58 protein-coding genes (2 of these 58 running past the window's edge) are annotated in these 56535 nt (G+C 66.3%); 31 read left to right on the top strand and 27 right to left on the bottom strand.

Features of this window, described 5'->3' with window-relative positions:
• From MFM001_RS08930 to MFM001_RS08900, 7 genes are all read left to right on the top strand, one after another.
• Positions 1–1100: the 3' portion of a cell wall metabolism sensor histidine kinase WalK gene (locus tag MFM001_RS08930; RefSeq protein ID WP_116374901.1), read on the top strand. It extends 127 nt beyond the left edge of the window; only the last 1100 of its 1227 coding nucleotides appear in the window; its start codon lies beyond the left edge, outside the window; its stop codon occupies positions 1098–1100.
• Positions 1097–1780 carry a two-component sensory transduction protein RegX gene (gene regX / locus MFM001_RS08925; RefSeq protein ID WP_045385245.1) on the top strand — a complete coding sequence of 228 codons (684 nt, stop codon included), beginning with the start codon at positions 1097–1099 and terminating at the stop codon, positions 1778–1780. The genes MFM001_RS08930 and regX overlap by 4 nt, the downstream gene beginning before the upstream one ends.
• Positions 1781–1847: 67 nt before the next feature.
• Positions 1848–2759 (top strand): oxygenase MpaB family protein, encoded by a 912-nt coding sequence (locus tag MFM001_RS08920; protein ID WP_116374900.1) that lies wholly within the window; start codon positions 1848–1850, stop codon positions 2757–2759.
• Positions 2760–2999: 240 nt separating this feature from the next.
• Entirely contained in the window at positions 3000–4736 is a 1737-nt protein-coding gene (locus tag MFM001_RS08915; RefSeq protein ID WP_238159068.1) for an SDR family oxidoreductase, read from the top strand.
• 30 nt (positions 4737–4766) lie between these two features.
• Positions 4767–5696 carry a cyclopropane-fatty-acyl-phospholipid synthase family protein gene (locus tag MFM001_RS08910; protein WP_238159038.1) on the top strand — a complete coding sequence of 310 codons (930 nt, stop codon included), beginning with the start codon at positions 4767–4769 and terminating at the stop codon, positions 5694–5696.
• The gene (locus MFM001_RS08905; RefSeq protein WP_116374898.1) at positions 5693–6466 is read left to right on the top strand and encodes a class I SAM-dependent methyltransferase; all 774 of its coding nucleotides are present in this window, start codon (positions 5693–5695) and stop codon (positions 6464–6466) included. The genes MFM001_RS08910 and MFM001_RS08905 overlap by 4 nt, the downstream gene beginning before the upstream one ends.
• Before the next feature lie 5 nt (positions 6467–6471).
• Positions 6472–7347, top strand: a complete 876-nt coding sequence (locus MFM001_RS08900; RefSeq protein ID WP_116374897.1) for an oxidoreductase — start codon at positions 6472–6474, stop codon at positions 7345–7347.
• Between the two features lie 5 nt (positions 7348–7352).
• Here the strand turns inward: MFM001_RS08900 and MFM001_RS08895 are convergent, their stop codons facing one another.
• From MFM001_RS08895 to MFM001_RS08835, 13 genes are all read right to left on the bottom strand, one after another.
• The gene (locus tag MFM001_RS08895) at positions 7353–8201 is read right to left on the bottom strand and encodes a hypothetical protein (protein ID WP_116374896.1); all 849 of its coding nucleotides are present in this window, start codon (positions 8199–8201) and stop codon (positions 7353–7355) included.
• 1 nt (position 8202) lies between these two features.
• Positions 8203–8925 carry a hypothetical protein gene (locus tag MFM001_RS08890; protein WP_116374895.1) on the bottom strand — a complete coding sequence of 241 codons (723 nt, stop codon included), beginning with the start codon at positions 8923–8925 and terminating at the stop codon, positions 8203–8205.
• A 2-nt stretch (positions 8926–8927) separates the two neighbouring features.
• Positions 8928–9908, bottom strand: a complete 981-nt coding sequence (locus MFM001_RS08885; RefSeq protein ID WP_238159037.1) for an MlaD family protein — start codon at positions 9906–9908, stop codon at positions 8928–8930.
• The gene (locus tag MFM001_RS08880; RefSeq protein ID WP_116374894.1) at positions 9905–10996 is read right to left on the bottom strand and encodes an MlaD family protein; all 1092 of its coding nucleotides are present in this window, start codon (positions 10994–10996) and stop codon (positions 9905–9907) included. The genes MFM001_RS08885 and MFM001_RS08880 overlap by 4 nt, the downstream gene beginning before the upstream one ends.
• On the bottom strand, positions 10993–12165 hold the full coding sequence (locus tag MFM001_RS08875) for an MCE family protein (RefSeq protein WP_116374893.1): 1173 nt from the start codon (positions 12163–12165) through the stop codon (positions 10993–10995). The genes MFM001_RS08880 and MFM001_RS08875 overlap by 4 nt, the downstream gene beginning before the upstream one ends.
• Position 12166: 1 nt before the next feature.
• The gene (locus MFM001_RS08870; RefSeq protein WP_116374892.1) at positions 12167–13183 is read right to left on the bottom strand and encodes an MlaD family protein; all 1017 of its coding nucleotides are present in this window, start codon (positions 13181–13183) and stop codon (positions 12167–12169) included.
• Complete coding sequence (locus MFM001_RS08865) at positions 13183–14253, bottom strand: MlaD family protein (RefSeq protein ID WP_116374891.1); 1071 nt, start codon at positions 14251–14253, stop codon at positions 13183–13185. Before MFM001_RS08865 ends, MFM001_RS08870 begins: the two co-directional genes overlap by 1 nt.
• Positions 14250–15296, bottom strand: coding sequence for an MlaD family protein (locus MFM001_RS08860; RefSeq protein WP_116374890.1), 1047 nt, complete (start codon positions 15294–15296; stop codon positions 14250–14252). The genes MFM001_RS08865 and MFM001_RS08860 overlap by 4 nt, the downstream gene beginning before the upstream one ends.
• A 3-nt stretch (positions 15297–15299) precedes the next feature.
• Complete coding sequence (locus MFM001_RS08855; RefSeq protein ID WP_116374889.1) at positions 15300–16172, bottom strand: ABC transporter permease; 873 nt, start codon at positions 16170–16172, stop codon at positions 15300–15302.
• On the bottom strand, positions 16172–16981 hold the full coding sequence (locus tag MFM001_RS08850; protein ID WP_116375079.1) for an ABC transporter permease: 810 nt from the start codon (positions 16979–16981) through the stop codon (positions 16172–16174). Before MFM001_RS08850 ends, MFM001_RS08855 begins: the two co-directional genes overlap by 1 nt.
• A 161-nt stretch (positions 16982–17142) precedes the next feature.
• A complete protein-coding gene (locus MFM001_RS24800) occupies positions 17143–18144 on the bottom strand; it encodes an alpha/beta hydrolase (RefSeq protein WP_116374888.1) in 1002 nt (333 codons plus the stop codon).
• Between the two features lie 113 nt (positions 18145–18257).
• The gene (locus tag MFM001_RS08840) at positions 18258–18866 is read right to left on the bottom strand and encodes a TetR/AcrR family transcriptional regulator (RefSeq protein WP_116374887.1); all 609 of its coding nucleotides are present in this window, start codon (positions 18864–18866) and stop codon (positions 18258–18260) included.
• Positions 18863–19534, bottom strand: a complete 672-nt coding sequence (locus MFM001_RS08835) for a TetR/AcrR family transcriptional regulator (RefSeq protein ID WP_160118003.1) — start codon at positions 19532–19534, stop codon at positions 18863–18865. The genes MFM001_RS08840 and MFM001_RS08835 overlap by 4 nt, the downstream gene beginning before the upstream one ends.
• 122 nt (positions 19535–19656) lie before the next feature.
• Between MFM001_RS08835 and MFM001_RS08830 the strand changes: the two genes are divergently transcribed.
• Positions 19657–21084, top strand: a complete 1428-nt coding sequence (locus MFM001_RS08830; protein ID WP_116374885.1) for an AarF/ABC1/UbiB kinase family protein — start codon at positions 19657–19659, stop codon at positions 21082–21084.
• Here MFM001_RS08830 and MFM001_RS08825 read toward each other — a convergent pair.
• From MFM001_RS08825 to MFM001_RS08805, 5 genes are read right to left on the bottom strand one after another with little or no spacing between them, the layout of a single operon-like run.
• The gene (locus MFM001_RS08825) at positions 21072–22550 is read right to left on the bottom strand and encodes an NAD(P)/FAD-dependent oxidoreductase (RefSeq protein ID WP_116374884.1); all 1479 of its coding nucleotides are present in this window, start codon (positions 22548–22550) and stop codon (positions 21072–21074) included. The genes MFM001_RS08830 and MFM001_RS08825 overlap by 13 nt on opposite strands.
• Before the next feature lie 59 nt (positions 22551–22609).
• A complete protein-coding gene (locus MFM001_RS08820) occupies positions 22610–23476 on the bottom strand; it encodes an SDR family NAD(P)-dependent oxidoreductase (protein WP_116374883.1) in 867 nt (288 codons plus the stop codon).
• The gene (locus tag MFM001_RS08815) at positions 23473–25035 is read right to left on the bottom strand and encodes an NAD(P)/FAD-dependent oxidoreductase (protein WP_116374882.1); all 1563 of its coding nucleotides are present in this window, start codon (positions 25033–25035) and stop codon (positions 23473–23475) included. Before MFM001_RS08815 ends, MFM001_RS08820 begins: the two co-directional genes overlap by 4 nt.
• Entirely contained in the window at positions 25032–25619 is a 588-nt protein-coding gene (locus MFM001_RS08810; RefSeq protein ID WP_116374881.1) for an SRPBCC family protein, read from the bottom strand. The genes MFM001_RS08815 and MFM001_RS08810 overlap by 4 nt, the downstream gene beginning before the upstream one ends.
• Positions 25609–27165: an NAD(P)/FAD-dependent oxidoreductase gene (locus MFM001_RS08805; RefSeq protein WP_116374880.1), complete on the bottom strand. Its 1557-nt coding sequence runs from the start codon at positions 27163–27165 to the stop codon at positions 25609–25611. The genes MFM001_RS08810 and MFM001_RS08805 overlap by 11 nt, the downstream gene beginning before the upstream one ends.
• A 112-nt stretch (positions 27166–27277) precedes the next feature.
• Here MFM001_RS08805 and MFM001_RS08800 point away from each other — a divergent pair, with 112 nt between their 5' ends.
• The 6 genes from MFM001_RS08800 (at position 27278) to MFM001_RS08775 (ending at position 33637) form a co-directional block, all read left to right on the top strand.
• Positions 27278–27985, top strand: coding sequence for a TetR/AcrR family transcriptional regulator (locus MFM001_RS08800; protein WP_045378988.1), 708 nt, complete (start codon positions 27278–27280; stop codon positions 27983–27985).
• A 367-nt stretch (positions 27986–28352) separates the two neighbouring features.
• Positions 28353–29252 (top strand): metal-dependent hydrolase, encoded by a 900-nt coding sequence (locus tag MFM001_RS08795; protein ID WP_116374879.1) that lies wholly within the window; start codon positions 28353–28355, stop codon positions 29250–29252.
• Between the two features lie 29 nt (positions 29253–29281).
• Entirely contained in the window at positions 29282–30178 is an 897-nt protein-coding gene (locus MFM001_RS08790) for a metal-dependent hydrolase (RefSeq protein WP_116374878.1), read from the top strand.
• 12 nt (positions 30179–30190) lie between these two features.
• Positions 30191–31768 carry an NAD(P)/FAD-dependent oxidoreductase gene (locus MFM001_RS08785; RefSeq protein ID WP_116374877.1) on the top strand — a complete coding sequence of 526 codons (1578 nt, stop codon included), beginning with the start codon at positions 30191–30193 and terminating at the stop codon, positions 31766–31768.
• Positions 31765–32718 (top strand): SDR family NAD(P)-dependent oxidoreductase, encoded by a 954-nt coding sequence (locus MFM001_RS08780; RefSeq protein ID WP_116374876.1) that lies wholly within the window; start codon positions 31765–31767, stop codon positions 32716–32718. The genes MFM001_RS08785 and MFM001_RS08780 overlap by 4 nt, the downstream gene beginning before the upstream one ends.
• A gap of 7 nt (positions 32719–32725) precedes the next feature.
• On the top strand, positions 32726–33637 hold the full coding sequence (locus MFM001_RS08775) for an alpha/beta fold hydrolase (protein ID WP_160118002.1): 912 nt from the start codon (positions 32726–32728) through the stop codon (positions 33635–33637).
• 29 nt (positions 33638–33666) lie between these two features.
• Here MFM001_RS08775 and MFM001_RS08770 read toward each other — a convergent pair whose 3' ends face one another.
• A complete protein-coding gene (locus tag MFM001_RS08770; RefSeq protein ID WP_202864133.1) occupies positions 33667–34314 on the bottom strand; it encodes a TetR/AcrR family transcriptional regulator in 648 nt (215 codons plus the stop codon).
• A gap of 70 nt (positions 34315–34384) precedes the next feature.
• On the opposite strand from MFM001_RS08770, the gene MFM001_RS08765 reads away from it, so the two are divergent.
• Positions 34385–35461 carry an oxygenase MpaB family protein gene (locus tag MFM001_RS08765; protein WP_116374874.1) on the top strand — a complete coding sequence of 359 codons (1077 nt, stop codon included), beginning with the start codon at positions 34385–34387 and terminating at the stop codon, positions 35459–35461.
• Between the two features lie 13 nt (positions 35462–35474).
• Here MFM001_RS08765 and MFM001_RS08760 read toward each other — a convergent pair whose 3' ends face one another.
• The 4 genes from MFM001_RS08760 to MFM001_RS08745 are packed head-to-tail and all read right to left on the bottom strand — an operon-like array spanning position 35475 to position 39233.
• On the bottom strand, positions 35475–36059 hold the full coding sequence (locus tag MFM001_RS08760; protein WP_116374873.1) for a DUF6624 domain-containing protein: 585 nt from the start codon (positions 36057–36059) through the stop codon (positions 35475–35477).
• Positions 36056–37909 (bottom strand): GMC family oxidoreductase, encoded by a 1854-nt coding sequence (locus tag MFM001_RS08755; protein WP_116374872.1) that lies wholly within the window; start codon positions 37907–37909, stop codon positions 36056–36058. Before MFM001_RS08755 ends, MFM001_RS08760 begins: the two co-directional genes overlap by 4 nt.
• The gene (locus tag MFM001_RS08750) at positions 37906–38238 is read right to left on the bottom strand and encodes a hypothetical protein (RefSeq protein WP_045383772.1); all 333 of its coding nucleotides are present in this window, start codon (positions 38236–38238) and stop codon (positions 37906–37908) included. The genes MFM001_RS08755 and MFM001_RS08750 overlap by 4 nt, the downstream gene beginning before the upstream one ends.
• Positions 38235–39233, bottom strand: a complete 999-nt coding sequence (locus MFM001_RS08745; RefSeq protein ID WP_116374871.1) for a hypothetical protein — start codon at positions 39231–39233, stop codon at positions 38235–38237. Before MFM001_RS08745 ends, MFM001_RS08750 begins: the two co-directional genes overlap by 4 nt.
• A 27-nt stretch (positions 39234–39260) precedes the next feature.
• Between MFM001_RS08745 and MFM001_RS08740 the strand changes: the two genes are divergently transcribed.
• Positions 39261–39983 (top strand): FadR/GntR family transcriptional regulator, encoded by a 723-nt coding sequence (locus MFM001_RS08740; RefSeq protein WP_192886895.1) that lies wholly within the window; start codon positions 39261–39263, stop codon positions 39981–39983.
• Positions 39984–40026: 43 nt separating this feature from the next.
• Here MFM001_RS08740 and MFM001_RS08735 read toward each other — a convergent pair whose 3' ends face one another.
• Entirely contained in the window at positions 40027–40821 is a 795-nt protein-coding gene (locus tag MFM001_RS08735) for a hypothetical protein (RefSeq protein ID WP_116374869.1), read from the bottom strand.
• A gap of 53 nt (positions 40822–40874) precedes the next feature.
• Between MFM001_RS08735 and MFM001_RS08730 the strand changes: the two genes are divergently transcribed.
• From MFM001_RS08730 to MFM001_RS08690, 9 genes are all read left to right on the top strand, one after another.
• Positions 40875–41894 (top strand): Ppx/GppA phosphatase family protein, encoded by a 1020-nt coding sequence (locus MFM001_RS08730; RefSeq protein ID WP_116374868.1) that lies wholly within the window; start codon positions 40875–40877, stop codon positions 41892–41894.
• Positions 41891–42901, top strand: coding sequence for a hypothetical protein (locus MFM001_RS08725; protein WP_116374867.1), 1011 nt, complete (start codon positions 41891–41893; stop codon positions 42899–42901). The genes MFM001_RS08730 and MFM001_RS08725 overlap by 4 nt, the downstream gene beginning before the upstream one ends.
• 7 nt (positions 42902–42908) lie before the next feature.
• Entirely contained in the window at positions 42909–43745 is an 837-nt protein-coding gene (locus tag MFM001_RS08720) for a sugar phosphate isomerase/epimerase (protein ID WP_116374866.1), read from the top strand.
• Positions 43742–44542: a thioesterase family protein gene (locus tag MFM001_RS08715; protein WP_116374865.1), complete on the top strand. Its 801-nt coding sequence runs from the start codon at positions 43742–43744 to the stop codon at positions 44540–44542. Before MFM001_RS08720 ends, MFM001_RS08715 begins: the two co-directional genes overlap by 4 nt.
• A 26-nt stretch (positions 44543–44568) precedes the next feature.
• Positions 44569–45444, top strand: coding sequence for a pyrroline-5-carboxylate reductase (gene proC, locus MFM001_RS08710; RefSeq protein ID WP_192886894.1), 876 nt, complete (start codon positions 44569–44571; stop codon positions 45442–45444).
• 138 nt (positions 45445–45582) lie between these two features.
• Positions 45583–45846: a helix-turn-helix domain-containing protein gene (locus MFM001_RS08705; protein WP_045383791.1), complete on the top strand. Its 264-nt coding sequence runs from the start codon at positions 45583–45585 to the stop codon at positions 45844–45846.
• Positions 45847–45970: 124 nt separating this feature from the next.
• The gene (locus MFM001_RS08700; RefSeq protein WP_003402602.1) at positions 45971–46072 is read left to right on the top strand and encodes a 30S ribosomal protein bS22; all 102 of its coding nucleotides are present in this window, start codon (positions 45971–45973) and stop codon (positions 46070–46072) included.
• A 69-nt stretch (positions 46073–46141) separates the two neighbouring features.
• Entirely contained in the window at positions 46142–47245 is a 1104-nt protein-coding gene (locus tag MFM001_RS08695) for an SDR family oxidoreductase (protein ID WP_116374863.1), read from the top strand.
• Positions 47246–47250: 5 nt separating this feature from the next.
• Positions 47251–48318, top strand: coding sequence for a lysophospholipid acyltransferase family protein (locus tag MFM001_RS08690; protein ID WP_116374862.1), 1068 nt, complete (start codon positions 47251–47253; stop codon positions 48316–48318).
• Positions 48319–48340: 22 nt separating this feature from the next.
• Here MFM001_RS08690 and MFM001_RS08685 read toward each other — a convergent pair whose 3' ends face one another.
• The 3 genes from MFM001_RS08685 to MFM001_RS08675 all read right to left on the bottom strand — a co-directional run bounded on the left by MFM001_RS08685 (position 48341) and on the right by MFM001_RS08675 (position 50752).
• Positions 48341–49207: a cyclopropane mycolic acid synthase family methyltransferase gene (locus tag MFM001_RS08685; RefSeq protein WP_116374861.1), complete on the bottom strand. Its 867-nt coding sequence runs from the start codon at positions 49205–49207 to the stop codon at positions 48341–48343.
• Positions 49200–49754, bottom strand: a complete 555-nt coding sequence (locus tag MFM001_RS08680; protein WP_116374860.1) for a MaoC family dehydratase N-terminal domain-containing protein — start codon at positions 49752–49754, stop codon at positions 49200–49202. Before MFM001_RS08680 ends, MFM001_RS08685 begins: the two co-directional genes overlap by 8 nt.
• Before the next feature lie 92 nt (positions 49755–49846).
• The gene (locus MFM001_RS08675; RefSeq protein ID WP_116374859.1) at positions 49847–50752 is read right to left on the bottom strand and encodes an HAD family phosphatase; all 906 of its coding nucleotides are present in this window, start codon (positions 50750–50752) and stop codon (positions 49847–49849) included.
• 41 nt (positions 50753–50793) lie between these two features.
• Here MFM001_RS08675 and MFM001_RS08670 point away from each other — a divergent pair, with 41 nt between their 5' ends.
• The 6 genes from MFM001_RS08670 to MFM001_RS08645 form a co-directional block, all read left to right on the top strand.
• On the top strand, positions 50794–51075 hold the full coding sequence (locus MFM001_RS08670) for a glutaredoxin family protein (protein ID WP_238159035.1): 282 nt from the start codon (positions 50794–50796) through the stop codon (positions 51073–51075).
• An 87-nt stretch (positions 51076–51162) separates the two neighbouring features.
• Positions 51163–52512 (top strand): glutamyl-tRNA reductase, encoded by a 1350-nt coding sequence (locus MFM001_RS08665; protein WP_116374858.1) that lies wholly within the window; start codon positions 51163–51165, stop codon positions 52510–52512.
• Between the two features lie 13 nt (positions 52513–52525).
• On the top strand, positions 52526–53452 hold the full coding sequence (gene hemC / locus MFM001_RS08660; protein WP_116375075.1) for a hydroxymethylbilane synthase: 927 nt from the start codon (positions 52526–52528) through the stop codon (positions 53450–53452).
• A 25-nt stretch (positions 53453–53477) separates the two neighbouring features.
• A complete protein-coding gene (locus MFM001_RS08655) occupies positions 53478–55133 on the top strand; it encodes a bifunctional uroporphyrinogen-III C-methyltransferase/uroporphyrinogen-III synthase (protein WP_116374857.1) in 1656 nt (551 codons plus the stop codon).
• The gene (gene hemB, locus MFM001_RS08650) at positions 55134–56114 is read left to right on the top strand and encodes a porphobilinogen synthase (RefSeq protein ID WP_116374856.1); all 981 of its coding nucleotides are present in this window, start codon (positions 55134–55136) and stop codon (positions 56112–56114) included.
• A protein-coding gene (locus MFM001_RS08645) for a hypothetical protein (protein WP_371685458.1) crosses the window boundary here: on the top strand, positions 56111–56535 show its 5' portion. Its footprint extends 40 nt past the window's final position; 425 of the gene's 465 nt are visible here — the first part of the coding sequence; it begins with the start codon at positions 56111–56113; its stop codon lies beyond the right edge, outside the window. Before hemB ends, MFM001_RS08645 begins: the two co-directional genes overlap by 4 nt.

Here is a 56535-nt window from a genome sequence, read left to right as displayed (position 1 = left end):
GGGCCGGCATCACCGTCGCGCAGATGCTGCAGCGCATCGTCGCGCTGACCCCGCTGGGCACCGCCGTCGTGGATTCCCACCGCGACGTCGTCTACCTCAACGACCGCGCCAGGGAACTGGGCCTGGTGCGGGATCGCCTGCTCGACGACGAGGCCTGGGACGCGGCGCGGCGGACGCTGGCCAGCGGCGAGGACGTCGAGTTCGACCTGCTGCCGGGGAAGCGCACCGCGCCGGACCGATCCGACTTGTCGGTGCACGGGCAGGCGAGGCTGCTGAGCGAGGAGGACCGCCGCTTTGCGGTGGTGTTCGTCTACGACCAGTCCGAGTACGCCCGCATGGAGGCGACCCGCCGCGACTTCGTCGCCAATGTCAGCCACGAACTCAAGACCCCCGTCGGTGCGATGGCCGTGCTGGCCGAGGCGCTGCTGGCCTCCGCCGACGACCCCGAGACGGTCCGCCGATTCGGCGAGAAGGTGCTCGTCGAGGCCAACCGGCTCGGCGACATGATCGGTGAACTGATCGAACTGTCCCGACTGCAAGGCGCGGAACGGTTGCCCGATCTGGGTGCAGTCGACGTGGATACCGTTGTGTCCGAAGCGATTTCACGGCACAAGGTGGCCGCCGACAACGCCGACATCGGGGTCCGCACCGACGAACCGAGCGGTCTACGAGTCCTCGGTGACCAGGCCTTGCTGATCACCGCGCTGGCCAACCTGGTGTCGAATGCGATCGCCTACTCGCCGCGCGGATCGCTGGTGTCGATCAGCCGGCGCCGCCGCGCCAACAACGTCGAAATCGCCGTCACTGACCGGGGTATCGGTATTCCGCGCAAGGACCAGGAGCGGGTCTTCGAGCGCTTCTACCGCGGCGACAAGGCACGCTCGCGGGCCACCGGCGGCACCGGACTCGGGCTGGCGATCGTCAAGCACGTCGCGGCAAATCACAACGGCAGCATCGGATTGTGGAGCCAGCCGGGTACCGGGTCGACGTTCACACTGTCCATCCCGGCGTATCAGGACGAACCCGATAAACCGCCGGAACCCCAAATCCGGCCCAAGAAAGCACTTGCACCCGTAAGAGAGGAAGAGCTACGTCGATGACCAGTGTGCTGATCGTGGAAGACGAAGAGTCGCTGGCCGATCCGCTGGCGTTTCTGTTGCGCAAGGAAGGCTTCGAGGCCACCGTGGTGACCGACGGGCCGTCGGCGCTGGCCGAATTCGACCGTGCCGGTGCGGATATCGTGCTGCTGGACCTGATGCTGCCGGGCATGTCCGGCACCGATGTGTGCAAGCAGTTGCGCGCGCGCTCGAGCGTCCCGGTGATCATGGTGACGGCCCGCGACAGCGAAATCGACAAGGTGGTCGGCCTGGAGTTGGGCGCCGACGACTACGTGACCAAGCCGTATTCCGCGAGGGAGCTGATCGCCCGGATCCGGGCGGTGCTGCGCCGCGGTGGCGACGACGACTCCGAGGTCGCCGACGGAGTGCTGGAATCCGGACCGGTGCGCATGGACGTCGAACGCCACGTGGTGTCGGTCAACGGTGAGCAGATCACGTTGCCGCTCAAGGAATTCGACCTCCTCGAGTACCTGATGCGCAACAGCGGCCGGGTGCTGACCCGCGGACAGTTGATCGATCGGGTGTGGGGCGCCGACTACGTCGGCGACACTAAGACGCTCGACGTGCACGTCAAGCGGTTGCGCTCCAAGATCGAAGCCGACCCGGCCAACCCCGTGCACCTGGTGACCGTGCGGGGCCTGGGCTACAAGCTCGAGGGCTAGCAGGGTAGCGCGTCTGTTCGCATTGACAGCGTACGTTGTCAACAGTAGGTTCGGCTGTGGGTAAATCATGGACAGCCAAGGGGATTCCTGCCTCGACGGGCGTGTGCAGCTGGGGCCCGACTCGCTGATCTGGCGGTGGGCCGGTGACATGCGGATCGCCTTCGAAGGTGGCACCGCCGGCCTATTGCAGACCATGCACCCCGCGATCGGGTATGCGCTGATCGAGCACTCCAATTTCTTCGATGATCCCGTCGATCGCGTATTCCGTTCGCTGCCAGGGATTCTCGGCACCGTCTACAACGGCCCGCAGGCGGAGTCCACGGGCCGGCAAGTTCGCGACTACCACCGCGACATCAAAGGCGTCCAACCGGACGGCACGCGCTACCACGCGCTCAATCCCGAGACCTACTGGTGGGCGCATGCCACCTTCCAGCGGATGGTGGAGCGCGTCGCCGAGTACTGGGACACCCACCGCCTCACCGACACCCAGCGCGACCAGCTTTACCGGGAAGGGTGCGAGTGGTATCGCCAGTACGGGATGACCGAATCCGTGTTACCGCGCGATCGCGCCGAGTTCGACACCCAATGGGCCCACTACTGCGACGAAGTCCTGGAACCGAATCCCGCGTCTGATTACCTCATCGAGTTCATCAACCGCACCGCCATCCCGGACATGAGCTCGTCGCCGTTTTTCCCCGCGCCGCCCGCGCTCAAGCCCATCGCCAACAGAGTGCTTCCCGCTTGGCCGGTACGTGCGCTGCTGGCGCCACCGATGCGGCTGGTGATCTTCGGCGGGCTGCCGGCCAGCGTGCGGGACCGATTCCAAATCTCCTGGACGGCATACGATCAACGCGCCTACACCGCGGTGCGTGCCTCGATCCGCGCGGCGTGGCCGTATGTTCCGGCGTCGCTGAAATGGCACTACACCGCCCGCAAAGGCTGGCTGCGCGAAACCGGGAAACTGCCGCGGCGCTTCTAGGTCGCACCTCGATCGCGAGTCGTTGATCGAGCGGACCGCGGCGCTGGTGAGCGCGGCGTCGATCGTCGTCGGCGACACTTGACATTCCTATTACAGGCAGTACACGATACCGGTAGTAATGCGGACTGACGTGTCACACGGGTAATTGTCGCGACTGCCGGACGGAGCATCGGGATGGACTCAACATTGACGACGGCCGGCTACTCGGCGGAGGTCGCACCGCAAGCCCCGAGCCCCCGCATGGTCCGCAACGGTGCCGTTCAGATCGCCGTCTACGAGCAGGGCAATCGCGCCGGTGAGACCGTGTTGCTGCTACACGGGTGGCCGGATTCGCACCACATGTGGGACGGCGTGACACCGCTGCTGACTGACCGTTTCCATGTGGTGACGGTTGACAACCGCGGTCACGGCAACTCGACCAATCCGAAGAGCTACCGCGAATTCACGTTGGCTGCCTTGGCCAGTGACTACCTCGCGGTGATCGACGCAGTCAGTCCCGAAAAACCCGTCCATGTGCTCGCCCACGACTGGGGCAGCGTCGCGATGTGGGAATTGGTATGCGACAGTTCCGCGCAACACCGGATCGCTTCCTTCACCTCGGTAGCAGGTCCCAACGTGGCGCATCTGTTGATGTGGGCGCGCAACCGGTTGAAGCGGCCGACGCCGAAGAATTTGGGATTGGTGCTGGCACAGGCGGGCTCGCTCAGCTACATGCTTTTCCTAATGCTGCCATGGCTTCCCAAGGCAACGCTCCGCCTGATGGCGTCGAGGGATCGGTGGCGCACCTGGCTGCATCGGGCCGAAGGCGTCAGTACGGACCAGATTCACCTCGGGCCGACATTCGACAAGGACATCGGCAACGAGCTGCGGATCTACCGCGCCAATTTATTCTCCCAGTGGAAGCTTCGGGAGCGCTTCACCCAGGTCCCGGTTCAAGTGATCGTCGGAACTCGCGATCCGGCGGTTCGCCGCGGAAGCTTTGCCGATGAACCGAATTGGGCGCCGACGGTATGGCAGCGCGTGGTCAGGGGTGGGCACTGGCTGGCCTTCTCCCATCCGGAGTTGCTCGCCACCGCGACGACCGAATTGATCGATGCGACGTCGGGCCTGCCGCCGGCACGGGGCTTGCGTCGCGCCGAGATGGGGAAGCAGCGGTTGCCATTCGAGGATCAGCTGGTGGTGATCACCGGCGCCGGCAGCGGAATCGGACGAGCGACCGCGCTGGCGTTTGCGCGGGAAGGCGCCGAGGTCGTGCTCTCCGATATCAATCTGTCGTCGGCGAAAGAGACAGCCGCACTGATCGCCGAGAAGGGCGGCACCGCGCACGCCTATCGTCTCGATGTCTCCGACGAGGACGCCGTCACGGCGCATGCCGGCGAGGTCCTTGCCGCGCACGGTGTGCCGGATGTACTGGTCAACAACGCCGGCATCGGTCAAGCCGGCCGGTTCTTGGCGACGCCGTCTGCAGAGTTTCGCCGGGTGCTTGACGTCAATCTGTACGGAGTCGTCAATGGATGCCGCGCGTTTGCCCCAAGCATGGCACGGCGCGGGTTGGGCGGACACATCGTCAACGTGTCCAGCATGGCTGCTTACTCGCCGCAACAAGGACTTAGCGCCTATGCGACTAGCAAGTCGGGGGTGTTCATGTTTTCCGACTGCCTACGTGCCGAGCTTGCGTCGTCGGGTGTCGGTGTCAGCACCATCTGCCCAGGTGTGGTGCACACCAACATTATTCGCAACTCGATCGTGACCGGTCTATCCGACGAGGAAGCCGCAAGAAAAGTAGCGATGGTCGACCGCGCCTACCGGCTGCGCCATTACAGCGCCGACAAGGTCGCCAAACGAATCGTCAAGGCAGTCAAGACGAGCAAGCGGGTGGTCCCGGTGACACCGGAAGCACGCCTCGCCTACTACCTCAACAGGCTGGCCCCGGCCCTCGGGCGCTCGAGCGCCAAATCGGTTGCGCTTGCTCGATGACGCATACTAGCCGGGGATAGGAGAACCGTCGTGGTCACAGTTCCGCGTCACATCCAGGACGAATCAACCAGCGATCGGTTACGTCGCTGGGCCGGCGAGTGGAAGCAGATGGCGGGCGTGGCGCTGTCGCGCTCGGAGGGTCCCAAGACCGGCCAGATCTACGACATCGTCGGCACCCAGAACCTGTTTGGCGAGGAATCGCTGTTCATCAACTTCGGGTACTGGCGAAGCAAGCCCACAACATTGGACGAGGCAAGCCGAGACCTGGCGCGGCTCGTCGCGCAAAGCGCCGAGTTCAAGTCGTCGGACGTCGTTGTCGACTGTGGGCCAGGCTATGGCGACCAGGACATCTTGTGGGTCAACGAGTTTGGACCCAAGCACATCACGGGGGTAAATCTGGCCACCGAACAGATCAGCATCGCCACCAGCCGAGTGGCCGAAGCCGGTTTGTCCCACCGGATCGACTACGTCAACGCGTCGGCCACCGATCTGCCGATGGACGACAAGTCGTGCACCAAGGTCGTGGCGCTCGAATCCGCCTTTCATTTCCCGTCGCGGGTTGCCTTCTTCACCGAAGCCTTGCGGGTGCTCAAGCCCGGCGGTCGACTGGTCACCGCCGACATCGTCCCGAAACGCACCGTTCTCAATGCATGGGCCCGCAGCGAGGTCGCCCGGCGCGGCTGGCGAAAGGCGTCGCGACGCGCACTGCGGGCCGCGGTAGACCTCGCCGGATACCGCGACCTGCTGCTCGACGTCGGGTTTGCCGAGGCGGTAACGCGGTCGATCACCGACGACGTCTACCTACCGCTAGCGAGATTCCTGCGCAAGCGCCTTGCCGATCCCGACATGCGGCATGTGAATCCGGTGATCCGGTATTCCTTTACCCCGCTGGGTTTTCGGGTGGCCACACTGCAGTCGGACTACATCATCGCGGTGGCACAGAAAGCCAAGAAGCGATGACGTTCACCGCACAACACGGGGCCACGGCCCGCGCGCTGGAGTTGTTGGAACCGACGCAGTTAACGCGGATCCGGTCCGCGCGCGACGGCTATTACGACCTACTCGGCGATAGCGACCCGCCGGTACGCAGCATCCCGCAGCGCCTCATGCGCACGAGGGTCTATTCCGCCGGGTACCAGATCGGGCGGCCGATCGGTCTCAAGTTGGCAGGCGGCCCGAAGGCACCCGGCCGTGAGGAAGATCGGCGGCGGATGTCGAGCTGGCTGGGACTCAAGTCAGGCTCTATCGTTCTCGACATCGGTTGCGGTCCCGGCAACTTCACGGGGTGGTTCGGCGAGCAAGTAGCCCCGGAGGGTCTTGCCGTGGGACTGGACGCATCGCATGCGATGCTGCGGCGTGCCGTCGTCGACAACTCCGGTTCGTGCGCCGCGTACGTGCGCGGTGACGCCGAGCACCTGCCATTCGGTGACGGCGTAGCCGACGCGGTCAGCTGTCTTGCCGCACTCTATCTGATCAACGACCCGTTCCAGGCGATCCGGGAACTTGCCCGCGTGCTCAAACCCGATGGGCGCGTGGTGCTCCTGACCAGCCTGGTGCCGGGTCGCCGCGAAAGCGCGGTCCGCGCAGCCGTGCTGAATGCCGTCAGCGGTGTTCGATGGTTCGGCCGCGAGGAGATCACCGGATTTCTCGGTGATATCGGATTCACCGGCATCGAACAGCACATCGCTGGCCTGTCGCAGACCGTCGTCGCAACGAAGAGAATGCGCTGACTGCCATGGCATGGCAACCAGATCAGATCCCCGACCAAAGCGGGCGCACCTTTGTGGTGACCGGCGCCAACGGCGGGCTCGGGGAAATTATCACTCGCGTGCTCGCGACGAAGGGCGCCACCGTGGTGATGGCCTGCCGCAACACCGACAAAGCGAAGGCCATCGTCGACACGATCGACGGCAACGTGCGCGTCGCCGCGCTGGACTTGGCCGACCTGAACTCGGTGCACGAATTCGCCTCCCAGCAAGCCGAATTCGACGTCCTGATCAACAACGCAGGCCTGATGAACATCCCGTTCAGCCGGACCCGGGACGGCTTCGAGACGCAGTTCGGGGTCAACCATCTCGGTCATTTCGCACTGACCGGTCTACTCCGGGACAAGATCGGCGACCGGGTGGTAACGCTGTCCAGCATCGCCCACCGGCAGACGCCGAAGCTGTGGATCGATGACCTCAACTACGAAAACCGGCGCTATCAGAGGAATCTGGCCTACGCACAATCGAAGTTGGCGAATCTGATGTTCGCGCGCGAGCTGCAGCGCCGACTGACCGAGGCCGGATCGCCGAAGAAGTCGTACGCGGTGCATCCCGGGGTATCGGGCACCGATTTGTTCACCAAGACCGAGACAGTGCTGGACCTGGTCGCCAAGCAGGGAGCGCGGCTGGTCGGTCATCCCCCCGCGCAGGCCGCGCATTCGACACTGTTCGCGGCGACGATGCCGGACGCCGGTCCGCAGATCTACTGGGGTCCAACGCGGTTGATGCAGACCCGCGGTCCCGTGCGGCCGTCGCCGTCGAGCAGGCTGTCGCGGGATCAAACGCTGTGGCGCCGGCTGTGGGAAGAGTCCGAGAAAATGACCGGCGTCACCTTCAACCTGTAGCGCGATTACTGCACACGGCCAGGGCTGCAAACGGGAGGGTTGCCGCCTTCGGGCGGTGAACAGATCGCTACGCGCTCGGCATGAGGCCAGATCGCCTTCGCCGCGGGAGAATCGCAGAACGTGGCCTCGGCCTCGGGCACCGGCAGCTGACCGGAACCGAGGTAGTTGGGGCCGGCGAGCATGTCGACCATCCCAAGCCCCTGTTCCTTGTGCATTCGGCAACTCGCCGTCAACACCCGGTTCGTGCCGGGCTCCAGCTGCTCGGCTTCGATCGTCACCACCGTCACCAGCGAGTACCCGGCGGGAGTTGGCAGGTAGAACCACAGATCGCGGCTGATGAGTGCACCGCCGTTGACCACGAGATAGCCGTCGCCGCTGGGATATACGGCCTGTCCCTCCATCTGAGTGCGTTCGAAATGCACGCGCTCGCCATCTGCCCGCCACACGGAGAACCGGGTGTTCGGGCTGCCGTTGTAGGGATGTTGAGCCATCGGGATGATCAGTTCGTCACGGCCGTCCCCGTCGAGGTCCTGCAAGCCGACGGGGCTGGGACTCGACGGTTCGATCAACTCGTTGATGGTTTGGACGACCTCGCCCGACGGGGCCGTCGCGATGACCTTCACCGCCAGAGGCCCGGGTGCCTCGGGCAGGTTGAAGTACCGGACGTCGAAGTCCATGCCTTTGCCGTCGCCCGAATGGAGGCGGCAATCCTGGTGCGCCAATTGGGTTTTGGGATTGATCACGGTGGCCGTCTGCGCGCACGCGGGCAAGGGTTTGTCCGCCGCCGCGGGCGGGCACAGCACCGTCGCGGCGCCGATCACAGCCAGGGCGACGACGGCTATCGCGCAGCGCATGTCACCTCCCCGGCGGCGCGGGCTGGCCGGGCGCAGGTGCCGGCGCCGGCTGAGGAATTTGATCGGTATTCGCCGGGTGGCTGCCGGTCTTGGGGCCGATGTCGGAGACCTGCCAGGTGTCGCCGACTTTGTTGACGGTGATCTGCAGTGCGATCAGCGACACCTTGGGCTCCGGGTGCTGCAGGTTGCGGGTGGTCTGTGCAGCCGTCACGACCACCTGGTAGATGCCGCCTGGCTGGGCGACGGAATCGGCGGCCAGCACCTCACCGCTCGAAGTGACCTGCGCCTGCAGCATGACGCCCTTGAGCAGGTCCGCAGCGTTGGTGTACTTGTCCTTCAGCGGCTGCGATACGCCGCCCTGGACCGAGCGGAAAAAGGCGTCGGGATCTTCGAAGGTGTACGTCAGCGACTTCTTCGCGTAGTCCTTCGCGACCTGTGCGGCGGCGTTCCGGTCGGCTTCGGCCCGACGCATCGCCGCCAGATCGTCGGCGACGCCACGGTATTTGAGGAACCCGAACACTGCACCGGCGATCACCGCCGCCACCAACACGGCCGAGATCCAAAGCCGGCGATTCCGTGGCTGCGGCCAATGCATTTTTGGCAGTGCGCGCCAACGCTTTTCGGGCTGCGCGGTGTCGTCGCCATCGGCTTTAGCCGGGGCATCCTCCGAAGCCTCGGCGTCCGCGTCAATGTCGATCACCCTATCGATCGTGTCTTCGGTCATGTTCATCCTCCATCATTGGGCTGCTGCTGCGGCACGTTTACTTGCACGCGGACACTGCCGGTGTCGTTGAATGTCGACTCCCAAAGATCCACCCAGTAGCCGGCGTGGAATTTGTAGTCGTGCACCGGCTCCGAAACTCGCTGCAGCGACTCGAAGATCACGCTGAACGAAGGGGCGAGCATGTCGAAGTACTGGGCGAGCTTCGCGACGAGCACGTTGGCCGTATCACCTGGGCCGAAAACGTTCTCACCGTCATGCGAGAAGTGGTCGAACGACTGGATCAGCCGGGTGAATGCCGGCACGGCGTCCGGCAGCACCTTGCCGGTTGCACTCAACGCCTCGCCGAGCCCTATTTCGCTCCACCCGGACGTCAGCCTCGAGATGTTGCCCACGAGTGCTGCCAGCAATTGCTTGTTTTCACTGACATATGTGGCGATCGAGTTGGCGGTGGCCCCTAGCACATCCAGGGCAGCGTCGTCGCCGGTCAACGCCTGGGCGACGTTGGTGACGATGGTGTGCACGTCGGCCGGGTTGACGACCGAGAGCAGCGCGTTGAACCGGGCGAGCAACTCGCTGACCGTGACCGTCGGTGCGACCCGATCGGCGGGGATCACTGAGCCGTCGGTGAGGTAGGGTGGCGCAATGACTTTCGGCTTGAAGTCGACGTACTGCTCGCCGGCGACCGAGAGGGGTTCCACAGTGATCGTGGCGTCGGCGGGGACCGGATAGGCGCCGTCGAGGTCGAGGGAGGCGGCCAGCCCGGTGTGGGTGGCTTGAATACCGGTGACCCGTCCTACTCGGATCCCGCGCATCGTCACCTGTGATGTCGGCAGCAGCCCGCCCGAGTCGTGCAGCATGAGCGTGACATGGGTGAAGTGTTTGGTCGGTCCCGCATGGAGCACGCCGAACGACATATAGCCGGCGCCGAGAACCGTCATGATTGCCAGGATGGCGATGGTGAGGGGTGCATTGACCTTGATCATGGCAGCAGCCCCATCGACCGCAGGACGTCGATCGCTTGGAAGGCCCCGACCCCCGAACCGGTTTCGGGGACCGGCACTCCCGTGGTGGCTGTCGGTGGATGCACCTCGGAGACAATGTATTTCGGCTCATCACCGGGTACGTGCGGGGTCCATGGGTTGAACTTGTCGAAGTACGGGTTGAGCTTGTCGCGGATGAGTCTGACCAGCTTGTCGCCCATCACCGGCCCGGTCATGTCCATGTTGAAGAACGACTCGGTCATCGGTGTGATGTAGGAGAGCAGTTCGATGATGTCGGGCGTGTACGGGGTGACCAATCGGTCCGCGGACCGGCCGAGGTCTTGGGCGTCGTCGATCAGCGCGAGAATGTTCAGGGTCACGCTTTCCAGGCCGGCGAGCTTGGGCGGCCCCTCGTTGACCAGCCGGTCGAAGGTGCCCGTGTTGGCCACCAGGCTGTTGCTGACGTTCTCTGCGTCGGTGACGAGTTCGTCGAGGATCGCCTGGTTGGCGGCCAGGTCGTTCAGCACGCCGCCCAGCTTGGTCTTGATCTGGTTCACCTCGGCGGCGTCCTTGGGGAACGCGTTGTTGAAGTTGACCACGGCCTGTTGCAGCGTGCTGATTGTGCCGCCGCCCAACAGGTTCGACACCGACCGCAACACATCTTCGACATTGGAAACCGGGACGGTGTTGCTCAGCGGAATAGTGTCGCCATTCCGCAGGCTTGCCGGCGCCGGGCGCTCCGGGGGCAGGAGCGCGATGTAGATGTCGCCCAGCACGGTGGCTTGCCGGAGCTCGGCGTGGGTGTTCTGCGGCAGCTGCACATCACCGGAGATGTCGACGTAGGCCACCGCCGTGTTGCCGGCGAGCTGAACCCGGTCCAGGACACCGACCTGCACTCCGCCGGAGTCGACTTTGGTTCTGGCGGGCACATTCAACACGCTGGAGAACTCGATCTTGATCGTGTATTTGCTGCCGGGCACATAGGACCCGGGCACCGGCAGCCGGGTGGGGTCGAGCGAACATGCTGCGGCCATGTTGATGGACAGAGCGCTCAGCAGCGCGGTGAGGGTGCGTAGCCATCGTCCTGTCATGGCAGCCCGGCCCCCAGGATGAGGTCGGCCAAACCGAGGCTGGCCGGGTTGGAGGCGGTCCCAGGTGCGCAGGCGGCTGCGCTGCCCGGGGTGTTTCGCTGCCGCAGCACGGCGCAGATGTCGTTGGCCTGCTGCGGTGAAACCTCCACCTGCCCAGGGGCATACGTGACGTTCTGGTTGGCCCAGGCCGGATGGTAGACGCTTCCCAGCCAATCGGTGTAGGGCTGCACGCCGTTGATGACGCCCGCGATGTTCTGCGAGTAGGCGGCCAGATTGGCTCCGACCCAGGGGATGATCTTGTCGGTGAGGTTGAGATAGACCCGCGGAGCGAAGCGATTCAGCGCGTCCACCAAGATCGGCAGCAAGTGCACGACATGCTCCAGAGCCGAGGCGAAGTTGTCCGACAGCCCCTCGATCAGCTTCGCAGTGTCGGGCAGTGTCTGGATCAGGATGGCGAAGCTGTCCCAATTCTTCTGCTCCAAGAAGAGCGAAGTGACGGCCTCGCTGTTGGCGAACAGCTGCCGGAACGCGGCGTCGGACTTGGCGGGGTCACCCACCATGGTGGCCAAATCCCGCAGCGTTTGGTTGAGTTCGGGGCCAGTGCCGGCCAGCGAGCGGCTCGCCGCCTTGAGGCTGTCATTGAGGGCTTGCACACCCGGCGCCGCAGACGGGTCCTGGCCTTGTTCGGGTCCCAAGATCGCATCCGCGAGTTTGCCTAGCGCAGAGAAGGTTTCGCCGACGCCGATAGGGGTCTTGGTGGATCGCAGGTTGATGCACTGGGGGCCGGTGAACTTCGGTCCGCCCGCATAGGGTTTGGTGAGTTCGATGTTGCGGTCGGTGACGATCGACTGCGAGTAGGTGACGGCGCCGACATCGGCCGGTAGATCGAGATCCTTGGGCACGCTGAAATCAACCTGGACATGATCGGCCATGTTGGTCACCGCGGTCACCTTGCCGACCTCGATGCCCAACAGCGCCACCTTGTTGCCCGGATAAAGCCCGACCGCATCGGTGAATTCGGCGCACATCGCCCGGGTCTTGGCAAGTTTGGGCAGCACGATTTTTGCGCCGACGACAGCGGCCGCTGCGATCGCGGCCACCACGGCCAGGGCCAAGACCATCGCCACCCGGGAGCTCAGCCGGCGGCGGATCGCGGAGATTCCGGTCATGTCAGCAGTGCCTCATGATGCTGGGCAGACACAGGTCCTGTCCGGGCATGAGCCGGTCCTGCTGGTCGATAGCGACACCGTTGCCGCTCAGCATCGGCACCAGGACATGCATCAACTGGTCGTAGCCCGCGGCCGCCTTGGCCAGCCGCTCGGGCGCGGGGTCTGCGAACAAGGTGTCCAAAATGTCGTCGATGGCGTTGACCCACGGCGCAATCTCGCGGCCGTAGAACGTGATCGCGCGATCGACGATGCGGGCGAGTTCGTCGAGCACGGTGAAGTACTCGACGATATCGACGGCTTTCGAGGTATACAGCTGCCCGATATGCGCGAGCTGCTCGACCACAGAAAGGAACTCCTTGCGCCGGGTGACCAGCACCCGCAGGGAATTGTTGGTGAAATCCAGCCCGCGATAGAAGTCGTCGGTGACCTGGCTGAGCGATCGGGTCAGCGCATGGGCGGACTCGATGACGTCGCGCAACGCGTCGGGATACTTGTTGGCTGCGTTGGCGACCTCAGTGAAGGTGTCGTGGATGACCTGGCCGTTGACCTCCTCGACGAGCGGGGTCGCCGCCTGCAGTATGTCGTTGATCTCGTAAGGTGTTGTGGTGCGCTCCGGCGGAATCACCTTGCGTCCCAACGGCAGTGCACCCTTCGGATCAAGAGCCATGTAGTGGCCGCCCAGCGGGGTCAGCAGCTTGACTTCCAGCGTGGATTCGGAACCGACCGCCACCGACCGCTTGACGTCGAATTTCATTTCGACGACGGTCCCGTCCAGCCGGACGCTGGTCACTTTCCCGACCTTGACGCCGGCGATCCGCACTTCGTCGCCGGCTCGGACGCCGGCCGCAGTCGCGAGATGGGCGCTGTAACTGGCCTGCCCAGTCGGATTCAGGTAAGCGAAGGCACTGGCCGCCAGTGCGCTGACGATGACGATGACGCCGATGATCCCGCGCCGGCGACTGCGGGCCGCCGCGGTGCGCTCGTCGAGCACACCGCGCCGCCGCTTGCCGAACACCATTATTTGCACACCACCAGATTCTGATTTTCGAACGACACCTGCCCGACGCCCGGTAGCTCGACTTCGCCGGCCGAACAGGTCAAATCCCTTGCCGGGTACCTGTCTTGGATATCCGCGTGATCGGGCGTGTGCGGCAAATACGGTTGGCCCGTCGCGGGATCGGTTTCGACGAGCGAATCTCGCAGCCCTTGGAGCAGAGTCGGCACCACGGACAGGCCCGCGATGGCCCACGCGAGCTGCGGCGAGGTCCGCGTCGAAAAGTCGTAGAACGGGGTCGTCGTTCCATCGAAGATGCGTTCGGCATATTGCAGGATGTGCACGAGGCTTCGAAAAGCGGGCAGCTCCACGTCGATCGAGGCCCGGAAGGCCTCGGCGCGGGAGTTGAACTTGCCCAGCACGCCGCCAAGTGTGTCGATGAAGTGGAACAATTGCGCCGACTTACCGCCCAGGTCGCGGGAGATCTCGGACAGATTGCGGATCAACAGGGTCACGGCCGCCTGACGGTTCACGGCGACCCCGGAGATGGCGTCGAGGTCATGCAGAACCGCCCCGATCCCGGTTTCGTCGCCCTGAATCACCCGCAGCAGGTTTTCTCCGAACTGGTTGAACTGGGCGGGGTCCAGCGTCTGGAAGACCGGCCGAAATCCGTTGAACAGCTTGGCCACATCGAACGACGGGATGGTCTGCTCGAGCGGGATCGTCGCTCCTGCGGCCAGCCGCGCGCCGGGCTGGGGCGGTTGAACGAGTTCCACGTAGCGCTGGCCGAGCAGGTTCTGATAGCGCACCGCGGCCACGGTGTTCTGATACACGGGGTGGTCGTCGAGCGCGGTGAAGTCGACCTTGGCAATGCGGCCGTCGAGCCGGACCGTCTCGACCTTGCCGACTTGCACACCGGAGATGCGAACGTCGTCGCCGGTGAACAGCCCTGACACGTCGGAGAAGGCTGCGGTGTAGCGCGAGACCGCCCCGCGCACCGGGCTGCGCAATGCGGTCACCACGATCGTCGCGCATACCGCGGCGATCACGGTGAAGACCGTCAACCACAGCACCGCCTTGGACACCCCCCTCACTGCCCACCCCCCGGGGGCAGCGGGGCCGGCTCGGACGGCAGCGCAGCGGCCAACCCCGGCATCGTGTTCATGATGACCTCGGTTCGCATCTGAACCTGGCCGTCTATCACCGGGAACGCGGTGCTGATGCGGTCGAATAGACCCGGGAGCCGGTCATATGCCGGGAACCAGCTGCCGACGAAAAACGTCAGAGGGACTGCCAAATTCAGCGTCGCGGCAACGGCGGGGATGAGCCAGTAGTTGTTGTCCACGATCAGCTGGCCGGCATCGATGAGCAGCCCACCGGTCTCGTTCAAGACGCGATTCGTCCGGTCGACTCCGGCGGGCTGCGCCAAAAACGCCAACCCGTCGAGCAGGTTGTTCATCAGCCCGAAAAGCGGGATGAAATCGTTGGCGCCGTTGGCAACTGAAGCCACCATCGACAGCGACTGCGAGAACGGCACGGTCTGGGCGTCGGCCAGGATCTTCGCGAGGTCGAATGCCGATCTGACCACCGGCTCGACCAGGTCGGCGCGTTGGCCCAGAACCTTGACAATGTGATTGAACTGGGGCGCGTCCAGGATCTCGCTGAGTTTCTGGGTCTGGCGCAGCATCCCGGTGATGGAGACAGCTTCCGTGCCGGCGGGCATCACCAGCGTCTGGTTCGCGCGCAGCGGGCCGCCTTTGCCGTCGCTGACGAGTTCGACCACGGCGCTGCCGAAGACGTTCGACGACGAGAACTTGGCTTTGGTGTCGGCGGTAAGGGCTTTCGCTTGGCGCGGGTCCAGCAGCACCGTCATTTTCTGTTTGTTGTATCCGATGGACTGCAGTGTCTTTACCGATCCGATGGCCAGGCCGTGGAACTTCACCTCCGCGCCGGGCGCCAGGCCCTCGCCGATGGTGTCGGCCACCACCGTCAGCGCAAATGTGTCGTCGTACTTGCCGGTGGCCAGTTGCTGCAGCACCAGAACGACGACGCCCAGCAGCGCGGCGACGATCAAGCCGCGGATGCGCAACTTGAGGGAACTGGGACCGCGCCCGGCTTGATCTGAATACCTCGGCATGCCCTACCCCGATATCCGCACGCCAGAGTTGTTGCCCCAGAACAGCAATGTCAGCACCATGTCAGCGACAACCACGGTGATGATGCTGGCGCGGATCGCCCGCCCGGAGGCCCGTCCGACACCTTCTGGACCGCCGCCGGCGTAGTAGCCCTGGTAGCCGTGGATGGCGATGATCACGGTGACGAAGATGACCGCTTTGATCAGTGAGAACGCCACGTCGGAGGGTTGAATGAACGAGTCGAAGTAATGGTGGTAGGTACCCGACGACTGGCCGTGGATCACGTTGACCACCACCGCGCAGGACACGTAGCTCAGCACCAGTGTCAGCACGTAGAGCGGAACGATCGTCATCATCCCGGCGATGACGCGAGTGGTCACCACGAACGGAATCGATTGAATGCCTTGAGCTTCCAGCGCGTCGATTTCCTCGGAAATCCGCATCGCGCCGATTTCGGCGGTCATCCGGGTGCCGGCCTGGGCGGCAAAGCCGATCGCGGCGATCATCGGCGCCATCTCGCGAGTGTTCGCATAAGCGGAGACGAACCCGGTCAGCGGGCCCATCCCGACCATGTCCAGCGCTGCATACCCTTCCACGCCCACCGAGCCGCCGACGGCGGCGCCGAGAAACACCAGGACCCCGATGGTGCCGCCTCCGACGATCAGCGACCCGTTGCCCCAGACCATGTCGACCAGCAGCGCGCCGGTCTGCCGCCGGTACCGGCGCAGCGTCCGGGGAATCGCTCCGAGCACCTGGAACAGGAAAGTAGCTTGGTGGCCAAGGGTTTCGGCCATTCCGGCACCTGTGTCGACGACCCACCACGGGCCACGCGCTGCCCAACCCAAACCGTGGGGCAGATGCCGTGACGGGGTCGCCATCAGCCGACCCTCGTCGGCATGAACATGGTGACCAACTGGGTGATCACCAAATTGAGCACGAACACCGCGACCACACCGATGACCACCGCCGCATTGACGGCGTCGGCGACGCCGCGGGCGCCTCCCTTGGTCTCCAGGCCTCGCTGACAAGCGATGAGGATCACCACCACGCCAAACAGCCATGTCTTGACCAGTGCGACAACGACATCGGCGACACTCGCGAACGAGGCGAACGAGGCGATGTAGCTGCCCGGAGTGCCCGATTGGAAGCCCACATTGATCAGGTAACCCGCGCCCAGCCCCATGAAGATGATGAAGACGCACAACAGCGGCGCTACGAACAGAATCGCGGCCAGTCGGGGTGTGACCAGCCGCTGCACCGGGTCAATACCCATGACGCGCAACGCATCGACCTCTTCGCGGATGGTGCGCGCGCCCAGGTCGGTGGTCACCGCCGAACCTGCCGCCCCACCGAGCAACAGCGCGGCCACAATCGGCGCCCCCTGACGGATCACGCCCAGCCCACCGGCCGCACCCGAGATCGACGTCGCGCCAACCTGTTGGATCACGCTGCCCACCTGCACGGCGACAATGACCCCGAATGGGATGGACACCAGCAACGCTGGTATCGCGGTGACGCTGACGATGAACCAGGCCTGGTTGACGGTGTCTCGCCACGGATGGCGCAACCGAATGAGGTCCGCCGCCAGGTAGATCCCCGACTGGGCGGCCAACTCCAAGAAGCGGCCCAGGGTCTTCAACGACGAGTCGGCCTGGTTTAGGCCGTAGCGCAGCGGCCGGGCCAGCATCACCAGCACCTGGCCACCGATCGACGAATCCGTCAGCGGCGCAGGCTCTTCCGGCACAGGGGGCCTCTGACCGTTGGCGTCGACGTCGGCACTGCCGGTGGTCCCGCGCGCATCCTCTGAGGCCTCTTCCCGGGCCTCGGCCGCCGCGCGCGTGGCTGGAGTCAACGGCAAACTCCCCGCTTCACCTCGACACTGCGCAGAAACGCGCCGATTTCCGCCACAGCCGCCCGCGCGGGCGCCATCAGCAGCGCGGCGGCCTGGAACACGTGGAACTGTCCCTCCCAGACCTGCAGTTGGCATGGCACCCCTGCGGCGGCGATGCGGTCGGACAATTCCTGGGCGCCGTCGTAGAGCACCTCGCGGGTGCCGACCTGAATCAATGTCGGCGGCAGTTGCCTGAGGTCCGCCGATGCCAGCCGCACGGGCGGCAGCTCAGCAGAGGGCCGCGCCGCCACCGCGGCGAGCTTGCGGCTGATCGCCCGGATCGTCGACCCGGTCAGCAGGGGATCGTCGGCGTCGTCGTCGACGGGAAAGTCAGGGTCGACCCACGTCATGGGAGATATCAGGGCCAAGGCGTGGGGCCGGCCCAATCCTGCCCGCGCAACGGCGAGCGCGGTGGCGACGGCAAGGTAACCGCCCGCCGAGTCGCCGACCACGCTGATGTTCTCCGCTGAATAGCCCAGCCCGATCAGCGCGCGGAACCCGTCGACGGCGTCCTCGAGCGCTTCACCGAGACCGTGCCGCGGCAGCTGCCGGTAGCAGACGGCAAGCGCCGGGCGCTCTGCGGCGTGGGCGATGTCGGCCGCCAGCCGTCGGTGAGTGTGCAGCCCGCAGGTGATGAAGCCGCCGCCGTGCAGGTAGAGGATCGCGGTGCCGGAATCGGCGACTGTCCGGGGCGTGATGAGCTCGGCGCGGCAGTTCGGCAGCGCAACCGTGCGCCGGTGTACTTTGCGCGGACGCGGCAAGACGATGGCTGCCCCGTCGACCAGCGCAAAGGGCCAGCGAGCGTCGGGGAAGCGCGCGAAGAGCGAGATCACCGGCCGGACGAACGTCACCAGCAGGGCGGCCAGGACGCGCGAAACCAGGCCCGGTCCGGGGAAGCGGACCAATTCGGGCCGGTTTCGGCCGGTGTGGTCGACCGCGGTTCCGGCGACAAGCGACATTGGACCCCCAACCGAAGCTCTACCAGGCGGCTAATTAGCAGACTGATGCGTCACTCGGGGTGAGTTAACCACACGGTGTGGCCTCTGTCACCCCTTATCGTGGGAACCGCTCGTCACGCGCTCTGCGGTTGGCCGAGGCCGGCTCGCAGAAGTTCACGGGCTTGGCCGATGACATGATCGAGACCGCCCGGAAGCGGAGCCCCGCCCTGCGCGGGCAGCAGCATGGCGAGGCTCATGCAGACCAGCATCTCGCCCAGCACTTCGCTGTCGAGCCCGCGACGTAGATACCCCTTGGCGATGCCGTGGTCGATCTGCCGCTGCACCGAGTGGGCGAACGACCGAAAGATGTCGACGACCCGTTGGGTGAGCTGCTCGTCGATGGCACCGGCGTCGAAGACGATCAGTGAGACCACCTTGTTGTCGGCATCCGACAGCGAATGCAACGCTCGCCACGGTGCGGTCACCGCGTCGAGGAACTCGTCGAGGTTTTCGGCGAGCTCCTCCGGTGGAGATAGTTCCGGCGCTCGCTCTTCCAACCCCAGATCGATGACAGCATCGAGGATTTCACGCCGATTGGCGAAGTAGTTGTAGAACGAGCCGTGCCCCAGCCCGGCCGCGGCGACAATGTCGGCGACCGAGGTGTTGCGGTAGCCGCGGTCGGTGAAGACTTCGAATGCGGCGCGGGTCAGCTGGACCCGACGGTCTGGCTGCGCGCTCGTCACCGATCGGTCTCCTCGGTGAACAGCGCGTGGCGCGCGAAATCCGCCAGCGCCGCCCGGTAGCGGTCGCGAGTGGCGGCGTCTCGCTCACCCATCACCTCGCGAAGGCCAGCGGGCAGCAGCAGCTTTGTGGCCAGCAGGCCCAGCACTTCGGGGTCGAGGCCGAGCCGAATGAACCCGGCATCCTGTGCCTCCTCGAACAGGCTGGCCGTCATCCGCACCACGGTGGTTTCCACCCCGAGCATGCGCAGCTTGAGCTCCTCGTCCATCGCTCCGACTTCGACAACCACCAGCGACAGCAACTCCGGCTGGCGGTCGAAGGTTTCGGTGATTGCCGACAGCGCGGCGTCAAGACGTTCAAGCAAATCGGTCGGCCCGCGCAGCGGTTTGTCGATGTGCAGCAGGGGCCGGGCTACCCGGATCACTTCCTCGACCGAGTAGTCGAACACCAGGTCCAGCAGGTCCCGTTTGCTTGCCACGTAGCGGTAGATGGTGCCCTGCCCGACACCGGCATGGCGGGCGATGTCGGACATCGTGGTCGCCTCGAAGCCGCGCTCGGCGAACACCGCGACCGCCGAGGCAATGATCTGCGCGCGGCGTTGCTCCTCGAGATTCTCGATCGGCGGCCGGCCCCGTTTGCGGCGGGGTGGGTTTGCGGCCTCAGCGACCACAGCGCCGATCCGATGGCATTGCGCGCCTCCCGCTGATGGATTGATTGTGCTGACTTGACCGATCGAAAGATTTCCCGGACTGCGGTGTCAGAACCAATTTAGCACCTGGATAAGGTGGTCCCATGGCGAACGGCCCGGCACCGTCGAAGGACGCCGACGCGCTGGCGACGTCGCGGTTGGGCCGGGGCGCGCGGCTGGGGGGACTCGTTGCCAAGCAGACGTTGCGGCGGGTGACGATCAAAGCCGGATCGATCGTTGTCGCCGAAAGCCGGCGTGAGGCGATGCTGGATCGGGCCAACGAGCGCATCGCGCGCGACTTCGTAGCCGTGCTCGGCAATATGCGCGGCGCGGCAATGAAAATCGGGCAGTTGCTGTCGGTGATCGACCTCGGAATCGTCGACGCACGTTCGCGGGACTACTTCCGCCAACAGCTTTCCAAACTGCAGGGCTCGATCAATGCCATGCCGTTCGAGACCATGCGCCCGGTGATCGAAGCCGAGCTCGGCGCCCCGGTCGAGCGGCTGTTCGCGTCGTTCGACACCGACGCGTTCGCGGCCGCGTCCATCGGACAGGTCTACCGCGCGGTGACGCACGACGGTCGCGACGTGGCGGTGAAAGTGCAGTATCCCGGTGTTCGCACCGCGGTGCGGGCCGACCTGAAAAACCTCGCGTTGTTCCTGCGCATGTGGAAGGCGGCCATACCCACTGTGGCGGCCCGTGAGTTTCTCGACGAGATCACCCACGAGTTGTCGCGCGAAGTCGACTACCGCCAGGAGTTGGCCAGCCAGGCCCGCGTCGCCGCCCGGTACGCCGATCATCCGTTCATCCATGTGCCTCGCCCGATCGCGGAGTTGAGCTCGGAGTCGGTGCTGACCACCGAGTACGTGGCGGGAATGCCGGCCGCCGACGTTGCGCAGCTGCCCGCGGCGGAGCGAGACCGCATCGGGGAGATCATCTATCGGTTCTACCTCGGCTCGTTGTTTCACGACTGTGAGTTCAACGGCGACGCGCACCCGGGCAATTTTCTGTATCTGCCCGACGGTCGGGTCGCGTTCCTGGACTTCGGGCTCTACAAGCACATGGACCCCACTGCCGTCGAGTTCGAACGGCGTGCGGCGCAGCTGTGCATCGCCGGCGACGGCGAGGGTCTGCGGGCGAGCATGGAAGAGTACGGCGTGCTGCGGCCGGGATCGAGGGTGTCGGCGCAGGATTGCCTGGAGTACACGCTGGATGCCGCGGGCTGGAATTTCGTCGACGAGTACGTGGTGGTGCGGCCGATCGACGTCAGTGCGGCCCTGCTGGGCGTCGTCAGTCCGGCCGCCGAATCCTTTCAGACGATGCGCAACGAGCGGCTGCCACCGGAGCATTTATTTTCCCGGCGACTGGATTTCCTGTTGTTCGGGACGCTGAGCCAAATCGGCGCCGGCGCAAACTGGTTCCGCATCGCTGCGGAGTGGATCTACGGCGCGGAGCCGGTCACCGAGCTCGGCCGGGCCGAGGCGCAGTGGCGACAGCGAACGGCGGAAAGCCGCGTCGGTCAGGACTCGTAGACGTAGTCGTCGAGGTCGAATGTCCTTGACGCGCGCGTCGACTGGTAGGCAGTGGTCGGCCGCAGGAACGAGAAGTCGCCGTTCTTGTCGATGTAGTAGCTGTTGGAGTCGATGCAGGCGCGGCCGTGCATCAGGGTCGCCGAGCCGCGGCGGTCGACGAACCGGTGGAACCGATCGTTGGCTTCGGCGGAGATCTCGACCGCCGTCGCGCCGCGCCGAAGTGCCTCGTCGATCACCCGCAGGGCGTGCCGTGCCGCGTTCTCGACCATGACGTGCCAAGAACTTCCGGACCACGCGTACGGACCGAACACCATGAACGTGTTGGGCAAGCCGGGCATCGACACACCTTCGTACGCGGTGGCACGCTGGGTGTCGTAGAACGATGCGAGGTCGAACCCGTTGCGGCCCTTGACCGGCCGCATCCGGTACACCAGCGGACTGTTCGACATTTCGAAGCCGGTTGCCAACACGAGCACGTCGATGTCACGTTCGACGCCGTCGCGGGTCCGGATGCCGGTGGCGGTGATCCGCTCTATCGGGTCGGTGACCAGCGTGACGTTGTCCTTGGTGAAGGTTTTGTAGTACACGTTCGACACGCTGGGCCGCTTGCACCCGAATCCATAACGGGGAGTGAGTTTTTGTCGTAGCTCACGATCGCGGACCTGGGTGAACAGATATGCCCGGCACGCCCACGCCGGGATTCGGGCCAGCGGCGCGATCTGCTTGCCGTAGACGGTTATTGCGACCAGGCCGACCTCGACGAAAGCGGCGACGATCCCGCGCATCAGCGTCTGCAGAAACGGCATCGCTTTGAATGCGGTCTGGACGGGCTTCGGGATCGGGAAATCCGGCTTGGCGAATACCCAGATCGCCCTCCGTTGGTAGACGTCGAGCCTCGCAGCGGTTTTCGCGAGTTCGGGCACCACCTGGATGGCGGTGGCGCCCGTTCCGATGACCGCGATCCGTTTTCCGGCGGGATCGAAATCGTCGTCCCAGGCCTGGGTCTGGATCACTTTGCCGGTGAAATCTTCGAGCCCCGCGATGTCGGGAACGCGTGGTTCGACGAAGGCTCCGGTGGCGGTGATCACGAAACGTGCTGTGACGCTGGATCCGTCATTCAAAGTCAGGATCCAGTAGTGATTGTCCTCGTCCCAGTCGCGGCGCATCACCTCGGTTCGTAACCTGAGGTGGCTCCGCAGCCCGTATTTGTCGGCGAGGTGATTGATATAGTCGCGGACCTCGGCCCCCTTGGGAAACGTGCGCGACCAGAACGGCGATTTCTCGAACGAGAACTGGTAGACGATGCCGGGGATGTCCACCGCGACATCGGGGTAACGGTTGGAGTGCCACGTCCCGCCGATATCGTCGGCGCGCTCGAAGATGGTGAAATCACCGTGGCCGGCCCGTTGCAGATGAATCGCGACGCCGAGGCCGCCGATGCCGGCCCCGATGATCGCCACCAGCATGTCCGGCCGGCGACGGCCCGGGGTCGAGTCCGCCTCGGCGGACCTCAATTCACTGGTTGTCACGTCGTCACCTCCGGCGTGATATTGGCTGCAATGCGTGCGTCATATTCGGCTCGCGCCGTCCGGTCGATCGGGCCCATCGTTCGATCCGCGTTCACCAGCCGCCGGCCTAACAGCCACATGCGCTCCGGGATGAGGCTCGCCGCGGTGAACAACGGCGTGAGACCCATCGGTGCGCTTGCCAGGGGCGGTCTGGTACGCACTGTCGAAACGATCCGCCTCGCCACAACATTCGGGGAGAGCACGCCGATACTCAACACGCCCAACGGAATGCCGTCGACCAGTTGGGTTTTGATTGCCGAGGGCAGGACCGCCGTGACCGATACGCCGTGTGGGCGCAGCTCCTCGCGCAGACTGCGGCTAAAGGCGGTCGCGGCGTGTTTGGACGCCGTGTAACTGGCCAGCCCGGCCGAGTGCAGCTTTCCCGCAGCCGAAGTGACGTTGACGATGTGTCCGCGGCCGCGCGCGATCATGCGCGGGGCGACGAGGCGTGCGGCGTGCATGTGCGCCGCCACGTTGACATCGAATACTGCTCGGGTGACTTCGGCTGACTCGACGAGAAATGGCCCGATCGGCATGATCCCAGCGTTGTTGACCAGGATGTCGATCTCTCCCAGGTCGTCTTCGATCTCGTCGAGAAACATTTTGTAGCTGTCGAGTTGGGCCACGTTGACGGGATAGGCGCGGATGCCGCGTCCCAGAAAGTCTGCCGCCGCCGCGGCCGCCTCGCCGTCGAGGTCGCCGATGGCCACTCGGGCGCCGCGCTGGGCGAAGCGTTTCGCGGTGGCCAGGCCGATGCCCCGGGCGGCGCCGGTGACGACGACCACTGCGCCGTCTAGCCGGATTCTCGGGTATGCCCCGATCATGGAATCTCTCCGGAGACCAGTTCGGCCCGGGCGGTTTCGGTCTGTGCGACCGGCTTTCGCCACAGATAGTCGTCGAACGGATAGCTGGCCGCCGCGCGCCGCGACTGCAACGCAGTGGTCGGCCGGATGTAGGGCATGTCGCCGTGGGAGTTGACGTAGTAGGTGCGCAGACCCTTGTTGCGAACCTGGAAGTAATGCTGAATGTTTCGGCCCTGATGCTGGATCTTCTCGTGGTAGGCCCGCTGCGCTTCGGCGGTGACTTCGACGTAAGCGGCGCCACGACGAACAGCCTCGACAATCGCCCGAACGGCGTGTTGAGCGGACGACTCCACCATGAAATGCCAGCCGGTGCCGGTCCACGAATAGGGGCCCACCAGCATCCACCGGTTCGGCAAGCCGTGCACGGCGACGCTCTCGTAAGCCTGCAGCTGGTTCTGCGCGAAGAAGTCGCCGAGATCGAAGCCGTTGACACCCACGACCATTCCGGGCTTGTAGGTCTCGGGATCGGAGAACAGTTCGTAGCCGACCGCGACGACCAAAGCATCCAGCTGGGATTCGCGGCCGTCGGCGGTTCGCACTCCGGAAGGGGTGATCTCACTGATCGGCGAATCCACCAACTCGACGTTGTCGCGGTTGAACGCTTGCAGAAACGCGTTCGACAACGTAGGGCGCTTGCCGAGCAGACCGTACCGCGGAGTCAGAGCACGCCGGGTGCGCCGATCACGCACGACCGCCCGCAGATAACCGCGGTAGACGGCGCGCGCCCCCGAATCCATCAGCGCCGCCACAGGGTTCGCAATGGCCGGCGGCGTGTAAACCAGCAGCCGGGTCAGGGTCTCCACCAGCAGCAGCGCCACCCCGGAAAGAACCGCCTGAGTTGTCCGGCGGCCGAGAATCGCCCGCAGCCACGGGCCGATGGTGAAATCTGGCTTCGGCCAGCACCATACGGGCGTGCGCTGGAACACCGTCAAGGTCTCGACGAGCGGGGCGATGGCCGGGGTTATCTGTACCGAACTGGCCCCGGTGCCGATCACGCCGACCCGCTTGCCGGTCAGGTCATAGTTGTGATCCCACTCGGTGGGCCGCAGGATCTTTCCGGCGAAGCTGTCGTAGCCGGGTATGCCGGGGTCGTCTTTGGGATTGATGAAGGCGCCGACGGCGCTGATCACGAATCGCGCGGTGATCACCTCGCCTGTGGCTGTGTGCAGCCGCCAGGCCATGGCCGTGTCGTCCCACTGCTCTTTGACGACATTCACTCCGAATCGGATGTGCGGATACACGCCGTGTTCGCGGGCGACCGCATCGTGGTAAGCCCAGACCTCCGCGCCGGCGGGAAACATTCGTGACCACGTGGTGTTCTTGGCGAACGAATACTGGTAGGTGAAGCTCGGGACGTCTACGCCGATGCCGGGATAGTCGTTGTCGCGCCAACTTCCGCCGGGTGCGGCTGCGCGTTCCAGGACCACGAAGTCGTCGATGCCGGCCTCGAGGAGCCGGACCCCGGCTGCGATGCCGCCCGGTCCGGCGCCGATGACGGCCACGTTGTACTGCGGATTCATGTGTGGTCCTTGCTGTTTAGCCCTAGCGGGATTCCCGTTGTGAGTTGCGGCGGCGCGTGCGACGGCAGTTCGCGTTCCAGGCCGCCCAACCCGATCCAGAAGATCGGTTGCAGGACGGCTGCGACCGGGCGCAGTGCAAAGCGCACACCTGGTATCCGACGCAGGTATCGCGGTGCGCAGGCTAGCGTCCACTTCACCGTGGCATGCCCGGGATTGTCGGCCGGCTCCACCCGGTATTCCTCGCACCAGGACCCGAACACCGGCAGTGTGGCATCAATCGCGGTGTAGCGCATCATCATTCGCGTCGCATCGAATTCGATGAGCTGCTCGTGCTGGGCGAACACCAGCCACTTGTGGACGTGCATCTGGAAATCGCGGATCACGCCGGCTGCCGGCTCGGTGGCCACTGGGTAGCGACATCCCCAGACCGTCGGCAGCCAGGACCACATCCGGCTGTCGGCGATGACCCCCCAAACATGTTCCGCCGGGGCAGCGAAGCTGCGTTGGACGTGAGTGACGAACGGTGCCGTCTGGAAGAACTCGTCGGCATGTTCCGCGGTAATCGGTATGGCGTCAAACCGCATATCTGGCCTCTCGTGCACGACTAGTCAGGCGGGTGAACTCGTAATCTGACGCCGGGAACCGCACGCTGCGACGGCGTGACTGCAGGATGGTCCACGGCCGCACATACGGCGTATCCCCGTGGGAGTTGATGAAGTAGCTGTTCGAACCCGCGCAGTTGAAGCTGAAGTAGCGCTGAAGGTTGGCGCCGCTGCGTCGCAAGTCTGCCTGGAACCGGGCCAGCGCATCCTTGGTCACTTCGACCCGGGTTGCGTTCTGGGCACGGGCCAGCCCGATCACGGCGCTGATATGCCGCATCGAGTTCTCGAGGATGTAGTGGAAACTGGTGCCCGTCCAGGAATATGGTCCGACCATCATGAACCGGTTCGGCAGGCCCGGGACCGTCACGCTCTGGTAGGCCTGCAAGCCGTTGCGGTGATAGAACTCCGCAAGGTCAAACCCGTTGCTGCCCAGGACTGTCCCGATCCGATACGTTTCGGGGTCGGAGAACATCTCGTAGCCGGTGGCCAGCACGAGGACGTCGATTGGCCGTTCCACTCCCGCGGTGTCGACAATTCCGTGCGGCGTGACCCGGTCGATCCCGATACTGATCAGCTCTACGTTGCGACGGTTGAACACCGGAAGGTAATCGCCGCCGAGAGTTCCCCGCGTGCAACCTGCACCGAAGCGGGGACGAAGCTGGGAACGGACCTGGCGGTCGCGGACTTTGTAGAGCAACCACAGCATGTAGGCCAATAGCGCCACGCGGTCGAAAACTGCTGCGCCCACACGAAAGAGCGGTCGGGGTGTGTAGATCAGGACCCGAAGCCCGGCCTCGATGAACGCCAGCGCCACCGAGTGCACCGTGTTGGCGAACCGGCGATGGGCCAGCATCCGTTGAACCGGAACGGGAACCGGGAAGTCCGGTTTGGGGAAGTACCACTGCGGGGTGCGCTGATAGATGTCGAGCTTGGCGACGTCGCGGGCGATCGCCGGCGCGATCTGCACCGTGGAACTGCCGACGCCGATGATGCCGACATTCTTTCCCCGCAAATCCAAATCATGCTGCCAGCGCGAGGGAATCAGGACGGGTCCGGCGAAGCTGTTCAGCCCGGGGATGTCCGGCTGGGTTTTCGGGTTGATGTAGGCGCCGATGGCGCTGATGACAAAGCGTGCGGTGATGACGTCCCCGTCGGCGGTGTGCAACTGCCATTGATGGGTCTCGTCGTCGAAAACCTCTCGCTCCACTCGGGTGTTGAACCGCGCGTGCGCGTACAGGCGGTGAGTCATGGCCAAATCGAGGATGTACTGCCGGATCTCGTCGCCGTCGGCAAAGAACCGTCGCCAGTTGCCTTTTGGCGCAAACGAGAACTGGTAGGCGATCGCCGGTATGTCGGCGCCCACCCCGGGATAGGTGTTACGCAGCCACGTGCCGCCGAAACCTGCATCCCGGTCGATGATCACGAAATCCTCTACGCCGATTTCGCGCAGTTTGATCGCGGCGCAGATCCCGCCCAGGCCGGCGCCGATGATGGCAACTTCATGGTCGGGCACTTCGTCGGGTTGCATCGCGTCCTTCCACCAGTCACCGGCTCTTGTCGCTTCCGAAATAATCGGACTGATATGTCACTCTGTCAAGCCACACGCGGGTCCCGCCGGCTTGTCGATTACGATTGCCCCCGTGTCGACGCGCGTTGCCGCTGGTCGAGGGCGCCTCCCGAATCTGACTGGAGATGCCCGGGCCGACCGGTGGCGTGAGCACCGGGCTGCCGTGCGCGCCCAGTTGGTAGATGCCACACTTCGTGCGATCGAAGAGCACGGTCCGCAGTTGTCCATCGACGACGTCCTCAAGACGGCCGCTGTGCCGCGCCCGAAGCTGTATCGCTTCTTCGAGGACAAGGCCACGTTGTTCGCCGCGGTCGCCGAACGCGTGCAGGAGATGATCATCGAGCGCGTGGTGCCGCATTTCGACGTCACCGCAACGGCGCGGGAGTTGGTCCGCTCGGCGCTCACCGGATATGTCGACTTGGTCGACGAGCGGCCCGCCCTCTTTCGCTTCCTGGTTGGCTCGCATTTCAGAGGCGGGCGTTCGGCCGCGGAGTTGATCGACAGCGGCAGGCCGCTGTCGGATGCCATGGTCGAGGTTTGGGCCGCCGTGCTCCGGGCGCGCGGTGGATGCAGCGGCGATCTCGAGTATGTCGTTGACGCTGCGCTTGGGTCGGTGACGCTCGGCGTGCTGCGCTGGCTCAACTCTCCGACGATCAACAAGTGCGCTCTGGTCGAACAGCTCACCTGCTTTGTCTGGGGCGCGCTTGCGACCACGGCGGCCGCGCGCGGTGTCGTCATCGACCCCGACGAAAGAGTGCTACCGCTCGACAGCGCCGGCTGACCGCCCCCGGACCTCCGCGGATAACCGTGCTGCCAGACACCCATACTTGACAGAGTGACGTATCAGTCACATTATTTGGTGATCCGCAGGACGGTGGAGGATGACGATGTGGCCAGCTCCGGCACCAACCGCAAGGTCGTCATGACCGTCGGCGCCCGGCGGGCGATAGGTGCATGTGCCAGTTGTCGAGTTCGGCACCGGTCTCGCGGTTTGCCTTGTCCTGCAATAAATCTCGGTGCACGCACAGGCGTGTCGCTTCCGACGGCCGTTATCGAAGACAGGTCTTGCGCGGCGTGGTGTCGCGCAGTACCGTCTGTAACTAGTACTACTAGTACTAGGTACTAGACGTTCAGGAAGGGGCTGGGCTATGGCCAGCGCGCATGCAGGACGAGGAGCCGTCGCCGTCGTCGACGCGGCCGGGAAAACGGTCGGCTACCCGAAGACCAGGCGGATTCGCTTCCGCTTCGGTGAGGACCGCACCTACGGCAAGTACTTCGTCGACGACGACATCGTGTTCAGCCACTTCGTGGCGGGTCTGTCGGCTGCTTTTCCGCCGGGCGAGGAGTCGTTCATCCGGTCGGTGCGCAGTTTCGCCGACCACATCACCGACCCGACGCTGAAGAAGCGGGTCGCCGGGTTCATCGGCCAGGAATCCATGCACGGCCAAGAGCATCGCCGGCTCAACCAGAAGCTCGTCGAAAAGGGCTACCGGATCGAGTGGTGGGACTCGAAGCCGTGGAAGGAAAGGCAGATTCGCTTCGAGCAGCGGATCCCGAGCCGAGTGCATCTGGCGATGACCGCGGCTGCAGAGCATTACACCGCCGTGTTGGCCGAACGGGTGTTGTCCAGCGACGAAATCCAAGCCATCCCAGGTGATTCGGAGGTATGGAATCTGCTGAATTGGCACGCGCTGGAAGAGCTCGAGCACAAATCGGTGGCGTTTGACGTGTACCAGGCGGTGGGGGGCTCCGAGCGTGCGCGCATCGCGGTGATGGTGGCGCTGATTGCTCTCACGATTCCGCTGACCGCCACGTCACTGGCGGTCTCGCTGGCCCGCGACCCGGTAGCGCGACGACAGCCTGTCCGATTGGCTCGGGAGACCTACGCACAACTGCGCGGCCCGCTGTTCAAAGGGCTGTTCCGTGACCTGGCCAAGTACCTGCGGCCGGGTTTTCATCCCGACGACATCGATACGACGGCCTTGCTGAGGCGTTGGCAGACTGAGCTTTTCGGTGCGAACGGCGCACTCGTCGACCACCTGAAATGACCTACCGATACCAAAAGGAGTGAACGGCCATGGCTGCTGATCCGATAACGACGGCGACGAACGAAAAGGCTCCCGCGAACCCGTATCCGAAGGTGCGGCGGATCCGGTTCCGGTTCGGAGATCCCCAGCCGATGAACCATCATTTCGAGGAGGGCGATATTCCGTTCAGCCACCTGGTTGCGGTGCTGTCGGCCGCTTTTCCGCCGGGAGAGGAGTCGTTCATTCGGTCGGTGCGCCGCTTTGCCGATCGGGTAACCGATCCGGTGTTGAAGAAGCGGGTTGCCGCGTTCATCGGTCAGGAGTCGGTGCATGGCCAGGAACACCGCCGGCTCAACGAAAAACTCATCGAGATGGGCTATCCGTTCGTTCGGCTGTTCACATTTCCCCATGACAGCCGCCGCCAGCGGCTGATTCTGCGTATCGAGAACCGCGCCCCCGCGCTGGCGCATCTGGCGATGACGGCGGCCGCCGAGCACTACACCGCGACGCTTGCCGAGCGTGTGCTCTCCAGCGACGAAATCCAGGCGATCGCTGAGGATCCCGAGGTCCGCAACCTGTTCAACTGGCACGCCGTGGAGGAATTGGAACACAAATCCGTCGCTTTCGACGTCTATCGGGCGGTCGGCGGGCCGGAGTGGCTTCGCATCTCGGTGATGGCGGTGATGTACTACCTCACCATCCCGGTGGTGACGGTGGGAGTGCTGCTGTCCATTGCGACCGACCCCAGGGGATGGCACCCGATCACAGTGCTGCGGCAGACCATCGGGCTCTTCCGGGGACCGTTGGTGAAGGGCTTGATGGCCGACCTGCGCACCTACATGAGACCAGGATTCCATCCGGACGACATCGAGACCGACTACCTGGTGGAACGGTGGCGGCAGGAGCTGTTCGGCGCTGAGGGCGCTCTCGTCGAGCACCTGAGGTAGGGGAGGATCTGCGTGAGTACAACTGTCGACATCGAGCAGGCGCCGACCGACGAGCGTGTGACTCCCGACTACGAGGTCGTCGTCGTCGGAGCGGGATTCGGTGGCATTGGCGCGGGTATCGCGTTACAGCGGCACGGAATTCACAATTTTGTGCTCGTAGACAAGTGGGATCAGGTCGGCGGGACTTGGCATGCCAACACCTATCCCGGTGTGGCAGTGGATATTCCGTCGTTCGTCTATAGCTTTTCCTACGAGCAGCGCGGTGACTGGTCGCGCCTGTTCGCGCCGGGGGAGGAGCTACGCGACTACGCCAACGACATGGTGGACAAGTACGGTCTGCGGGACAAGCTGCGACTGAACACCACGATTACCTCGGCAGTCTTCGATGAGCTCAACTGCCTGTGGCGGTTGACCACCGACGGCGGCGAGCAGATCACGGGCCGATACGCGGTGATGGCGGTCGGCGGGCTGGAAAGCCCGAAAATGCCGGATATCCCGGGTCTTGACAGTTTCGGCGGCACGCTGATGCACACCGCGTTGTGGGATCACGACGTCGCGCTAGAAGGCAAGCGGGTCGCGATCATCGGCACCGGTGCGACCGCGCTGCAGGTAGTGCCGGCCATTGTCGACGAGGTCGATCACCTGACCGTCTTCCAACGCACTCCCATCTGGGTGTTCCCCAAAATCGACATGGAAATGAAGTCCGTCGGGCGTTGGGTCATGGGGCGCAGGCGGCTTCGGTCGGCGATCCGCCTGGTGGGCACCGTGGCGACGGAGATCGCGATGAGCGGCCAGCTGGTCGGTCCGCGCTGGCTGACCGACGCCAGCCGGCGAATGGCGGAAATCCCGGTGCGGCGCTGGATGCGCAGCCAAGTCGACGACCCGGTGATCCGGGAGAAGTTGATTCCGCGCTATGGGCTCGGATGCAAGCGACCGTCGATGTCCAACGACTATCTGAAGACGTTCAACCGCAGCGACGTCAGTCTGGTCACCGAAACCATCGACCGCATCACCGAAACCGGTGTGCGCACCATCGACGGCATGGAGCATTCGGTCGACGTATTGATCTGCGCGACCGGCTTCCGGCTGTGGGACAACCGCGCTGTTCCACCCTTCCCGGTCATCGGTCGCGACGGTGTCAACCTCGGGCAATTTTGGGATGAGCACCGGTACCAGGCCTACCAAGGGGTTTCGGTGCCCGGGTTCCCCAACATGTTCACGATCACCGGGCCGTACGGGTTCGTCCTCGGGTCCTACCTATGGATGATCGAGGCAACCTCGGCTCATCTGAGCCGCGCGATCGCAGAGGCCAAACGCCTCGGCGCAACCATCTGCGAGATCCGCCAGGAAGCGCACGACGAATACTTCCGCAAGTGCCTGAAGCGTCAGGAGCGCAACTTCCTGTTCACTCCAACCTGCGCGGGCTCGAACACCTATTACATCGACAACAAGGGCGACTCGCCGTTCCGGCCGTCGACACACGGTGAGATGTATTGGCAGAACCGTCATTACAACTTGGATGTCTATCGCTACAGCCTCGGTCCTGCGGTGCACGAGCACGTCGCGGCCAAGTCGAAGGAGAACGCGTGAAGCTCAACAGGTTGCATCCCCGTCTCGTCGTCGTCACTGGTGCGGGGAGCGGCATCGGCCGGGCTACTGCGATCAAATTCGCCAAGCTGGGCGCCCACGTGGTGGTCTCCGACATCGACCTGGACGCGGCATCTGCTACCACGGCGATGATTCGCGGCAACGGGCGAAGCGCCTCGGCGGCGCAGCTTGACGTCACCGATCCCGAAGCGTGGGAGGCGTTCGCGCGTGACGTGCTCGCCGAGCACGGGTATACCGACGTGTTGGTCAACAACGCCGGAATGCTGGTCGGTGGACCGTTTTTGGAGCTCAGCCCGGCCGACTGGGAGCGGCAGCTCAGCGTGAACCTGATGGGCGTTGTGTACGGATGCCGGGCGTTCGGCGCGCAGATGGTGGAACGGGGCAGCGGGCACATTGTCAACATCGCCTCGGCCGCGGCATTCACACCGACACCGGTGATGGCCCCGTACTCGGTGTCCAAGGCTGGGGTGAAGATGTTGACCGAATGCCTACGGCTGGAGCTTGGGCCCAAAGGTGTTGGGGTCAGCGCGATCTGCCCGGGAGTGATCAACACCAATATTGCCGAACATGCGATCACCGTCGGTGTCGACCAAGAACTGATGGATCGGGGAAAGCGGGTCAACCGGCAGCTCCAAGAACTCGCCGAGAGGCTTCCGTTCGCTCCGATGAGCCCCAATCTCGTCGCGCGTGCGGCTGTGCGCGCGGTGCGGTTCGACCTCGCGGTCGTGCCTGTGCGTACCGAGGCCTGGCTGGGTTATTTCATGCTGCGCATTGCGCCAGGCGTCAACCGCCGTATGACCCAGCCATTTTCGGTGGATACGCTGGAGAAGCTCGGCGAGCGACTGCTGGAGCGTTTCGATGCCAAACCGCTCGATCCGCCCGGTGGTCGCCCTGACGTGCAAGCTGCGCCAGTGCCCAGTTCGCGTGGCTAGACCGACGATGACCAGCGACCGATCGGAGGTGCTGTGCCGACAGTACGGCCTGACGCTTCCTGATGCCTGGCTCAACGTCAGGGAATGGGGCGCGACCGAGCCTGATATCACAGTCGTGCTGACCCATGGCTGGACCCTGTCCGGTCGGCTCTGGGAGGACGTCGCCACCTCGATCGCCAGGGCGGAGCCGTCGGTGCGTGTCATCGCCTACGACCATCGGGGCCATGGCAATTCGGCGTCGGTGCCGACCGCTTCGATCGAGCAACTCGCCGACGACCTGGCCGCTGTGGTGGCCCGGACGGTCCCGGCAGGGCCCATCGTTTTGGGTGGTCATTCGCTAGGCGGAATGACGCTGATGGCGTTGGCGCAGCGGCACCCCGCCATTGTCGCCGAACGCGTCGCCGGGGTGGCGTTCGTGGCGACCAGCGCCGGGAATCTGCTGGGCACGATCAGGCGGGTTCCGGGCACCGAGCCCGCGATGAGAGCGGTACTCGTGCCGGCGGCCCGGATCAAGCTACCCAGCAGGCCGCTGTTGCTCGTTCGGCAAGGTGGTCGCGCGGCGTACGGCAAGCAGCCGCGACGCCACGATATGAATCGGACCGTATTGCAGGCGGCACAAAGCGATCCGCGTGCTGTTGCGGCGCTGGGCCGATCGATCCTGCGGCACCACCGCTACGACGCCTTGCCGGCATTCCGGCATGCCCACGCCGTCGTCATGGCCGGTACTCGGGACCCGTTGACCTCGCCTGCCCATGCCCACCGGATCGCGGAGCAGTTGCCAGGCAGCCAACTTGTCGTCTTCCGCGGCGCCGGCCACTTCCTGCCGTATGAGCGCCGCGAGGCGGTCACCGCCCATCTGCTCAATCTGGTTGCCAAATCCCGTAATTCGGAACGAAGCATCGCGGGCGTCGCCGGGTGAATCCGCGTACCGCGTCAGCGTTCGGAGGCTTATGTCGGGCCCTCACCCGGGCTTTCGCTGTGGATCCGGAAATAGCCGATAACGAGCGCGGTGAGCTCATTGAGGAATTCGTCGCGCTCAATCGGCGGCCGGTCGAGGAGGTAGCGGGTGGTGAGGTGTTCGACGGTGCGCACCAGCAGCCAAATCGTGGTCTGCGCATGACGGACCGGCAGGGAGCGTAGGCGCAGGTGCGCCGCCGCCAACTCGCCGACGCGGTCCTCGAAGGCCGTGATTTTGTTGCCCAGGCCCAGCCGCGGCGTCTGCTCGATCAGGGCCCGTAGCAGCCCGGGCTCTTCTTCCATCGCTTCGAGGAGAATGTCCAACGTGGCGTAAATGCGTTGCGGCTCTTCGGGTTCGCCGATGTGCGCCGAGAGATGTGCGGTGACCCGGTCGGCGATGTGGTCGGTGTACCGGTCGATCACGGCGGCAATGATCGTCTCTTTGTTCGGGAAGTACTGGTAGAGCGATCCGGGGCTGATCCCGGCGGCTTCGGCGATGCGGTTGGTTGTCGCGTCGTCATAGCCCCGTTCGATCAGCACCGTTTTGGCCGCGTCGAGGATCCGCTTCACCATCAAACGCGAGCGCTGTTGCTGCGGGACGCGCCGCGGAGCGACCGGACCGCTGGTAGAGCGCGCCATCAGAACGCGAATTGAAAGCGAGTTTTTACTTGCGTCATGATGAAATCATCCTCGTAGAAAGGCCGTCAGCATGGCGATTCTGCAGAATCCCGTGGCAGTGATTTTCGACAGGATGTTCGCTCAGGCGGTCCGGAGCCGTTTCTTCCAGGGCCTGGATTTCGCGGAGCCGAAGGGCGACCCGGGCTGGTTCGGACCGGACAGCGCGGTGTGGTACGTGCACTCGCACATGCCGCTGGTGGCGCTGGGGCTGTTCTCGTCGGCGACGATGGAACAGCTTGACCCGTCAACGATTTCGGGTGGCTACCACCATTCGCGTGCATTGAAGCGTGACGACGACGGCAATCCGAGATTGGCCATCGACCCCGAAGGCGCTGCGGTCCGGTTCGGCCACTCGCTGGCGTTCTTTCTCGGCGTTGCCTACGGCCCTACCGAAACCGCGGAGAAATGCGCGCGGATCGTGCGGGCCATGCATGGAACCGTGCACGGGGTGAGCGGCCTGACCGGCATGCGCTACGACGCACGTGATCCCGACCTGCTGCGGTGGAACTACGCCAACGTGGTGTGGGGATTGGCCACCGCCCACGAGCGCTACCACTACGCACCGCTTCGTGGCGCCGACTTGGACCGCTACTACCGCGAGTTCACCCGAGTGGGCTACGCGCTCGGTGGCACCGATCTGCCCGCCAGCAAAGGCGAAGTGCTCGAGGTCCTCGACAGCTGGGTACCGAAACTTGCGCTGTTACCCGCGGTGTCACAAGCGATTTGGCCGAACAACCGCCACGCCATGCCGATCTGGCAGTGGCCGCCCCACGCGTTCCTGAATTGGTTCATTCGCGACATGCAACCACGGTGGGCGCGCAACCTGTACATGCACACCCGACCCGACCCGCTGACTGTGTGGTCGGTTCGGCAAGCGCTGAAGGTGATGCTCAACAGCGCGCACCTGCTGCCCGGCCCGCTGCCCGAATTTCGGCAAGCGCAAGCGCGAGTGACCGGTGTGCCGCTGCAACCGATTCGCTTCGACCCAGACAAGATTGCCGCCGAATCCAAGCTGAGTCGCGGGGCCATCGAGCGGCTGGCGGACGGCAACACTGCCAGGCAACAAAGGCCAACCAGACGCCGGGGGCGTGTAGCAGCGGTCACCTGAACTGCCGCAGGTTTCATGCCCAGCCAACGCGGCGGCGCCACTTGTCGTATTTCGCGCGATGCTCGGCGGGATTTCCCGGCGGTCGTGCGCCGCAAGTGACGGCTCGCTGACGTTGGTGCGCAATCGCTTCGGCCAACGGTCCGAGCCCGACGCTCGCACGCCGAAGGTCGACGTCCGCGGGATCGCTGATGGGTCGTGGCGACAGATATCCGTCGTCGTCCCACTCGAATTGGGTTCCGTAGAGCTGCCCACGACCCTCTAAACACCTGATCCGATCGGTGAGCATCGCGAGCTGCTTGGGGTCGGCTTCACCGGCGATGACCGCAGCCTGCAGCAATTCGCGGCAGCGCCGCTGGAAATCGGGTCGGCTGATGGCATGTTGCGCGATCCGGAAGGCCGCGTCGGCGCCGTCTTCGCCAACGCGGGAAACGGCGGGCCAACCACCTTCGAGCAATTGCTCGAGCCGATCGGCGTTGCGGTTATGGACCTCCTCCATCGCCGGGTGATAGCCGTCGAACACCGAACCATCGGCAGCAAGCCTCGCCCAAACCGAATCGTCCTCGGCGATCATCTGCAGGAGTTCTTCTCGTAAATTCATGCCGCGGCGGTCTCTTCGACGATCTCGTCGGCCACCGCCAACGCCAGCGCCATGATCGACACCTGCGGATTGACCTCAGGGCAGCTGGGCAGGATCGACGCGTCGGCCACCCACACCCCCTCGATTCCGCGCAGTCGGCCGCCCGGGTCGACCGGGCAGCGCAGCTCGTCGTCGCCGGCCGCCGCCGTGCCGGTCGGGTGAAAAGCCGCCAGGTGCAAGCTTTTCGGGTTCGTGCGGGAGAGCACATTCTGCAGCTCTGGCATGCTCGTTACGGTCGGGCCGGCGGGCAGCCCGGTCAGCACCTCGACGGCACCAGCGGCGAACAGTAGCCGGCCCATCGCCTGCAAGGCGGTCATCACCTTGCCCGTGTCGGTAGGGGTGATGCTGTAGCGCAGCAGCGTTTCCCCGCGTACCGAATAGACCCGGCCGACGCCCCGGTCGGCCACCATAGCGCCGAAGGTCGCGATGTGGCTGGCGCGGTCGAGCCAGTCGAGCAGCTCGCCGCCGTAGCCGGGGAACACCATCGATCCCATTCCCGGCGGCGTCGAGGTCGCCTCGATCAGCACACCGTGCGACTCGTGCAGCTCGTCGACCGCCGCGCTCTGCAGCACTCCTCGCCACGCGGTGATGTCGTGGTCGAAGCGGCCGGCCAGCATCACCGCCGGATGCAGGGCCAGGTTGCGGCCGAGCCGCGGATGCCCACCAATCCCGCTGCGCCGCAACAGCCCCGGCGTTTCCGTTGCGCCCGCCGCGACCACGACGGTGTCGGCCAGCACGTCGACCGCGGTGCCGTCGGGTCGACGCGCCCGTACTCCGCGAGCACGACCGCCCGAGTGCAAGACCCTCTCGACTCGGGCGTCCGACACGATTCGGGCGCCGGCCGCACACGCCTGCGGCAGCGCGTTGAGATGCACACCGAACTTGGCGTTGTGCGGGCACCCGATCGCGCACTGGCAGCAAGCGTCGCAGCCCGGCGCGTTGCGGGGGATCGGGGCCGCCTGCCAGTCCAACGCGGCGGCGCCGTCGAGCAGTAGCCGCCCGTTGCGGCCCATGATCTCCAACGGCACCGGGGCCACCTGCAGCGTCTGCTCGACGTCGTCGAGATAGTGGGCCAGCCGATCCGGATCGGCCAAGTCCCAACCGAATTCGTCGCGCCAGCGCTGCTGCACCGGCAGCGGGGGGCGATAGCAAGTGCCGGAGTTGACCACGGTGGTGCCCCCGACCGCACGGCCGATCGGCAACACCACCGCCGGGCGTCCCAACGCTACGGTGGCTCCTGCGCCGCGGTACAGCCCGGCGTAGCGGTCGATCGGATGCATGCTGCGGAACTCGTCGACCGTCCAGCGCCGCCCCTCCTCGACGATGACCACCGCCATCCCGGCGCGGGCCAGCGTGCGGGCCGCCATCGCTCCGCCTGCGCCGGAGCCGACGACCACCGCATCGGCGCGCAGTACAGAGGCGACGTCGACAGACGACGTGAGGTTCAGCGCCGCATCGGGGCGGGCAACGTCGTGCTTCTGTGCGCGGTCGAGCAACTCTGCGGCATACGTGTCGGCGCCATTGGCAAGCAGCACAACTGCTTTCAAGCCCTCGACGGCCGCACCGACGCCTGGGCTGAGCCCGGCAATGCGGCGCAGCACTGCGGCGCGGGCCTGCGGGGTCAACCGCGACAACGACCGGCCCGTGCTCAGATAGCCAGCGGCCGCGACGGTTAACAATCCGGCTCGCACTGCCAGCCGCGACGCCGTGGGCAGCCGGGCGAGATACCGGTCGACGCGTTCGACCAGCTGCGCAGCCGACGGGCCGCCGCACTCCTCGGGCAGCAACGCCTGGCCGAACGGGGCGGTCACCCGAAGCGCCGCCCGAGCCCACGGCCCAGCTTGAGGAAGAACGGATACGTCGCGAAAATTCCGGCTGCCAGCGCATGCATCGGCCAACGGAGCTCATCGGTCTTCACTCCGAAAACCCCGCTGTTCCACATGAAGTCGCGTCCATTACGGGCCCGGAACGGCCGCCAGAGCACGCCGAGGCCCGGCACGTTGTTGTAGAGCCCGAACGAGCCGCCGAAGAACACACCCAGCGTGGCGGCCTCGGCGGCGTCGCGCTGCTCTGGCGGTAGTCCGCGTTCGATCACCACACCGGAAGCCACCAGCATGGGCGGGTCGAGCAGAAAACTCATGACGAAATCCCTTCTCTGACAGGAGGAGCCGCCGCGCCGCGCAGACCGACCTCGGCATGACCCAGCACCGACCAGCGCCGCTCGCCCAGCTCGACGTGGACGTCGGCCTGTTCGGTGTTGGTGCACACCGCGGTGGCGCCGTCGGGATCGGTGTAGCCCAAGCTCACGCATCGGTCCTCGGGCTGGTCCACGCGGATCAACACGGGACGACCGCCGATACGGCCCTCCAGCTGCCAGTGCCGGACACTGGGGGCTGGTGGCGCGACCCGCTGCGCCCGGCTTCGCCGCGCTTGCGATCGCCCCAGCGTGGTCCGCATCCACAGCGACGGCAAACCCATTGGCGGCCAATCTTTTCCGTCGACGCGAAACCGGACGAACGCGATCGGAGGCAGGCTGTGCAGGCCCGGTGTGTGCGACACCGCGGTGACCACTTCGAGCACGTCGCCGTCACCGAGGTCGGCGTGAATCCAGCCCCACCGCTTGGCGTTGCCGCGGCCGTAGATGTGCGCGACGGCCCCGCGCCAACCGTCGAGCCGGTGCGTCGCGTCGCCGACGGTGACCGACCCGGTGAAATCGGCGGTGGGCGCGAGCACCACCTGCGCGCCGGGCAGCAGGTCGCGTTCCCACGCCATCCGCGGGAAGGTCCACAGCGGTCTGCTGCTGTCTTTCCAGTGCAGGTCCCAGGCCAGCGACCCGGCGCGCCCGGCCAGTTCCTGAAAGCCGACGTGTGCGTCGGCGACGCGGAACCACGCCGGATCGACGGCCGGCGAGACCGGGCCCGGCCCGAAGCGCTCGGTGCGTGGCGGCCCGTCGGCCGGAAACCACGTCGCCCAACCGTGCCCGTAAGCGGCACCGGAAATGGGTGCCACGGTCTCGCAGTGCACCCACAGCCCGGCGCGGGTCACCGGATCAGAGAGGGTGGCGTACCAGACTTCCAGGCGGCCGGGCTTGCCCCGCCAGCGCGGGACGGCGGCGGACCGGAGTTCGGCGTCCATGGTGCGTCTACTATATTGGTTGGACCAATGAACCAGTCAAGCCCGTTTCGTCCGCCGGATCGTCAGCGCCTCGACGAACAGATCGCCGCGTCGATCGCCGACGCCATCCTCGACGGCGCCTTCCCGCCCGGGTCGACGCTGCCGCCCGAGCGGGAACTCGCCGAGCAGTTCGGCGTCAACCGCACGTCGCTGCGGCAGGGGCTGGCGCGGCTGCAGCACATGGGGCTGATCGAGGCCCGGCAAGGCAGCGGCAACGTGGTTCGCGACCCCGGCGGCCTGACCCACCCCGCGGTAGTGGAGGCGCTGGTCCGCAAGCTGGGGCCGGATTTCCTGGTGGAGCTGCTGGAGCTGCGGGCGTCGTTCGGCGCGTTCATCGGCCGGCTGGCCGCCGAACGCGGCACACCCGACGACGCTCGGGCGCTGCGCGCGGCGCTCGCGGCGGTAGGCGAGGCGGAGACGTCCGAGGCCCGCCAAGAGGGCGACCTGGCGTTCTTCAGCGTGCTCATCCACGCCACCCGCAACCGGGCGCTGGGGCTGCTGTACCGCTGGGTCGAGCAGGCCTTCGGCGGCCGTGAACACGAGCTCACTGCCGCCTACGACGACGCCGACGCCGTGGTCACCGAGCTGCGAGCGATCACCGACGCGGTGCTCGCCCACGACGGCGGGACGGCCGCCCAGACCGTCGAGTCCTACCTGCGGGCCAGCGCACTACGGATGGTGGCGTCCTACAAGGAGACTTACCCCGGCTAGGCACGCGAGACTGCCCGCAACGCGCCCAGACTGCACAAAGCAGCTATTCAGCGAGTCGCGTCGCCGGGTGGACCGCGATGAGCCCTAATGAGCTGCGCCGCTTGCACATTGCGGCCAGTTCGGCGTAGGCCTTCTCGCCGAGCAGCTCGGTCAGTTCGGCGGCCAGGCTCTGCCACACCGGCTCTGCGCCGACGTGTGCGGCCGGATCGCCGGTGCAATACCAGTGCAGGTCGGCGCCGCCGGCGCCCCAACCGCGACGGTCGTATTCGGTGATCCAGGTCTTGAGGATCTCGCTGCCGTCGGGACGGGTCACCCATTCCTGGCTGCGCCGGATCGGCAGTTGCCAGCAGACGTCGGGCTTCATCGTCAGCGGATGCACACCCAGCCGCAGCGCCGCGGTGTGCAGTGCGCAGCCGGCGCCGGCCTTGAACCCGGGCCGGTTCAGGAAGATGCAGGCGCCCTTGTGTTTACGGGTGCGCCAGGCCTTCTCGCCGTCGTGCTCGTCGCGTTCCAGATAGCCCTTGGGGCCCAGGCCCTTCTCCCGGAACTGCCAGTCGTCGTCGTTCAGCTGTGCCACGGCGTCGTCGAGCCGGGCTCGGTCGTCGTCGTCGGACAAAAACGCGCCGTGCGAACAACATCCGTCGTCGGGGCGCCCTGCAACCGTGCCCTGACAGGCAGGGGTCCCGAACACGCACGTCCAGCGCGACAGCAACCAGGTCAGGTCCGCTGCGATCAGATGCTCGGGATTGTCCGGGTCGTAGAACTCGACCCATTCACGCGCAAAGTCCAATTCGACTTCGCCGGGGTGGTCTGGTTGCGAGGGGCTCACGTTTTCCAACCGTAGCGCTCATCGGTCGAAAGCCGGCAGAACACACGCAGTAGGTTGTCCCCGTGAGATTGGGTGTGCTCGACGTGGGCAGCAACACAGTCCATCTGCTCGTGGTGGACGCGCGCCGCGGCGGGCATCCGACGCCGATGAGTTCGACCAAGTCCGCTCTGCGGCTCGCCGAAGCCACCGACAGCTCCGGCAAGATCACCCGAAAAGGCGCCGACAAGCTGATTTCGACGATCGACGAGTTCAGCAAGATCGCGGTGAGCTCCGGCTGCGCCGAGCTGATGGCGTTCGCCACCTCCGCGGTCCGCGACGCGGAGAACTCCGAAGACGTGCTGGCCCGGGTCAAGGCCGAGACCGGGGTGGAGCTGCAGGTGCTGCGCGGGGTCGACGAGTCGCGGCTGACCTTCCTGGCGGTGCGCCGCTGGTACGGCTGGAGCGCCGGGCGGATCATCAACCTCGACATCGGCGGCGGCTCCCTGGAGCTGTCCAACGGCGTCGACGAGGAACCCGAGGTCGCCATGTCGCTGCCGCTCGGCGCCGGGCGGCTGACCCGCGAATGGTTGCAAGACGATCCGCCCGGCCGGCGACGGGTCGGCATGCTGCGGGATTGGCTGGACTCCGAGCTGGCCGAAGCCAGCGTGACGCTGCTAGACGCCGGCAGCCCAGACCTTGCCGTAGCAACGTCGAAAACGTTCCGCTCGCTGGCCCGGCTGACCGGCGCGGCGCCGTCCGCGGCGGGCCCGCGGGTGAAGCGGACATTGACCGCTAGCGGCCTCAGACAACTCATATCTTTCATCTCTAGGATGACCACGGCTGACCGAGCCGAACTGGAAGGAGTGAGTGCCGAGCGGGCGCCGCAAATCGTGGCGGGAGCTCTGGTGGCGGAGGCGAGTATGCGAGCGCTGTCGATAGAAACGGTGGACATCTGCCCGTGGGCGCTGCGGGAAGGTCTCATCTTGCGCAAACTTGACAGTGAAGCCGACGGAACCGCCCTCGTCGAGACTTCCGTGGGCGATGCTGGAAGCCAGCAAGCTGATCGGACTGCGGTTAGCCGATCGAGAGGCAGCACACCATGACTGGACCGAACGACAGCCCGGGCACCCGGCCGATCTCGGTGGCCGAGTTGCTCGCCAAGAACGGCACCATCGGCGCGCCGCCGCCGGCCGGACGCCGTCGCCGCCGTCGTGGCAACGACGACGCGGTGACCGTCGCCGAGCTGACCGGTGAGATCCCCGTCGTTGGTGCGGACGCCGAGCACGACGAGGCCGAGCGTCCCGGCCCGCGCTCACACGCCCGCCGCCCCAACGGCGCCACCCGGGTCGACGAGCCCGCTGCCGACGAAGCCCCGTACTGGTCCGAGCCGGAGCCGCGTTGGCCGGAATCCCCGCCGCAGCGGCCCCCGCAGGAAGCCCGCCCCGAGCGCAGTCCCTACCCCTTGCCGACGCGCAACTCCCGCGTCGATGACGACGAGCGTGCCGCCCGCCCCGCCGCGCAAGCCGGCGCCGAGGAGATGAACCCCGATCCGCTGGAGGATTACGCCGGCATGCCCGTCGACGTGATGGACACCGACGTGCGCGAGGCCGAACCGCCCACCGAGGACTCCGCCTACGTGCGCTCCTACCTCGGCCGGTTCCTGCGTGGCAAGACCGCCACCGACGACGTCGAGGCCGACGAGGACTACCCGGACATCGACGAACCCGACCTCGACGAGGCCGACGACTACACCGACATCGACTCGGACGTGGACTCCGACATCGACGAGGTCGCCGACGATCTGGCCGCCGACGATGCCGAAGACGCCTACGCGTGGCCGGACCGCACCGAAACCCTGGTGCACGGCGGTTTGATTGTGCTGCAGTCGATTTTGGCGGTCGCGTTCGGCGCCGGGCTGTTCATCGCCTTCGACCAGCTGTGGCGGTGGAACAACATCGTGGCGCTGGTGCTCTCGGTGCTGGTCATCCTCGGCTTGGTGGTCGGGGTTCGGGTGGTCCGCAAGACAGAGGACATCGGCAGCACGTTGATCGCGGTCGCGGTGGGGGCGCTGGTCACGTTGGGGCCCTTGGCATTGCTGCAGTCCGGCTAGCTGCTCAGTGCGCCCAGCCATCAAGGTCGGCCTGTCGACGGCCTCGGTCTACCCGATGAGGACCGAGGCCGCCTTCGAGTACGCGGCCAAGCTCGGCTACGACGGCGTCGAGCTGATGGTGTGGGGCGAGTCGGTCAGCCAAGACATCGCCGCCGTCGAGAAGCTTTCCCGGCGCTACCGGATGCCGGTGCTGTCGGTGCACGCGCCGTGTCTGCTGATCTCGCAGCGGGTTTGGGGGTCCAACCCGATACCGAAGCTGGAACGCAGCGTGCGGGCAGCCGAAAAGCTCGGCGCCCAAACCGTCGTCGTGCATCCGCCGTTCCGCTGGCAGCGGCGCTACGCCGAGGGATTCGCCGAACAGGTTGCCGCCCTTGAGGAATCCAGCGACGTGCTGGTGGCAGTGGAGAACATGTTCCCGTTCCGGGCGGACCGATTCTTCCGGCAGTCGATGGAACGGATGCGCAGACGAGGCGGCGGGCCGGGCCCGGCGATCTCCGCGTTCTCGCCGTCCTACGATCCGGTTGACGGCAATCACGCGCACTACACGCTGGACCTGTCGCACACGGCGACGGCGGGCAGCGACGCGCTGGACATGGCCCAGCGGATGGGTTCAGGCCTGGTGCACCTGCATCTGTGCGACGGCAGCGGGCTGCCGGCCGACGAGCATCTGGTGCCCGGTCGGGGCACCCAACCGGTGGTGGACGTGTGCCAGATGCTGGCCAGCGGGGACTTCGCCGGCCACGTCGTGCTGGAGGTGTCGACGTCGCGCGCGCGTTCCATCCACGAGCGCGAGGCGATGCTGGCCGAGTCGCTGCAATTCGCCCGAAAGCACCTGCTGCGATGAGCCTTCCGTTGTTCACCGAAGCCATGACGCTGCGCCAGACCGACACTGGTGTCTTCGAAGGCGAGCTCGACAAGAACTGGACGATCGGGCCCAAGGTGCACGGCGGGGCGATGCTGGCGTTGTGCGCCAACGCCGCCCGCACCGCCCACGGTGACGGCGTCGAGCCGGTGGCGGTGTCGGGCAGCTACCTGTGGGCGCCCGACCCCGGCCCGATGCAACTCACCACGTTAATTCGCAAGCGCGGCAGGCGAATCAGCGTGGTCGACGTCGAACTCAACCAGGGCGAGCGCACCGCCGTGCACGCCGTCGTCACCCTCGGCGAACCCGAACACCATGTGCCGCCGCTGCTTTCGGCCAACCCGGTGACCGAGCTGATGGCGCCGGAACCGCCGCCCGATATCGCGCCGATCGGTCCCGGTCATCCGATGGCCGGGCTGGTCCACCTGGCCGAGGGCTGCGACGTGCGACCGGTGGTCTCCACGCTCGAGCCCACCGACGGGCGGCCGCCGCTAATCCAGATGTGGGTGCGGCCGCGGGGGGTGGCGCCCGACGTGCTGTTTGCGCTGATGTGCGGCGACGTGTCGGCGCCGGTGAGTTTCGCGGTCGGGCGCACCGGCTGGGCGCCCACCGTGCAGCTCACCGCCTACCTGCGGGGCCTGCCGGCCGACGGATGGTTGCGCGTGCTGTGCACCTGCGTGCAGATCGGGCAGGACTGGTTCGACGAGGACCACACCGTCGTCGACTGCGAAGGCCGCATCGTCGTGCAGAGCCGCCAGCTGGCCATGGTGCCTCGCTGATAAGAAGGTCTGCCATGCTTGCCCACATGGCCAGAATCGCGATCATCGGCGGCGGCAGCATGGGTGAAGCCTTGCTCTCGGGCCTGCTGCGGTCCGGGCGGCAGGTCAAGGACCTGGTGGTGGCCGAGCGGCTGCCGGAGCGTGCCCGCTATCTTGCCGACACCTATTCGGTGCTGGTGACGTCGATGACCGACGCCGCGGAGAACGCGACGTTCGTCATCCTCGCGGTGAAACCCTCCGACGTCGAGGCGGCCATCACCGAGATCGCGCACGCGGCCGCCGAGGCCGACGGCGACAGCCCCGAGCAGGTGTTCATCACCGTCGCCGCCGGGGTCAGCACCGCCTACCTGGAATCGAAACTGCCGGCCGGCACTCCGGTGGTGCGGGCGATGCCCAACACGCCAGCGCTGGTCGGCGCCGGGGTCAGCGCGCTGGCCAAGGGCCGCTTCGTCACCCAGGAACAGCTCAAGGAGGTCGCCGCGCTGTTCGACTGCGTCGGCGCCGTGCTCACCGTCCCCGAGACGCAGATGGACGCCGTGACTGCGGTGTCCGGTTCCGGCCCGGCGTATTTCTTCCTGATGGTCGAGGCGCTGATCGACGCCGGTGTCGGGGTGGGGTTGAGCCGCCAGGTGGCCACCGAGCTGGTGGCCCAGACGATGGTCGGGTCGGCGGCGATGCTGCTGGAGCGGATGGAGCAGGACCGGGCGCCGGCCGGTGACGTCGCACCCGATCTCGGGGTGGACACGACGGCCGCGCGGCTGCGGGCCACGGTTACCTCGCCCGGCGGTACTACCGCTGCTGCGCTGCGGGAACTCGAGCGAGGGGGTTTGCGCAGCGCCGTCGACGACGCGGTCCGGGCCGCGAAAACCCGCTCTGAGCAGCTACGAATCACATCAGAGTAATTCATAAATTTTCCCTGAATTCCCCCCACCCGTCGCAGTAACCCCACTAGTACCGCTATTCTCCTGTGTGTATGCACGTGTGGGTGCCAGCGGAGGGGAAGCCGCTGGGACTGCGCGTGCCTGACTGATTGGGTTGCGATGACGTCTATGAACGGGCCATCGGCACGAGATTCAGCTGGCGGAAAATCGGCGCGGGACAGCGGTTCCCCCGACGGCCAGCAGCCCAGGACGCAATTTCTGACTGTGGCCGAAGTGGCGGCGTTGATGCGGGTCAGCAAGATGACGGTCTACCGGCTGGTTCACAACGGTGAACTGCCCGCGGTCCGCGTCGGGCGATCCTTCCGGGTGCACGCCAAGGCCGTGCACGACATGCTGGAGAGCTCCTACTTCGACGCCGGCTAGCCGGTCACCGCTTCCAGCCGCGGGCGCGCTGTCTCCCTAGGTGCACGGTCGGCGCTTTTCCGTTGCGCGCGGTCGCCCAGGTAGAGTGTGCGGGTTGTTGCACGGCCATAGGGATAGCGGGGTTATGGGCTCAGTAATCAAGAAGCGGCGCAAGAGGATGTCGAAGAAGAAGCACCGCAAGCTGCTTCGCCGCACCCGGGTGCAGCGCAGAAAACTCGGAAAGTAAATCTCGACTGGCCGCGAAAGGTCACTGTCAGGTAACGCCGCGGTAGCGTCGGGCCGTTAGGCTGTCGGAGTGGATTCGTCGGGCGGCGCCAGCGATACCGTGCACTATCCCAAAGTCGTATTGGTGACTGGCGCGTGCCGATTTCTGGGCGGCTACCTGACCGCCCGGCTGGCGCAGAACCCGTTGATCAACCGGGTCATCGCCGTCGACGCGATTGCGCCCAGCAAGGACATGCTGCGGCGGATGGGCCGCGCCGAATTCGTCCGCGCCGACATCCGCAACCCCTTTATCGCCAAGGTGATTCGAAACGGCGACGTCGACACGGTGGTGCACGCGGCGGCAGCGTCGTTCGCGCCGCGATCGGGCGGCGGCGCGGCGTTGAAGGAAATCAACGTGATGGGCGCGATGCAGTTGTTCGCGGCTTGTCAGAAGGCGCCGTCGGTGCGCCGCGTGGTGCTGAAGTCGACGTCGGAGGTCTACGGGTCCAGCCCGCACGACCCGGTGGTGTTCACCGAGGACAGCAGCAGCCGCCGGCCCTTCCGCGAGGGTTTTCCCAAGGACAGCCTCGACATCGAGGGCTATGTGCGCGGCCTGGGCCGCCGGCGGCCCGACATCTCGGTGACGATTCTGCGGCTGGCCAACATGATTGGGCCTGCGATGGACACCACGCTGTCGCGTTATCTGGCCGGCCCGCTGGTGCCTACCGTGGTCGGACGGGATGCCCGCCTGCAGTTACTGCACGAGCAGGACGCGCTCGGCGCGCTGGAGCGCGCCGCGATGGCCGGCAAGCCCGGCACGTTCAACATCGGCGCCGACGGGATCATCATGCTGTCGCAGGCGATCCGGCGGGCGGGCCGAATTCCGCTGCCGGTACCCGGATTCGGGCTGTGGATTCTCGATTCGCTGAGACGCGCTAATCGCTATACCGAAGTCAACCGCGAGCAACTCGACTTCCTCAGCTACGGCCGGGTAATGGACACAACACGGATGCGTGTCCAACTCGGCTACCAGCCCAAGTGGACGACGGCCGAAGCCTTCGATGACTACGTACGTGGTCGAGGTTTGACTCCCATTATCAAACCGGAGTTGGTAGTCTCCTTGGAGGGTCGGGCCGTGGCAGCAGCGCAGCGCTTTGGCAACTGGAACCCAATTCCATCGGTTTGGGGGAAGTAAATATCGTGGCGGGTGAGCCGAAGGCGAAAGTCATTCCGCTGCACACGAATCCGAGTCGTGCAGCCGCGCAGCGGCGGGCGGGCCAACGGACGCAGGCGTCGCGCCGGCATCCTTCGCTGTTGTCGGATCCCGGCGGGCGTGCGTCGGCCGAGCAGATCGCCGCCGTTGTCCGTGAGATCGACCAGCATCGTCGCGTCGCCGGCGCCAAACCGGAAACCGAAGCTGCCGGCAGCGACCTCGCGCAGCGCGTCGGCGCCGTCGCCGCATTTCTGCGTCAGCGGATCACCGGCGACTACAGCGTCGACGAGTTCGGGTTCGACCCACACTTCAACGACGCCATCGTGCGGCCTTTGCTGAGGTTCTTCTTCAGGTCGTGGTTCCGGGTCGACGTCAGCGGTATCGAGAATCTGCCGGAGGACGGTGCCGCGTTGGTCGTGGCCAACCACGCCGGGGTGCTGCCGTTCGACGGGTTGATGGCCTCGGTGGCCGTGCACGACGAGCACCCCGCGCATCGCGACTTGCGACTGCTGGCCGCCGACATGGTGTTCGACCTGCCGGTGATCGGCGAAGCCGCGCGCAAGGCCGGCCACACCATGGCCTGCACCACCGACGCCCACCGGCTGCTGGCCTCCGGCGAGCTCACCGCGGTGTTCCCGGAGGGCTACAAGGGCCTGGGCAAGAAATTCAAGGACCGCTACAAGCTGCAGCGGTTCGGCCGCGGCGGGTTCGTGTCGGCGGCGCTGCGCACCAAGGCGCCCATCGTGCCGTGCTCGATCGTCGGCTCCGAGGAGATCTATCCGATGGTGGCCGACGTCAAGTTGCTCGCGCGGCTGCTCGGCCTGCCGTACTTCCCGATCACCCCGCTGTTCCCGTTGGCCGGGCCGGCGGGCATGGTGCCGCTGCCGTCGAAGTGGCACATCGCGTTTGGCGAGCCGATCTCCACCACCGACTACGACGTTGCCGACGCCGACGACCCGATGGTCACCTTCGAGCTGACCGACCAGGTCCGCGAGACCATCCAGCAGACGCTGTATCGGCTGTTGGCCGGCCGACGCAACATGTTCTTCGGCTGAGTTTCTGCGTCTGTTCGCCGGGCTACGGCTTGACCAGCGTGAACTGGCATACGTCGGTGTAGCCCTCGCGGAACAGGTCCGCGCAACCGGTCAGGTACTTCATGTAGCGGTCGTAGACCTCTTGCGACTGGATCGCGATGGCCTCGTCCTTGCGGGCTTGCAGGTTCGCGGCCCAGATGTCCAGCGTGCGGGCGTAGTGCAACCGCAGCGGCTGTTTCTTGGTGAGCGTGAAGCCGGCCTTGGCGGCGTGCTCCTCGACCTCGGCCGCCTTCGGCAGATCCCCGCCCGGGAAGATCTCGTCCATGATGAACTTGATGAACCGCAGCTTGGTCATCGTGAGCGGCAGTCCGCGGTCGGCGAATTCCTCGTCGCTGGGCTTGATGATGGTGTGCAGCATCATCACCCCGCCGGCCGGCAGGACGTGATAGGCCATCTTGAAGAAGTCGTCGTAGCGGTCCCGGCCGAAGTGCTCGAACGCGCCGATCGACACGATCCGGTCCACCGGCTCGTCGAACTGCTCCCAGCCCTGCAGCCGCACCTGTTTGGAGCGCGGGCTGTCCATCGCGTCGAAGGACTTCTGCACGTGTGTGGCCTGGTTTTTGGACAGCGTCAGGCCGATCACGTTCACGTCGTACTTCTCGATCGCGCGGCGCAACGTCGCGCCCCAGCCGCAGCCGACGTCGAGCAGCGTCATACCGGCCTGCAGGCCGAGCTTGCCCAGCGACAGGTCGACCTTGGCGCGTTGCGCCTCTTCGAGCGTCATGTCGTCGCGCTCGAAGTACGCGCAGCTGTAGGTCTGTGACGGGTCGAGGAACAGCCGGTAGAAGTCGTCGGACAGGTCGTAGTGCGACTGGACGTCCTCGAAGTGCGGTGTGAGGTCGCTAGTCACTGGTCGTAGCCCCCTGAGTCGTAGCGGCAGCCACTTGGCCTCCGCCTCGGATCGATGCAATAGCAGCGATCGTCGCCTCCGCGTCGGCCTCCGGATGTGTCGACTCCCCGAGCATAGTGACGATGCTCGTGATCACGGGGTTGCCGTCGGCGTCGGTGACCTCGCTGCGGATCTCGGCGATCACGGTGCTGTGGGACTCGATGACCGAGTCCAGGTAGGTGTCGAAGAAGAGCCGGTCGCCGGCCAGGATCGGCCGGTGGTAGATGAACTTCTGGTCGCGGTGCAGCACCCGCGCGAGGTTGATCGGGATGTCGAACTTGGTGAAGACGTCCAGCTGCACCCGCCGCCCGGCGACTGCCAGGAACGTCAGCGACGCCACCAGCGCCGGGTAGCCGGCCTCGGCGGCGGCGGCCTCGTCGAAGTGGAGGGGGTGGTCGTCCTTGACCGATCGCGCGAACTCGCGGATCTTTTCCCGTCCGACGTCGAAGTAGTCGGGGAACCGGTAGTGGGTCCCGATGAGGTCTTGGGCGCCTTCGGGCACTGACATGCGCTGCTCTCCACTCCAGGTTGTCGCGCGGCTTGCGATCACCGCGAAGGATGCTCAGCGGCGCAGCTTATCAGCGGAATTGCCCTCGCGCGTTATCCGCGCTCGTGGCGACGCGACACGGCCGCCGCGAGGGCCCCGCCCGCCGCGCCCAGCGCCAGCGCGGACGGCACCCCGATGCGGGCGGCTTTGCGCGCGGTCCGGAAGTCGCGGATCTCCCAACCCCGCTCGCGGGCCAGGGCGCGCAGCCGGGCGTCGGGGTTGATCGCGACCGCGGTGCCGACCAGCGACAGCATCGGCACGTCGTTGTAGCTGTCCGAATAAGCGGTGCAGCGCCGCAGGTTCAGCCCCTCGCGGATCGCCAGCGACCGCACCGCGTGGGCCTTGCCGGTGCCGTGCAGGAGGTCGCCGACCAGCCTGCCGGTGAACACGCCGTCCACCGATTCGGCGACCGTGCCCAGCGCCCCGGTCAGACCGAGCCGACGAGCGATCGTCACCGCGAGCTCGTAGGGCGTGGCGGTGACCAGCCACACCTGCTGGCCCGCGTCGAGGTGCATCTGGGCCAGCTCGCGGGTGCCCGTCCAGATCTTGTCGGCGATGATCTCGTCGTAAATCTCCTCGCCGAGCGCGATCAGCTCGTCGGTCGACCGGCCTTCGATGAAGGCCAGCGCCTTGCGCCGGCCCGCGGCGACGTCGTTGCTGTTCTCCCGGCCGATGAGCTGAAACTTGGCCTGCGCGTAAATGAATCCGAGCACGTCGCGGTAGGTGAAGTATTTGCGGGCCGCCAGGCCACGGCCGAAATGCACCAGCGACGAACCTTGCACCAGCGTGTTGTCCACGTCGAAGAACGCGGCCGCGGTCAGGTCGACCGGCGGCTGCTCGGGGCCGGGCGCGGTGTCGTCGTGCAGGCCGTCGAGCGCGCGTTCGGCGCTGGCGTTGGACGCCAGCGCCTGGAGGTCATAGCGACCGGGCTGTCCATGGCCCGAGTCGGCAAAAGCCATCACGCAACAACACTATCCGGCAACTGCGCCACACTGGGGTCGTGGACCGCCCGCACGTGCAGCTGCTGACCCGCGACGGGTGCAGCATCTGTCAAAGCGCCTACCGCCAGTTGGCCGACCTGGCCGGCGAATTGGGGTTCGACCTGTCGGCCACCGATGTCGACGCCGCCGCGGCCGCCGGGAATCCCGCGCTGCGGGCCGAATTCGGCGACCGGCTGCCGGTGGTGCTGCTCGACGGGCGCGAGCACAGCTACTGGGAGGTCGACGAGGAACGGCTGCGTGCCGACCTCGCAGCGGGTCGTCGCCGATCGAACCAGCGGTGACAGAAATTTGGTAGCCCACCAGCCGAACGTTTACCGTGGAGAGCAGTTCTCCAGTGATAGCAAGGGAGCAGGCCAGGTGATTCAGCCGTGAGCGTCCTGCTCTTCGGTGTGTCACACCGCAGCGCACCGGTTTCCATTCTGGAACAGCTGGCGACCGACGAGTCCGACCAGATCAAAATCATCGACCAGGTGTTGCAGTCGCCACTGGTCACCGAGGCCATGGTGCTGTCCACCTGCAACCGGGTCGAGGTCTACGCGGTGGTCGACGCCTTCCACGGCGGCCTGTCGGTGATCGGGCAGGTGCTCTCCGAGCATTCCGGGATGTCACTGGGCGACCTGACCAAATACGCCTACGTCCGCTACAGCGAGGCCGCCGTCGAGCATCTGTTCGCGGTGGCCAGCGGCCTGGATTCGGCGGTGCTCGGCGAACAGCAGGTGCTCGGCCAGGTCCGCCGCGCGTATGCGACCGCCGAGGCCAACCGCACCGTCGGGCGGGTGCTGCACGAGCTGGCTCAGCGCGCGCTGGCGGTGGGCAAGCGGGTGCACAGCGAAACCGCGATCGACGCCGCTGGCGCGTCCGTGGTGTCGGTGGCGCTCGGCATGGCCGACGGCAAGTTGGGCAGCCTGAAAGGCAAGACCGCCGCGGTGATCGGCGCCGGGACGATGGGCGCGCTGGCCGCGGCGCACCTGACCCGCGCCGGCGTCGAGCACGTCCACGTCGTCAACCGGTCGCTGCCCCGCGCGCAGCGACTGGCCCGCAAGATCCGTGAAGCCGGCGCCCAAGCGGAAGCCTGGGCCCTGGACCGGCTCCCGGCGGCGCTGGCCGACGCCGACGTCGTCGTCAGCTGCACGGGCGCGGTGCGTCCGGTGGTGTCGCTGGCCGACGTGCACCACGCGCTGGCATCCGCCCGCCGCGACGAGACCACCCAGCCGCTGGTGATCTGCGACCTGGGCATGCCGCGCGACGTCGACCCTGCGGTGGCCGGCCTGCCCGGCGTCTGGGTCGTCGACATGGACCGCATCCAGCGGGAACCGTCGGCGCGGGCCGCGGCCGCCGACGCCGAAGCCGCGCGGCACATCGTCGCCGCCGAGGTCGCCACCTACCTGGCCGGCCAGCGGATGGCCGAGGTGACCCCGACCGTGACCGCGCTGCGCCAGCGCGCCGCCGACGTCGTCGAGGCGGAGTTGCTGCGGCTGGACAACCGGCTGCCGGGCCTCGAGGCCGCCCAGCGCGACGAGGTGGCCCGCACCGTACGTCGCGTGGTGGACAAGCTGCTGCACGCGCCGACCGTGCGGATCAAGCAGCTGGCCAGCGCGCCCGGCGGCGACAGCTACGCCGAGGCGCTGCGCGAGCTGTTCGAACTCGACCAGACGGCTGTCGACGCCGTGGCCACCGCAGGCGAATTGCCTACGGTCACAACTGATTCGGGTGAGTAGCCGCTTGGCCGACGTGATCCGGATTGGCACGCGGGGCAGCCTGTTGGCCACCACCCAGGCCGGTGGCGTCCGCGATGCTCTGACCGCCAATGGCCATCCCGCGGAGCTCGTCACGATCAGCACCGAGGGCGATCGCTCGACCGATTCGATCGCCAGCATCGGCGTCGGGGTGTTCACCGCCGCGCTGCGGGAGGCCATCCTGGAGGGCGGCGTCGACGCCGCGGTGCACTCCCACAAAGATTTGCCGACGGCCGACGATCCGCGGTTCACCGTGGCGGCGATACCACCCCGCGAAGACCCGCGAGACGCCGTGGTAGCCCGCGACGGGCTGGTGCTGGCGGAGTTGCCGACGGGCTCGGTGGTGGGCACTTCGTCGCCGCGAAGGGCCGCACAGCTTAGAGCACTGGGTCTCGGTTTGGAAATCCGCCCCCTAAGAGGCAACCTAGATACCAGGTTGAACAGGGTAAGCAGCGGTGATCTCGACGCGATCGTGGTGGCCAGGGCGGGTTTGGCCCGGCTGGGCCGACTCGGCGCCGTCACCGAGACGCTGGAGCCGGTCCAGATGTTGCCGGCACCGGCTCAGGGGGCGCTGGCCGTCGAGTGCCGCGCCGGGGACACCGGTCTGGCGGCACTGTTGGCGGAGCTCGACGACGCCGACACCCGCGCGGCCGTCACCGCCGAGCGTGCCCTGCTCGCCGAACTGGAGGCGGGTTGCTCCGCGCCGGTGGGCGCGATCGCCGAGGTGGTCGAGTCCATCGACGAGGACGGCCGCGTCTTCGAGGAGCTGTCGCTGCGCAGCTGCGTGGCGGCGCTGGACGGATCCGACGTGATCCGCGCATCCGGTGTCGGCAGTCCGGATCGGGCACGGGAGCTGGGGCTCTCGGTGGCCGAGGAGCTGTTCGCGCTGGGCGCACGGGAACTCATGTCGGGGGCGCGGTGAAAACCCGCGCGAGGAGGAATGACAAATGACGACGCGAGGGCGTAAGCCGAAGCCGGGCCGCATCACGTTCGTGGGCTCTGGTCCTGGGGACCCGGGCCTGCTGACGACGCGGGCCGCGACGGCGCTGGCCAATGCCGCCCTGGTGTTCACCGACCCTGACGTGCCGGAGTCGGTGCTGGCGCTGATCGGCAAGGACCTGCCGCCGGTGTCCGGGCCGGCGCCCGCCGAGCCGGGCCCCGACGCCCCGGAGGGCGCCGCCGACGATCCGGCCGCCGCCGCGGTGGTGTCCGTCGGGCCCGACATCCGGCCGGCTCTCGGTGATCCGGCCGAGGTGGCCAAAACGCTTGTCGCCGAAGCTCGTTCGGGACACGACGTGGTGCGGCTGGTGGCCGGCGACCCGCTGTCGGTGGATGCCGTCATCACCGAGGTGAGCGCGGTGGCGCGCAGCCACCTGCACTTCGAGATCGTGCCGGGGCTGGCCGCCAGCTCCGCGGTGCCGGCGTACGCCGGGTTGCCGCTGGGCTCGTCGCACACTGTTGCCGACGTGCGCGGTGACGTGGACTGGGCGGCGCTGGCCGCGGCGCCGGGCCCGCTGATCCTGCAGGCCACCGCATCTCACGTGGCCGACGCGGCGCGCACGCTGATCGAATACGGGCTGACCGAGTCGACGCCGTGCGTGGTGACGGGCTCGGGCACCACCTGCGCGCAGCGTTCGGTGGAGTCGACGCTGGGCACGCTGACCGACGGCGCGCCGCTGGGCGGCACCGACCCCGCCGGCCCGCTGACCGGCGCCGTGGTGGTGACGATCGGCAAGACCGTGGCCAACCGGGCCAAGCTGAACTGGTGGGAGAGCCGCGCGCTGTACGGCTGGACCGTGCTGGTGCCGCGGACGAAGGACCAGGCCGGCGAGATGAGCGAGCGGCTGACCGCGCACGGCGCGCTGCCGATCGAGGTGCCGACCATCGCCGTCGAGCCGCCGCGCAGCCCCGCGCAGATGGAGCGCGCGGTCAAGGGTCTGGTCGACGGCCGCTACCAGTGGGTGGTGTTCACCTCCACCAACGCGGTGCGCGCGGTGTGGGAGAAGTTCGGCGAATTCGGCCTCGACGCGCGCGCCTTCTCCGGCGTGAAGATCGCCTGCGTGGGCGAGGCGACGGCCGACCGGGTTCGCGCGTTCGGGATCAGCCCCGAGCTGGTGCCGTCGGGTGAGCAGTCCTCGCTGGGGCTGCTCGACGAATTCCCGCCCTACGACAGCGTTTTCGACCCGGTGAACCGGGTGCTGCTGCCGCGGGCCGACATCGCCACCGAGACGCTGGCCGAGGGGCTGCGCGAAAGAGGTTGGGAGATCGAGGATGTCACCGCTTACCGGACGGTGCGGGCAGCCCCGCCGCCGGCGGAAACCCGGGAGATGATCAAGACCGGTGGTTTCGACGCGGTGTGCTTCACGTCGAGCTCGACCGTGCGCAACCTGGTCGGCATCGCCGGCAAGCCGCATGCCCGCACCATCGTCGCCTGCATCGGTCCCAAAACCGCTGAGACCGCAGCGGAATTCGGTTTGCGGGTCGACGTGCAGCCGGAGACCGCCGCGGTGGGCCCGCTGATCGAGGCGCTGGCCGAGCATGCCGCCCGGCTGCGCGCCGAGGGTGCGCTGCCGCCGCCACGTAAGAAGAGCCGCAGGCGCTAGATGGCCTACCCCCGGCAGCGTCCGCGTCGGCTTAGGTCGACCCCGGCGATGCGCCGGCTGGTGGCGCAAACCTCGCTGGAGCCACGGCATTTGGTGTTGCCGATGTTCGTTGCCGACGGCATCTCCGAGCCGCGACCGATCGCGTCGATGCCCGGTGTGGTGCAGCACACCCGCGACTCGCTGCGCGCAGCCGCCGCCGAAGCGGTGGAAGCCGGCGTGGGCGGGCTGATGCTGTTCGGCGTGCCCCGCGACGAGGACAAGGACGCTGCCGGATCGGTCGGTTCCGATCCCGACGGCGTCCTCAACGTCGCGCTGCGGGATTTGGCCAAGGATCTCGGTGAGGCCACCGTGCTGATGGCCGACACCTGCCTCGACGAGTTCACCGACCACGGCCACTGCGGGGTGCTCGACGAACGCGGCCGGGTCGACAACGACGCTACACTGGCTCGCTATGTGGAACTGGCTGTGGCGCAAGCAGATTCGGGAGCCCAAGTGGTAGGGCCGAGCGGAATGATGGACGGCCAGGTCGCCGCCATCCGCGACGGCCTGGACGCCGCCGGTCACACCGACGTGGTGATCCTGGCGTATGCCGCCAAGTTCGCGTCGGCCTTCTACGGGCCGTTCCGCGAGGCGGTGAGCTCGAGCCTGTCCGGTGACCGTCGCACCTATCAGCAGGAGCCGGGCAACGCCCGCGAGGCGCTGCGCGAGGTGCAGCTCGATCTCGACGAGGGCGCCGACATCGTGATGGTCAAACCCGCTCTTGCCTACCTCGACATCGTGGCGGCCGCCGCGGACCTGTCGCCGGTCCCGGTCGCGGCCTACCAGGTGTCGGGGGAGTACGCGATGATCTCGGCCGCCGCGGACAACGGGTGGATCGACCGCCGCGCGGCGGTGCTGGAGTCGCTGACCGGCATTCGGCGGGCGGGCGCGGACATCGTGCTGAGCTACTGGGCCGCCGAGGCGGCCGGCTGGCTGTCGTGAGTGGACCGCCGAGCTGGCCGGGTTCGCCGCCGGGACCGCCCGGCCCGCCGCAGGCCCAGGAGCCGCCCACCCGGCCCGTCGACGTCGACACCGGGTTCTGGCTGTGGCTGGCGGCGTTGCCGCTGATGGTGATCGGCTACGTGGTGGACCTGGTCGCCTCTCGGCACGGTCACGGCTCGCCGATCGTCTACGCCGCATCGGGGCTGTTCGCGGCGGTGGTGTGCGCAATCGTGGTGACGTTCTTATTCCTGATGCGCGCCGGCTATCGCTGGGCCCGCACGGTGTTGACCGGCGGCGGCATCGCCGCGGTCGTGTACGTCGGCACCCGGTTGTTCAGCGTGGACTGGCCGCCGCTGGCCGCGGTGATCTGCGCAGTCACCGGGATCGTCGGCTGCGTGCTGATCGCCGGGGGTATGTTCTT

This window comes from Mycobacterium sp. MFM001, from assembly GCF_003402475.1.
Taxonomy (GTDB): Bacteria; Actinomycetota; Actinomycetes; order Mycobacteriales; family Mycobacteriaceae; genus Mycobacterium.
Note: the sequence above shows the minus strand (reverse complement) of the source record. Positions and strands in the feature narration are given on the sequence as shown.

Bases quoted from the DNA above. Each gene is read 5' to 3' on its own strand.
- regX (WP_045385245.1), top strand. From the start codon at position 1,097: ATGACCAGTGTGCTGATCGTGGAAGACGAAGAGTCGCTGGCCGATCCG.
- MFM001_RS08920 (WP_116374900.1), top strand. From the start codon at position 1,848: ATGGACAGCCAAGGGGATTCCTGCCTCGACGGGCGTGTGCAGCTGGGG.
- MFM001_RS08915 (WP_238159068.1), top strand. From the start codon at position 3,000: ATGGTCCGCAACGGTGCCGTTCAGATCGCCGTCTACGAGCAGGGCAAT.
- MFM001_RS08905 (WP_116374898.1), top strand. From the start codon at position 5,693: ATGACGTTCACCGCACAACACGGGGCCACGGCCCGCGCGCTGGAGTTG.
- MFM001_RS08900 (WP_116374897.1), top strand. From the start codon at position 6,472: ATGGCATGGCAACCAGATCAGATCCCCGACCAAAGCGGGCGCACCTTT.
- MFM001_RS08895 (WP_116374896.1), bottom strand. From the start codon at position 8,201: ATGCGCTGCGCGATAGCCGTCGTCGCCCTGGCTGTGATCGGCGCCGCG.
- MFM001_RS08890 (WP_116374895.1), bottom strand. From the start codon at position 8,925: ATGACCGAAGACACGATCGATAGGGTGATCGACATTGACGCGGACGCC.
- MFM001_RS08885 (WP_238159037.1), bottom strand. From the start codon at position 9,908: ATGATCAAGGTCAATGCACCCCTCACCATCGCCATCCTGGCAATCATG.
- MFM001_RS08880 (WP_116374894.1), bottom strand. From the start codon at position 10,996: ATGACAGGACGATGGCTACGCACCCTCACCGCGCTGCTGAGCGCTCTG.
- MFM001_RS08875 (WP_116374893.1), bottom strand. From the start codon at position 12,165: ATGACCGGAATCTCCGCGATCCGCCGCCGGCTGAGCTCCCGGGTGGCG.
- MFM001_RS08870 (WP_116374892.1), bottom strand. From the start codon at position 13,183: ATGGTGTTCGGCAAGCGGCGGCGCGGTGTGCTCGACGAGCGCACCGCG.
- MFM001_RS08860 (WP_116374890.1), bottom strand. From the start codon at position 15,296: ATGCCGAGGTATTCAGATCAAGCCGGGCGCGGTCCCAGTTCCCTCAAG.
- MFM001_RS08855 (WP_116374889.1), bottom strand. From the start codon at position 16,172: ATGGCGACCCCGTCACGGCATCTGCCCCACGGTTTGGGTTGGGCAGCG.
- MFM001_RS08850 (WP_116375079.1), bottom strand. From the start codon at position 16,981: ATGCTGGCCCGGCCGCTGCGCTACGGCCTAAACCAGGCCGACTCGTCG.
- MFM001_RS24800 (WP_116374888.1), bottom strand. From the start codon at position 18,144: ATGTCGCTTGTCGCCGGAACCGCGGTCGACCACACCGGCCGAAACCGG.
- MFM001_RS08830 (WP_116374885.1), top strand. From the start codon at position 19,657: ATGGCGAACGGCCCGGCACCGTCGAAGGACGCCGACGCGCTGGCGACG.
- MFM001_RS08825 (WP_116374884.1), bottom strand. From the start codon at position 22,550: ATGCTGGTGGCGATCATCGGGGCCGGCATCGGCGGCCTCGGCGTCGCG.
- MFM001_RS08820 (WP_116374883.1), bottom strand. From the start codon at position 23,476: ATGATCGGGGCATACCCGAGAATCCGGCTAGACGGCGCAGTGGTCGTC.
- MFM001_RS08815 (WP_116374882.1), bottom strand. From the start codon at position 25,035: ATGAATCCGCAGTACAACGTGGCCGTCATCGGCGCCGGACCGGGCGGC.
- MFM001_RS08810 (WP_116374881.1), bottom strand. From the start codon at position 25,619: ATGCGGTTTGACGCCATACCGATTACCGCGGAACATGCCGACGAGTTC.
- MFM001_RS08805 (WP_116374880.1), bottom strand. From the start codon at position 27,165: ATGCAACCCGACGAAGTGCCCGACCATGAAGTTGCCATCATCGGCGCC.
- MFM001_RS08795 (WP_116374879.1), top strand. From the start codon at position 28,353: ATGGCCAGCGCGCATGCAGGACGAGGAGCCGTCGCCGTCGTCGACGCG.
- MFM001_RS08790 (WP_116374878.1), top strand. From the start codon at position 29,282: ATGGCTGCTGATCCGATAACGACGGCGACGAACGAAAAGGCTCCCGCG.
- MFM001_RS08775 (WP_160118002.1), top strand. From the start codon at position 32,726: ATGACCAGCGACCGATCGGAGGTGCTGTGCCGACAGTACGGCCTGACG.
- MFM001_RS08770 (WP_202864133.1), bottom strand. From the start codon at position 34,314: ATGGCGCGCTCTACCAGCGGTCCGGTCGCTCCGCGGCGCGTCCCGCAG.
- MFM001_RS08765 (WP_116374874.1), top strand. From the start codon at position 34,385: ATGGCGATTCTGCAGAATCCCGTGGCAGTGATTTTCGACAGGATGTTC.
- MFM001_RS08760 (WP_116374873.1), bottom strand. From the start codon at position 36,059: ATGAATTTACGAGAAGAACTCCTGCAGATGATCGCCGAGGACGATTCG.
- MFM001_RS08750 (WP_045383772.1), bottom strand. From the start codon at position 38,238: ATGAGTTTTCTGCTCGACCCGCCCATGCTGGTGGCTTCCGGTGTGGTG.
- MFM001_RS08745 (WP_116374871.1), bottom strand. From the start codon at position 39,233: ATGGACGCCGAACTCCGGTCCGCCGCCGTCCCGCGCTGGCGGGGCAAG.
- MFM001_RS08740 (WP_192886895.1), top strand. From the start codon at position 39,261: ATGAACCAGTCAAGCCCGTTTCGTCCGCCGGATCGTCAGCGCCTCGAC.
- MFM001_RS08725 (WP_116374867.1), top strand. From the start codon at position 41,891: ATGACTGGACCGAACGACAGCCCGGGCACCCGGCCGATCTCGGTGGCC.
- MFM001_RS08715 (WP_116374865.1), top strand. From the start codon at position 43,742: ATGAGCCTTCCGTTGTTCACCGAAGCCATGACGCTGCGCCAGACCGAC.
- proC (WP_192886894.1), top strand. From the start codon at position 44,569: ATGGCCAGAATCGCGATCATCGGCGGCGGCAGCATGGGTGAAGCCTTG.
- MFM001_RS08705 (WP_045383791.1), top strand. From the start codon at position 45,583: ATGACGTCTATGAACGGGCCATCGGCACGAGATTCAGCTGGCGGAAAA.
- MFM001_RS08700 (WP_003402602.1), top strand. From the start codon at position 45,971: ATGGGCTCAGTAATCAAGAAGCGGCGCAAGAGGATGTCGAAGAAGAAG.
- MFM001_RS08680 (WP_116374860.1), bottom strand. From the start codon at position 49,754: ATGTCAGTGCCCGAAGGCGCCCAAGACCTCATCGGGACCCACTACCGG.
- MFM001_RS08675 (WP_116374859.1), bottom strand. From the start codon at position 50,752: ATGGCTTTTGCCGACTCGGGCCATGGACAGCCCGGTCGCTATGACCTC.
- MFM001_RS08655 (WP_116374857.1), top strand. From the start codon at position 53,478: ATGACGACGCGAGGGCGTAAGCCGAAGCCGGGCCGCATCACGTTCGTG.
- hemB (WP_116374856.1), top strand. From the start codon at position 55,134: ATGGCCTACCCCCGGCAGCGTCCGCGTCGGCTTAGGTCGACCCCGGCG.